Below are 57,671 nucleotides of genomic sequence, written 5' to 3'. Positions count from 1 at the left end.
CTATTGCTAGATATAATAATCAAGATAAAGGAAATTCTCCTTCTACTCGTTATATTGAGAAAAGTGATTTTTTAAAGTTACGTTCACTTTCATTAGGGTATAACCTTGACCTAAGCCAATACAATATTGATAATGTAAGAATTTCATTGTCAGGAGAAAATTTGTTTGTTATTACTGATTATTCAGGGGTAGATCCTGAAATTCCAGTCAGCTCTGGTGGAACTATTTTAGGATCAACCGGTCCTGGCGTATATCCAGCTACACGTAAATTTATGCTTGGACTTAATGTAAAATTTTAAATTGAAACAAAATGAAAAAAATAGTTATAGCCATATTGGCAACAGTAGTACTTTCAGCTTGTGATATTGATCGCTATCCGCACGGAAGCATGGACTCTGAGACTATTGTCAGTGACCCAGATGCTTCTCTACAACCATTGTTAAATGGGATGTATGCTCAATTAAAAAGTTGGTCTGACCCAATGCACCGTATGGGTGAATATGCAGGAGATAATATGATGATTAGAGGTTCGTCTACAGATGCATTCTACGAATTTATCTCTTATGCACGAACTCCAAATAATTACCGATTAACCCAGTTTTGGAACTCTGGATATAAGGCTATTGCACAAGCTTCTAACATTATAGATATGATAGATGAAGGGCAAAGTGCAGAGATTGACAATAACATTGGAGAATCTTATTATGTTCGAGGAATGATGTATTTTTATCTAACACGTGCATTTGGGCGTCCTTATTATCAAAATCCAGAAACAAATTTAGGTGTGCCTATTGTGAATGGTACTCCTGATGATGTTATTAATCTTGACTTGCCAGACCGTGCAACTGTAAAAGATTCTTATGAACAAGCAATTTCTGATTTAAAGAAAGCTGAACAATTACTTACAATTGATAAAAGTTCAATTTATGCTTCGAAAGAAGCAGCTCAAGCAATGTTGTCTCGAATTTATCTTTATATGAGTGGTACTTACGATTCTCCGAATACAGAATATGCTCAGTTAGCTGTAGAATATGCAGATAAAGTGATTAATTCTGGGAAATATTCTTTATTACCTAGAGATCAATTTATGATTTATAATACTTTTATTCCTGAAAATAATGCCGAAACAATATTTGCCATAAAACGTGTTGCATCAGAATTTTCTGGTTATGACCATTATTATGGTGTTGGAGGTATGTACGCTAATATTGGCGGTATGGGTTGGGGAGAAATGTATGCTAGTGCCAAGTATATTAGTTTGTTAGACGAAACTGGTCGAAATGACTGGCGTGAAGATAGTTATAATATGGTTGACGCTCGTGCTGCTTTTATTAGACCTACTTACGCAAAAGATGCCAGCACAGGAGAATATACAGAAGTATTTCGTTTTATTAAGGAAGATGGTGATGTATTAAATTATGTACAAGCAGCTACCACTAGAAGTGGAAGTACAATAACTTGCACAGAAGGTGACGATACTTATACGTTAACATCTGTTGATGCAAGTCAAGAAATCTATTCAATCAACTATAAAGATGGAAAAACTTATACAGGTGTAATAGATAATTACATTACATTAAATCGTGTTTATCCACAGTTTTATATTATAAAAGCATCACTTGAGGGGGAGGAATCTCATTTGCATTCACCAGTTATAAGTCGTTTAGGTGAGATTTATTTAAATAGAGCTGAAGCTTATGCTAAATTAGGTGATTATGGTTCTGCATTAATCGATTTAAATCTGGTCAGAGAGCGTTCTATAGTTGGGGGAGGATATAGTTCTCTTGATGCTTCTAATGCTAGCGAACGTATTGACAAAGAACGTCAATTGGAATTGGCTTATCAAGCTGAACGAAGTTATGATGTTTTTCGTAATGGAAAAGATCTTACTCGTCATTATCCAGGACCACATCAACAGTTTGAAACTATTTCAGCTGATGACTATCGGGTAACTTTTTATATACCACAAGATGCTATTAATTCGTATCCTGGTACATTAACACAGAATCCGACGGAATAACGATGCAGTAAAACAACAAGGTTTCTAAAGAGAAAGATTGAAAAGAAGCTTGATTACTTAATTAAGCTTCTTTTCTTTACAAATAGAAGTTGTTGTTTTAATAAAGTAAATTAAACGTAAGTACTAAAAAGTATGATTAAAAAAACTTTCTTTTATTTTTTTGTTTTATTGATTTTTATGCATCTGATGAGTTGTACCACTAATAAAACAGATGAGCATGAAACCTTAGATTTATCAATAGAAATTCCGGCTGGAGCTAATAGCTGGACAAATGACATGTCTGCCAATTCTAACATGTTTAATGATTTTGAAATTAAAAATTGGACAGATTTAGAAGTGGTTGTACGTACCTATTTTAAAACAGATACAGATGGTAAGCTACACGTAGGGTTAAATGCAAATGTACCAAATGGTGTATCAACTTTAAAAGTTACAGTAGGTAATACTTCCAAAAATATTGAGCTAAGTAATTCTGAAAATACAACAATTGAAGTTGGTGTTTTTGATGTAAAATCGGGATATAATTTTATTGAAATAGAAGGGCTAGAAAAGTCGGGTACTTCTATTGCAAATATCAATAAGATTCTTATTGGAGGACCAGCCACAGAAGGAAAAGTTTATTTTATAAAAGACGATTTTTATTTCGGACGACGTGGCCCATCGGTACATTTATCGTATCAATTACCAGCAGAAAAAGATATTGAATGGTTTTATAGCGAAATTAATGTTCCTGAAGGTGAAGATGTTATAGGTTCTTATTATATGGCAAATGGATTTAGGGATGGATATTTTGGTATTCAGGTAAATTCAGAAACGGAACGCAGAGTACTGTTTTCTGTGTGGAGCCCTTACGAAACTCAAGATCCAAATAATATTCCTGAAGATTATAAAATTATTTTATTAGGTAAAGGAGAGGGGGTTACTTCGGGCGAATTTGGAAATGAGGGCTCTGGAGGTCAGAGTTATAAAGTGTATAACTGGAAATCCAATACTTCATATAAGTTTTTGCTTAAAGGAGTACCATCGGTAAATAACTCAACTGATTATACGGCTTATTTTTATGCTCCTGATGAAAACAAATGGAGTCTAATAGCTAGTTTTAGAAGACCAAAAGGTAGTAGATATCTTCAAGGGTTTTATTCTTTTTTAGAAAACTTTAATACTACTACTGGTAATATACCTCGTAGAGCGAGTTATAATAATCAATGGGTTTATACAACAGAAAAAGAATGGATAGAATTAACAAAAGCAAAATTTACTATAGATGCTACAGGTAAAAAAGAATCTAGATTAGATTATGCTGGAGGCGTTGAAGAGAATTCATTCTTTTTGAAAAATTGTGGCTTTTTTAATGAAGCTACACCAGCTAATACTGAGTTTACAAGAAAATCAAATGGAACTAAACCAATGATAGATTTTTCTGAGTTAGAAGTTCCGAAAGAATAAAATAGTTATTTGAGTTAATTTTTTTAAGGAAGCTTAAAATTTAATTTTAGGCTTCCTTTTTTTTGTATTTAGTGATAATTCGCTTGTATTTTCTATACTTGACACTATTTTAGTTTGTAAATAATGAAAGTGAATTTCTTTATTAAAAGTCAAAATACCAATTAAATAAATCGGCTTTTAAGCCTATTGTAAACCATGTTGTAGTTTCATTGCCATTATCAGTTATTGCTTGAGCAGGATTAAATTTTCGATACGTGAATCCTGCAAATAATTTTGTGTTTGTTGCAGGGTTAACTAAATATCCTCCTTGTAAATCGGCAATAAATACTCTTGTATTATTACCTTGTAATAATTCTACTCCGGTATTACCAGTTCTATCATCATTACTTAAATAAATATTGCCACCATAATTTAATCCGTTAATGTCAAATCCTTTATTTCCAATATTTAGTTTTGCACTACCAAACCATCTGTCTTTTTTGTATCGAGCAATGCCTACAAATTCCCAAAAATTACTACCCCATAGATGGCCTAAAGGTTGGTTGTAATGGCCATAATTTAAGATTGGTGTTTCATGTGAATAGGTATATGGACGAGCCAAATTGAATTCTCCTTGAAGGTACAAGTTTTCAACATTAAAAGCATTGTAATATTTTGCACCCAGTTGTAATGAAAATTTATTTCCCCAATAGCCATCGCCATCAAAAAAGCGGCCTACAGTTAATTCGTCCAATACAAATTGGGTATACGTAGAAAAATTATCAGAAACTTTGTATTTAGTACCTAAACCAATAAGAGCATTGCCTCCACCAGAACCTCTAGAAAATTCTATAGCTCGGTAAAATATAATTGGATTAAAATAGTTGATGTCAAAACCATTATTTTCATCTTTTTTAGTAACGGTGGCTTCGAATAAACTTATATTAATTTTTTTGGTGACATTCCAACTGAGATGATGCATAGCGACAAATTTTCTTGCACTTAAACCATTTTCATTCAGAGTAGGTCTTACGTCTTCTAACCACATCCATACGTTGGTATATTTAATTTTCCAAAACTGTGTACTTATTTTTAAATGAGGGTAAGAAGTTGCTACATCAGATAGCATCATTGAGCGATATCCATCACCAATAAAATTTTTACCATGTCCAAATTGAAAATTAAAAAATTTACTAGGTGTATATGTCAGATATGCTTCAGCAACAGGGTAATCAAAACTATTTTCTTTAAAATCTTTGGCTTTTCCTCTTCCAGGCACTAATCCATAAGAGCTGGCTCCAGAGGGCCTATTGGCTCTAGCGAAATCGTTTATATAGTCTGCAAAACGGCCTTGACTTTCATAGATAGAAGCAGAGAAGTTAAAATTTTTACCTAATCCACCTTGAATTTGAACTGCTCTTGTATTGTTGTAGGTATAATCTACATCATCTGAATTATCTTTACCTAATTGCAAGTCAAAAATAGGATTAATTGTAAACCAATAATCGTCTTTCTGTACTTTAAAAAAGTGTTCATTCCATAATTTTTGACCCCACTTTGAGGATTTGTTTTTAAATAAAGCTGTTTTTTGAGTATCTAAATTCACATATTTTGCAGCTTCGCTGTATAAGTAAGGTTTAAAACCTGTATGAGAATTCTCCCCTTTGTCAAAATAATAATTTAATTCGTCATAAGTACTATGTGTAAAAGGAATATTTAATTCACTTTGATGCTCTGGAAAATAAGTACTTTTTACGGCATTTTGTATGTCCTTTTTAGGAGTTTTTATGGTAGATGGTTGTTTAGGAGGAGCAGGTGTTGGTGTGGGATTGTTTACAACTAAATTTTCTTCACCACGCTCTTTTGTTATCTTTTCAGGGGTTGGTTGCGAGCCTAATGGAATTTGAATAGGCAATCCAAAACGCATGTCAATTGGTCTACCATTGTAAGTAGCTGGTTTAGTTTTTGGTAATTGAGTAAATACTCTTTTAGCTTCAGTTTCTAATTCTTTATAGGCAGAACGTACATATAAAACTTCAAATTCCCCAGTTTTAGTTACTACAAAGATAACATGAACAGTACCTTTATAATTATCTCTTTTAACATTATCAGGAACTTTAAATTCTGCTAATACATCTTTAGTAAGATTTTGATTAAAACACGAAGCTAATGTAGTTTCATCTGAAGCATCACAGCCTTTATAAATGGGATAAATATCTTCTTGTGCTAGTAGATAGTTTGAAAAGATTAAAAGGGTAACTATAATAAGTTTTCTCATTCGATACTATTTTATAGAATTTTCAGCAAAGATATCATTATATTTTAGCTACTTTATTATTATTCAATTGATATTTCTGGTTACTTTCAGGGCAAATCGCAATTCCGTTTTCGTCAAAATTTAAGCGATGTCCGTATTCACTAACCCAACCAATTTGTTTTGAGGGATTGCCTACTACCAGAGCATAGGCAGGTACTTCTTTTGTTACCACACTTCCGGCCCCAATTAAAGAAAATTCACCAATAGTATTGCCACATACAATTGTAGCATTTGCACCAATACTTGCTCCTTTTTTTACTAATGTTTTTTTGTATTCATCACGTCTAATAATTGCACTTCTAGGATTTATAACGTTAGTAAATACCATTGAAGGACCTAAAAAAACGTCATCTTCGCAGATAACACCAGTATAAATAGATACATTATTTTGAACTTTTACATTTCTACCTAAAACAACATCCGGAGAAACTACAACATTTTGTCCGAAACTACATTCTTCTCCAATTTCACAGTTAGACATAATATGACTAAAGTGCCAAATTTTTGTGCCTTTACCAATAGTACAATTGTCATCAATAACTGCAGTTTCATGTGCAAAATAATCTAATTTTTTCATACAAATAATCTTTTATTTATGGGGCATAAATTTTTATAGTTTCCAGAACTTTAGTTAAAAGTAAAAGCTCTAAATATTAATTATCAGTTTAATAGTTGGTAGTAGTTTGGTTACCATTAGCAATTGCTTTAGCTGATGAAGTACCAATTCTGTCAACACCTAAATTAATCATTTTAACAGCATCCTTATAACTCTTTACACCACCGGCAGCTTTAACTTGTAATGGTTTTGCATTTTTAACTATTAACTCCATGGCTTCAAACGTTGCTCCAGAAGGTTTATTGTCGGTAGTTTTATAAAACCCTGTAGAGGATTTTACAAAAACACGATTTGCATTTTCTTCACCAAAATTACTTAAAATTACATCTTTTATCAATTGTGTAATAGCTATGATTTCTTGGTCTGTTAATGCTGCAATTTCAATAATCCATTTTACTACTTTGTTGTGATCTAATCCTAATTTTGAACCTTTAAATACCTCACTTTTTATAAGGTTAATATTACCATTTAAAAATGCATGATAATTTATTACAAAATCGAGCTCATCAGCACCATCAGCAATGGCTTTTTTTGCTTCTTTTAATTTTTCTTCAACAGAAGCAGTGCCTTCATGGAAACCAATTACTGTACCTATTAATATGCTACTTTTTGCATTGGTAATATATTCTTTTGCTAAAGAAACGAATTTTGGCCTTATCATTACCAATTTAAAGTTTTCAGAAATGGCTTCTTTAATAAGTTCTATTACATTTTTTTGAGTTTCGTCTTCTGAAATACCTGCTTGTGCAGCCGTTTTTAGGTAAGTAGAATCTAAGTATTGATTAATGTTCAAAGCTATTAATTTTAAAATGTAAAAGTAATGATTTTATCAGAACTTAACTTTCTTTACTGTTTATAAAAATTACTAAGTGTAGTAATAAATTAATCTTAATTTTAGAGTTGTACCGGTATAGTTTAATTAACACCGCTATTTAAAATTTCTTTTTAGAATACATAATATTTCAGTTTGGGCTTACTGTATTTCAAAAACTATTGGAAGTGTATATTTTACTGGTACTGGTTTTTTACGTTGCTTTCCAGGAATCATTTCAGGTAAATTTTTAATAACTCGCAAAGCTTCTTTTTCTAAGGTTTTATGAGGAGCTCTAATTTTTATATCAGTAACCAGTCCATGTTTATCAATTGTAAATTGAGCATAAATACGCTGTTTTCCAATTAAATTTAAACGTTCAGCAAGGGATGAATTAAACTTTTTATTGACAAACTTTTTCATTTTTTCAGTGAAGCAAGCTTTTGATTCTTTTTCTTCTAAACCTTCGCAACCTGGAAAAATAGGAGCTTTTTCTAAAACAATAAAGTCTATTGGTTCTGTTACTTCTGGTGGATCAATAACTTCAATAATATTTTCAATTTTTTCGTCAGTAGTGGTGGTTTCTTTCTGATTTAAGTCTGGTAAAATTTCAGTAGAAGTATTATTTGGAACTATTTCAGGTTCTACCAAAATTACTTTTTTTGGTTGTTTGAGGTCTTGTGGTTTGCTTTTGCGTTCTATGGTTATATTTGGAGGAATTTGGAATACATAAGTTGGGTCAACGTCGGGTTCCGAGTCATTTAATACTATAATTGTTTTGGTAGATGCGTATTGCAATGTAATATAAACTATTAACAATGCTAATACTAACCCTAACTGCATAAAAATGGCAGGACTTCTGTAGAATTTTTCGGTTTGTAGTAGATTGTTTTTTGGGTTTTTGGAAAAATTCATAATGGTATGTTTAAAGTGTTAAAATAATGTTAACATCAATAAACATACCAAAATTATTATGAATTTTTTGTTCTTCTATTTTTCAATCTAACAGTATTTAATTACTCGTTTATATTGAGCTTTAAATTCTAACTTCTAAAGTAATAGGCAATGTATACTTAACACCAACTGGTACACCACGTTGTTTTGCGGGTATCATTTTAGGTAGTGATTTTACAACTCTAATTGCTTCTTTTTCTAACCGTGCATGAGGTCCTCTTGCTTGAACTTTAGCAATGTTTCCATTACGATCGATGCTGAAAAGAACGATAACACGTTTTTTACCTGCATCTAATCCTAGTTCATTAGAAAGATTAGGATCAAAAGTTTTACTAACATGCTCCATTATTTTGTCTTGCAAACATTGTTTTAACTGTGCCTTGTTTCCTTTACAGCCTGGAAAAATAGGAGCATCTTCAATAACGGCAAAAGGAACATCGTCTACAATAACTTCTTCTTCAACAACTTCTTCTACTTGGTCAAGTTCAACAACTTCAACAGCATCATCTTGATCAACTTCTGTTGATTCAAGCATTGTTTCTTCAACTTGCTCTTCATCTTGAACTACTTCAATTACTTCAGGAGCAGGTGGAGGTGGTGGAGGTGGTTTTATTTGTTCTATTCGTTCTGTAATAGGTATGTCTTCTATAATTTCTTCTTCTAATACCAGACCTCCCAGGTCTGATACTGTCCTTTCATATACTTTGTGCTGTACGCCAAGGTATACAATAATTAAAGATAACGCTAGTCCTAATTGTAAAAACAACCCGCTATAATTCTCTAATTTTGCTTTGGGATTCTTTTTAGCTTCCATAATTTTAAATTTTAATTAAGTACTTAGATGAAATACTGAACTGAATTCTATACCTCTCTAAGAATAGTACTAAGTTCTTAATTTTAGAATAGAAAAAAAATGATAAATATCATGTAAAGTATTGAACTTCAGAAGAGATTAAATTTTATTAAAATTTAAATAATGGTATAAATAAATCAACGTTTGACTTAATTTTGTGTAATTAAGTCTATAAATGGATAGTTTTGTTATTAATTTTATTTTGATTCTTTGTAGGATTTTGGGACAATTTTATGTTCCAAAATTGTAAAATATGTCAACTATAGATTTATTAGGTTTAAAAATTGTGTTAAAGAAGCAATAAATATGGTAAAAAAAAAGACCATCTTTTAAGATGGTCTTTTTTACTAATAAAATTAAAATTTATTCTACCAATAAGGTAATTGGAAGAGTGTATTTTACACCAACTGGTCTACCACGTTGTTTACCAGGAATCATTTTAGGTAATGAATTAACAACGCTAATTCCTTCTTTTTCTAATCTTGCATGAGGACCTCTTGCTCTAACATCAACTATTTCTCCAGTTTTGTCAATTTTAAACACAACAATAACACGTTTTTTACCAGGGTCTAACCCTAAATCACCAGCCAAACCTGTATTAAATTTTCTATTTACATGTTTTTGAATGGACTCTTGTAAGCATTTTTTTAATTGTGCTTTATTTCCTTTACATCCGGGGAAAATAGGAGCATCTTCAATAATTGCAAAAGGTACATCTTCAGCAACTACTTCTTCTTCAACTACCTCAACAATTTCTTCTACTTCAACTACTTCGTTTTCGTCTGTTTCAGTAGATTCTAACATTGTTTCTTCCACTTCCTCTTCATCTTCAACAACTTCTATAACTTCAGGAGCTGGAGGTGGTGGAGGTGGTGGTTTTATTTGTTCAATACGTTCCGTAATTGGAATGTCTTCTTCAACAACTTCTTCTAGATTAAGCATACCTAAATCGCCAATTTCTCTGTCAAAGGTCTTGTATTCGATACCTAAATAAACAATGAGCAATGCTAGTATCAGACCTAACTGTACAAACAGCTTATTGTAATTTTCCAAATTTGCTTTTGGACTTTTTTTAGTTTCCATGGGTAAAAAATGTTAATTCGTTTGCTAATTTAATAAATAAATTTACTTACACAAGAAATTTTTTTATTTCTCTTGTTTTTTAAACATCCTATAGCACAAGGCATAGGAGATAAATAGGCCTAGTGTGTTGGCAATTTGATCTTGCCAATCAGCTGTTCTATAAGAAGTTAACGTTCCTTGTAATCCCTCAAGAACCATGCCGAAAATAAAAACAAGTAAAGCTATAAATTTCCATTTCTTTTTTTGGTATCTATAAACGTAAAACCAACTTGTTGCTAACGTAAAATAAGCTATTATATGTCCAATTTTATCAGAGTTGCTTACACTAATATTTATTTTGGAAATACCTTTTAGAGAGACTAAGCTTAAAAAAGCAACAAATAGCGTTAATAAAATTGCAAAAATTAGAGCATTACGCTCCAATAACTGATTTATACGCTTCAGCATCTAATAAACTATCAATTTGTGATGAATCACTAATTTTAATTTTAATCATCCAACCCTCACCATAAGGATCTGAATTTACAGTTTCAGGACTGTCTTCTAGATCTTCATTAAATTCAATAACTTCTCCAGATAATGGCATAAATAAATCTGAAACAGTTTTTACAGCTTCTACTGAACCAAAAATTTCTTCTCTTTCTACTGTTTCATCAAGGGTATCAACATCAACATAAACAATGTCGCCTAATTCGCTTTGAGCAAAATCTGTGATTCCTACTGTGGCTATATCTCCGTCAATTTTAACCCATTCGTGGTCTTTAGTGTACTTTAATTCTGATGGAATATTCATTTTTTTTTAAAATTAAAATTAGAAATACAAAGTTAGTAAATATAAAAGGATATATAAATCATTTTTTTATTATGGACTATAGTTTGATCTGTTTAGTTTCCAATAGTATATCTAATGCTTATACCAGCACTAATAGATTTTCTTGGATATGTAGTTGAAATTAGGAAACGAGAGCTGTTTTGATCGTAATAAAATGAAGCCAATAAATTTTTATTTAATTGGTAATCTGCCTTAAATTTAAAAGCTAATAAACGTTGTCCGCCAGTTACTTGATTGTTTAAAACATCAATTGAACGAATGGTAGTAGAATTATTTCTAATACTTATGTCTCCTGTTAAATTAACGTCACCTTTAAAGCTTGTAATTGAATTGCCAGTTCTAAGTTTTAATCTAACATCTTTAAAGCGATAACCTAAACCTAAAACATATTCTTTACCTCTAACTTCTGTAATTGTATTGTTACTTACATTTAAATTTAAGGTTTTATCTTGGTTAAGTTCAGCACGTACAGATAATGAATTTTTCATTCGCATATCTACCTTAATTAATGGATTAAAATCTTCTACTAAATTAACCCCTGAAAATATTTTACTAGGTCTGTAACTTTCATTGTCATCTAAATCTGTAAACTTAGTATTGTCGTTGTATAAAAGATTGTTATTAAACCCAATTACAGAATACGTTGAGTTATATTGATGTTCTATAATAAAACTTCTAAAGTGTTTTTTAAACCAATCAAATTTCATAAAACCTTTGTAGGTTAATCTCCAATTAGGTATTGGAATATCTCTAAAAGCACTTAATTTTACTTTTTTAGCATCTCTACCAGAATATGTTGCTAAAAAAGCAGGAATTAGTACTTGTTGGCTGTTTTCACCAAAACCGTTAAGTATTGCACCTTCATTGCTATATTTATCAGCTAAACGTTGTCTTATAATATCTCTATTTGCTTTAAATTCTTCAAAGGTAGCATCTCCATTACCATCAAATGCTTTACCTAACATAAAATGACTGATGCTAAAATTACCAGTTTCGTTAAAAGGTTGATCTGTCAGGGCTCCATTGATGACATCAAGTTGTTGTGATTTGTTTTTTGTAAATATTTTATTTGCAGATAATTCAATATTTAAATCTTTAAATGGTCTAAGGTCTGCGTTAATGTCTAACTTACTTAAATGAGTAGTGGCAAAGGTTTTACTATAATAAGCATCAGCGGTATTTCCACCGATTGTAGATGTATCTCTAGAAACAAGCCAGGCATTGGCTGCTGCTAAACTTCTAATGTCTTTTTGGCTACCAAAAACAAAGCCCAATGTAGGAGCAAGGCTACCACTATAGTTGTCTCTACCTAAGAAACCCACCTCTGGTTTGTAACCTGGTAAAACAGTACCATTTTGTTCTGTATAAGCAATTTTGATTTTTTTAACCGAAGAAACCACATCAACAACACCTTGTAGTATTTTTTGTCCCCCTGTTTTGTTTTTACTTTCAATTATTCTTCTAGTTCTTGGGGCAGCTATGGTTTTTGACGTTGAATCTCGTTTTTTAGTGTTTTTAGATTTTTTGATTTTTTTCTTTGCTAAATCTAAAAGACCAGTTCGTTTGTAAAGTTTGGTCATATCTAAATCTGCAGAAAATGTATGTGTATTGGCATTTTGTATGGTGTTTCCAATCTCTTCAACATATTCTTGTGCAGAAGCTTGCCAGTCAAAATCAGCTGTATAGCTATAAGTTCCATTTATAAAATCAAACCAAGAAATTTTATTAATCGGAAGTTTGTAAGTTCCATCTAAAGTTTGATGGTATTGATTAGGTCTACCTACACTAAAGAAATTATCAAATAGTTGATCTGCAATAACTTCGTTGTTGTCATCTTTTTCGTCGTTAATATAACTATTAGCTGCACTAAAAGTTAGTTGTAATGATTTGGTAAGTTCGTAACCTATATTATAATTCCAATCAAACAAATAGCGTCTTTGTGTAAATTTTACCGGATCAAATCCAGAAACCAAAGCTCGAGAAGCTTGTTCATTATAACTTCTTATAATGTTAGAATTTACTGAAATTGATGTAGGAAGTGGATTTAAATTAAAATCTTTTACAAATCTAAAGAGGCTATTTTTTTCTAAAAATTGTGAGTTTTTAAGAGGTTGAAACTCTATAGGTTTAAATCCGTAATTATAGGTTGCAGAAGCTCTAACATTTTGGTCTAGATATTTTTCTACCACATAATCTTTATGATAGGTATCGCTATAAGCATATGAAACAGATAGATTTTCAATATCGTAGAAACGTTGTTTTTTCTCTTGGTTGGTACGTTCTTTTCTTACATTAATAAGATTTAAACTTCTACGTTTTGTATAATCTCTAGAACTTTCTGCTTCAGCATCATTTTTACTAAAACGAACATCTTGATATTTCTGGTTCCATTTAGGGTCAGCAAATTCTTCTCCAAAACTTACGTTTAATGGAATTTTAATTCCAGCAGATTTAGGTAATAGTTGACCTACATTTACATTACTAATAACATCATATTGTTTTACGTCTTCTTGGCTTCTTTCATTTACAGTTTGTTCTAAAGAACCAAAACCTTGCGAGTTGGCTCTACCTGAAATTGAAATATCTGCAAAATCTGCAAAATTGGCATCGGCATTTACAACAGCCGCCCAGCCTCCTTCATTATCATAATCTGTTACACGTAATTCATTAAACCATAATTCAGCACTTTTAGACATATTAGATCTATTTTTTAAGCCAATCATTATGGTTTTTATATTTCCTAAATTAGGATTTCCTTTCATGCGTAAATTCGCATCAGGTTCTGCAGTTTCGCTAGGATATAATTCGGTAGTAGATACAGAAGAAGACACGCGTTCTATTTTTAGATCACCAAAAGCTTTTAGGTTGGCAGCTATATTATTTTCTTCAGGCCAAATTTCATCATCAAAACTAGCTCCAAAAGGAGTAACTTTTAAAGGTACTTCATATTGATAAAAATTATCATCAGTGTCACTTCCCATTCTAATAATGGCAACAATATCATCATCATTTAAACTTCCTTGACCAGCTATAGCTTCGGCATGAACAAACATTTTTAAAGTGTTAAACATACGCATGTCAAACTGAGTGTTTTTGTAGACAGCTCTTGTTTCTCCGGGAGGCAAGTCGTTTACCCTTATCAATAACGATTGTTCGTTTTGTTCTTGTAAAGTAGTTGTGCCTTGTAACCGCTCACGTTCTAAACCTGGAGGTAATACATAAGGGATTGGGTTTTTTCTTTCATTATCTTGTATATTGACAACCCCTACCTCAAAATTTCTATTTTCTGCTTCTGTTAATTCTTGAGGCGGGTCTATAGCATCATCTAATGTTTTTGTATATCTTCTCCAGTCTCCACGAACCAATTCTAATTCTCCAAAACGTAATACCACGGGTATTTTAAATTTTGTTAAGAACATTCTCATAAAACGAATAGAATTAAAATCTGAAATTTGACCTATAGTTTCGTCAGGAGAGTTGATAGGAATTCTAAATTGATACCATTTGGTTTGTTGTTGCGTGCCATTTGGTAAATTAACAGTTACAATTTTTTCATCTACAATATTATTTTGACCTACTACAAATTTGTTAGGATCTATATCTACTTTATATTGAAAATAAGCTTCTACTGTGCTCATTGTCTGGTCTTTATTGATGTCTTCAGTATCTGGAAATGAAGTAGCTGCCGTTGGATAAGATTCGGTAGAGTTATTAATAGTAGGCGAGTTGCCTTGAGTTTTATTATAATTTTTATAACGTGTTAAAATAGATGCGTCAGCCTCATCTAAGTGACTGCCTCTAAAAAAGCTATAATTGTCATTAGCGGGGTCAGGGCCAAATTGTGTGCCAAACCTTTCAGCTTCTTCTTCATCTTTTAGCCCGTCTAAACCTAAATCTTGATTAGGTCTTTCATCATCTTCTTCTGTAAAGGCATACACTAATGCTTGTTTGGTAGGAATGTCAGACCATGCTGTTTGATCTATATTAGCACCAATGTCAGGTTTTGGAATTTTAACACCATCTGCTGGTAAACCATTTTCGTACATGCGGCGACCGTCATTTAAGATATCTTCAGAAATATTTCCTAAATTAAAATACAATTCACCACCAAAATCATTTGGGTTTATTACTTCAGGAGCACCTTCTTCAGGAGTAATAGAATAATTTTCATAAGGATCCATTAACCAAAACTGTATATATTCAACATTAGCTTGTTGAAAGTCTGTAGTATTTAGAGAACGCATAATACCAGCCCAACGTTTTTCTGGATCAGTAAATTTATTATTGACTACATTTTCAGTGTCAAAATTATAAGATCCTCGTTCTTGAGGAGCGTAAGCTAAATCAAAGGTATTTACAATATTAGATTGTGTAATATCTAAATCTAACTCAGGAAATAACTCATTATAGTTTACTTGTCGAACTTCAGCTCTTGACAGTTCAGCATCATCAATGTTATCAGGTTTTAAAGAGTTTCCGTAGAACAATCTGTCAATGGTATACCAGGCCAATTGAGATCTTTTTTTACCATATTTTAGTAAATCGGGATCAGAATCGTTAAAAAATTGTAAATCAGGATTGTTTTGATTTTGTGGTACACTAGCCAAAAACCATTGTCTGTATGAACTAATATCTAATGGAATTTGTGATCCTTCAAAATCATCTATATATGAAGCATTTTCGCCACTAATACCACCGTTGGTATTTTTAGCTGTTCCAGGCATTAAATAAGCGGCATCTGCACGAATAGAAAAATTAGAAGCAACGTCGGTATCAATATTAGGTAATTTATTTACCCATTTAGTAAATTTTGGAACTTCTGTTTGGTAACTTAAGTTAAACCCTGCTAGAGTATTGTTTACAGATTCTGAACCAAATTGCATTTTGCCATAAGGTTTTTCTCTCATATTTATAATAGAACCACCAATGGTAAAGTTATCTGAAAATACGTGTTGTATATCAACACCTAAATAAGTACGTTGTTGTTGATTAAAACCATTATTGTTTTCGATAGATACATCAATTGGAGCATTAGAAGCTGTTAAATTTGGATTAATAATTTGTACAGTACCAATAGAGTAATCGACAACATAGTCAACACCTTCTACCAGTTCTCTACCTCCTGAAGTTACTTTTACAGAACCTTTTGTAACATTAAAAGCTCCTAATGGAATTCCTGTATCACTTTCTGTTTTAAAATATCCTTTTATAACATATTTATCTTTGTATTGAAAATCGTTTTGAGCTTGTGATTTTGTTCTGTCGTATAACTCAGTAAATACATACTTGTCATCAGCAGCATCTGTAAGTATTTCTCCAAGTTCTCCAAGTTCGGTTGGGTTTGATGTATTACTATTTCCAAAAGGTTCAACTGTAGGAAATATTACATACCCTTCTGTAGAATTAATGGTAATATTTTCAACATAATCAAATAAACCATCACCATCGGTTACAGGGTCGTTTGACTGATCTAAGCGGTCAAGACGTATTAAATTTAACAAGGTTTTATCACTAACACCAGAAGTTGTTGCATGTTGCAACATATTTAATGGAACTCCTTCTTCATCATCTTGATACATTAACTCTAATCTAAAACCATCTGGTTGTAATTGATATGCCCCTGGTAAAGCATAAACATTTTTCATCATCAAATCCCACATTGGTATTGTGGTATTTACAATTTCACTACGTAGTAATTTTACCACTAAATTGGAGGGAGCCGTAACCCCGTCTGTAGAAAGTTCTCCTACACGAAAAACGTTGTTACCAGGTACGCTACTATCGGTATATTCAAAAGCAACTGCTAAAATTTCACTATCGGCTAATCTTCTATTTAAGGTAATGTATCCTAATTGAGCGTCTAATGTAAAATCAATTCCTAGTACTAATTTTCTAGCATTTTCTAAAATAGTATAATCAGTTCCTTGTTGATATCCTGCTAAGGTTGAACTTACTGTAGAAATATCTCTAATACCACCTGATGCAGTTAAAAAATTATATAAACTATTTGCAGCATTAGAAGGATCTTTTTGGCCTGCAATAGGATTTACCAAAGTAGAGTAAATGTTTGTTGGATCATTTTCTCCTAAATCGGCTAATGCTACTATATTTCTAACATCTTCAGTTTCGCTATTTGTATTGGTAACCCAAACTTCAATTTGTGTAACTTGTTTTGAGCTACTGATTAAAGGAAACTTAGCCATGGCACTATTAAAATCATCTCTAAAACGTTGAGATAAAAAGAAGTGCCTATTATCATCATAATCACTTGCACTGATTTCAAACTCTGTAATAGTGGCTCCACCTTCGGCAGCAACAGACGTTGTTTGTGATTTTTGTTGTGAGAAAACCCCTGTTACGGTGGTTTTACCAAATTGTAATTGTGTTTTAAATCCGAAAAGGTTTTGGGCACCACTTATTAAAGAATTTTGAACAGGCATACTAACATTACCAACTTCAATTTTTTGGATGATATCATCTTCGGTAGGTGTATAGTCTAATTTTATCTGATTTTGGAATGTGAAATTTGCTTGAGTATCAAAATTTGCATTTACTCGAAGTCTATTACCAACTTTAGCATTTAAACTAGCACCAATTTCTTGATCAAAATCAAAAGTAGTACTTTGACGATTACGCTCTGATAATTGTGGATTTTCAACTTTTTGATATAAAACTCCCATTTTAATACCAACATATCCACTAGGATTTACTTCAATAGTGTTTCCACCAAAAATATTTTCAAAAAGACCTGATTTTACGTAATATTTTGGTAGTAAATTTCTTTGAGCTTCACTATCTTTATTTCTTCCACTTACGGCATTTACTTTTTCTTTAAAGTAATCGAGCATATCTTTATTTAAGCGGTACTCTTTATACTCTTCTTCTGTCATGTAAGATGGATGTTTTACATAATAGTCTCCAACTTTTTTTGCAAAAATGTATTGTTTTGAGGCTGCATCATATACAATTTCATATTCTGACAGGCTATCAAGGAAAAGGCTTCCTTTTTGATCTTGTTTGAAGCGATAAGGTAAATCGGGTAAAGTATCCTTTTTTAATGTGTCAGTAACTTTAATAGTTGATTTAGTGTTAGTTACCTTTGTTGTGTCTTTTGAGTTTGGAGCAGAGGGGGGTGTTTGAGCAAAAATGTAGGTTGATGCAAAAAACAGTACTAATAAAAATAGACTATATGTCTTTTTTAAGCTCTTATTCAATGTTTTACAAGTTTTTTAATGCTTGCTTGATGATGTTTTCAAGAGTAGTATCAGGGGCTTCTTGAATTATTTTTTGTACTAATTTCTCCACTTGTTTACGCGAAAACCCAAGTACTTCTAAAGCAGATAACGCTTCATCTTTAATTGTATTGTTGTTAGATGAAAAATCTTCTGAAATTTCGTAAGTTTTAACAATTTTATCACGTAAATCTATAATGACTCGTTGAGCCGTTTTAGCTCCAATTCCTTTTACAGATTGTATGGTAGCAACGTCTTCTGAAGCAATGGCATGTTGTATTTGTTCTGGGGTCATTGAAGATAACATGGTACGTCCAATGCTAGGTCCCACACCAGAAACTGAGATTAACAATTTGAAAATCTCTCGTTCTACTTTATCGGCAAAACCAAAAAGAGTATGAGAATCTTCTTTTATATTGAGGTAGGTGTATAATTTTAAGGCTTCGGAATCTCCAATTTTAGAATAAGTATTTAAGGAAATGTGAAGAAAATAACCAATGCCATTACATTCAATAATAACATATGTGGGATTTTTTTCTACTAATTTTCCATTGATATGCGTAATCATTTAGGTTGACGAATTAGAGTTATCAATTAATCTGTAAATGTAGTTATTAAAATCTGATTAGCTAAAATTTAAAATTATAAATTTCTTATTGTTGCTGTGAATATTATGTACTATATATGATAATTCAAGAGATAAGTATGTTGAATTTGGTAAATAATCTTTTTTTGTTTAATCTATTTTTTGTCTTAGGTAGTACCTACCTATTTTGAAAATTATTTATAGCACATAATTCATCAAAAATATTAACTTAATATAGCTTTCTATATTAATTTTTTCTTCTTTTTTTTCCGTTTTTCATTTTCCTGAGCATCAATAACCGCAATGGCTGCCATATTTACCATTTCATCTACACTGGCACCCAATTGAATAATGTGAGCAGGTTTTTTTAGTCCTAACATAATGGGCCCAATAGATTCTGCATCATATAATTCTTTCATTAATTTATAGGTAATGTTAGCAGAATCTAAATTTGGAAAAATAAGTACATTCACCTTTTTGTCTACCAATTTAGAAAAAGGAAATTCTTTTTTTAGCATTTCCGGATTTAAAGCAAAATCAGCTTGAATTTCACCATCAATAACTACATCAGGATATTCTTTATGAATATATTTTATTGCTTCTGCAATTTTAGTTGCATTTTTACGATTAGATGAACCAAAATTGGAATAAGAAAGCATGGCAATATTTGGCTTGATATGAAAAATTTTGGCTAATGATGCAGTGAGTTGAGATATTTTTGCAAGCTGTTCAGCATTTGGATCCATGTTTAATGTAGTATCAGCTAAAAATATAGGTCCTCTTTTTGTCAACATCAAGTTAGCTGCAGCTACTCGAGTTACACCTTTAGCCATTCCAATTAATTCTAATATTGGTTTTACTACATTAGCATAGTTTCTACTATAACCAGTAATTACAGCATCTGCTTCCCCTTCATTCACCATCATAGCTGAAAAATAGTTGCGTTCACGCATTAATTTTTGTGCATCTATGTATTTTATTCCTTGTCTGTTTCTAGCTTTCCAATAGCTTTTGGCAAATCTATTTTTTCTTGCTTCTTCTTCATCAGTTTTAGGATCTATAATTTCTACCTCGCCAGTAAAACCAATTTCTTTTTTTAGTCCTAAGATAGTTTCTTTTCTTCCTAACAAAATTGGAATACCGATACCTTCATCGTAAACTATTTGAGCAGCCTTTAGTACATCTAAATGATCGGCTTCTGCAAAAACCACTTTTTTAGGATTGCATTTTGCACGATTATGAAGCAATCGAACAACCTTACTGCCGGTACTTAATCTTTCCATCAGTTCATCACGGTATTTATCCCAATCTTTAATTGGAGCCTTTGCAACACCGCTATCCATAGCCGCTTTAGCAACTGCTGGAGGGATTTCATAAATTAAACGTGGGTCAAAAGGTTTAGGAATAATATAGTCTTTACCAAATGATAAGTTGATTTCATCATAGACAATATTTACTTGTTCTGGTACAGGTGTTTTTGCTAAATCAGCTAACGCATGTACGGCGGCCATTTTCATTTCTTCATTAATTTTTGTGGCTCTCACATCTAAAGCACCTCTAAAAATAAAAGGAAAACCTAATACGTTATTAACTTGATTAGGATGGTCAGACCTACCTGTAGCCATTATAATATCCTTACGTGTTTTAATTGCCAAATTGTAATCAATTTCAGGATTAGGGTTGGCCATTGCAAAAACAATTGGATTTTTTGCCATTGATTTTATCATGTTGGCTGTTAGTATGTTGGGTTGAGATAAGCCCATAAAAACATCAGCTCCGTTCATGGCTTCTTCTAGAGTGTAAATGTCTTTGTCAGTAGCAAACTCGGCTTTTTCTTTTGTTAGATTTTCAATATCTTTTCTAATAACGCCTTTACTGTCTAACATCACTATATTTTTAGGATTTGCTCCTAATTTAATATATAGTCTAGTACATGAAATTGCTGCGGCACCAGCACCACTTACTACAATTTGTACTTTAGAAATATCTTTTTCTGCAATTTCGATAGCATTTTTTAATGCTGCAGCTGATATAATAGCTGTTCCATGTTGATCATCGTGCATTACAGGAATATCTAACTCTTCTTTAAGCCTTCTTTCAATTTCAAAAGCTTCTGGAGCTTTTATATCTTCTAAATTAATTCCTCCAAACGTTGGGGCAATTGCTTTAACAGTTTCTACAAATTTGTCCACATCTGTAGTATCTACTTCAATATCAAATACATCAATATCTGCAAAAATTTTAAAGAGTAAACCTTTCCCTTCCATTACAGGCTTTGAAGCTAAAGGACCAATGTTTCCTAGTCCTAAAACAGCTGTTCCGTTAGAAATTACGGCAACTAAATTCCCTTTTGATGTATATTTATAAGCGTCATTCGGATTTTTTTCTATTGCTAAACAGGGTTCGGCAACGCCTGGAGAATATGCTAGGGATAAATCACGTTGTGTGGCGTATTTTTTTGTTGGAATAACTTCAATTTTTCCTGGTTTTGGTGAAGCGTGATATTTTAAGGCTTCATTTTTTTTCTTGCGACTATCCATGAAAGATTTGTTTAATTTGAAGAGCTATATAAGTGAGCTCGATATGAAGTACAAATTTAACTCTTTTCATTTAAAAAACTAATGTTGCGTTGTAAACCTGAAAATTTAGTTCGCTTAACAGCAGACTTTTTAAAAACTTTACTAAATACATCTTGTGTAAGTTCTGTCCACTCTTTTTTTGTCATAGATAATAAGTCAGGATGAGGATTGAATAAGGGCTCTTGGTGTGGTCTTGAAAATCGATTCCATGGACAAACATCTTGACAAACATCGCAGCCGAAAATCCAATCGTCAAATTTACCTTCAACAGATGGGGGTATTTCATTTTTTAGTTCAATAGTAAAATAGGAAATGCATTTACTACCATCAACAACATAAGGTTCCACAATAGCTTGGGTTGGGCAGGCGTCAATACATGCTGTGCAGGTGCCACAGTGGTCAGTTGTTGGATTGTCATATTTTAATTCCAGATCAATAATTAATTCTGCTATAAAGTAAAAAGAACCTACTTGTTGAGTTAATAGGTTGCTGTTTTTGCCAATCCACCCCAATCCACTTTTTGCAGCCCAAGCTTTGTCTAATACAGGAGCAGAATCTACAAATACCCTGCCATTTACTTCGCCAATTTCTTCTTTAATAAAGTAGAGTAACTGTTTCAGTTTATCTTTAATTACAAAATGATAATCTTTACCATAAGCATACTTAGAAATTTTATAAGAATTTTTAACTTGTTTTTTTTCTGGATAATAATTGAGCAGTAGAGAAATCACAGATTTAGATCCTTCGACTAACTTTGTAGGATCTAATCGTTTGTCAAAATGGTTTTGCATGTATTGCATTTCTCCATGCATATTTTTGTTTAACCACTTTTCTAAGCGTGGAGCTTCCTCTTCTAAAAATTCAGCTTTGCTAATGCCACACGATAAAAAACCGAGTCGTTTCGATTCGGCTTTTATCAGGGTTGCCCACCGCTCAATATTTTTATTTTTTATATTCAATTCTTGTAATGTCAGTATTGCGAAAGTACAGATTCTTTTGTATTTATATATGGTATGTGTTTTTCCTTTTATGGTTTTATTTATGGTTTATAGTTGTCTTTTGAGTTAAAATGCCAATAGTGTTTGTAATTTAACTATAAATATAAAAGTGTATCTAGAAACTTTAAAATTTAGAAAATGGCCGGGCCATTAGTTTTAATTCTTTATATGTAAAAATAAATATTTAAAGACTTTAGATTTGCTGTAAATAGTGAAAAAAACTAAGTAAAAATTAGATTGATTGTCAGATTCTTATAAAGATAATGTTGAAAAACTGGTTATTTTCAGAAAGTTATAGGAGTAAGATTTTTTTCAAAAAAAATGGTTAGAAACTATTAAAAAATCAATAAAATAGTTAATTTTACTAGATACAAAATTTATTTTCAGTATTACATTTAATAAATTAAAAACACATAACAATTGGTAAGTAGACATAGTATTAAAACTTTTTTAGAAAAAGAATCAACTACAGGCATACTTTTAATTATTGCTACAATTACAGCATTAATTGTTGCTAATACGTCTTTATTAGAATATTACAATCACATATTACATTTAGAATTTACTATAGGTTTTCCTGAATTAAACATTTCTAAATCCATTTTTCATTGGGTTAATGATGGGTTAATGGTGTTGTTTTTTTTGCTGGTAGGTTTAGAGATAAAAAGTGAATTAAAATTTGGACAGCTTAATTCTGTAAAATCGGCTTTATTTCCGGTTGTAGCTGCAGTATGTGGTGCATTAGTGCCTGCTATTATTTATTATTCATTTAATTACGGTACTAATTATACTCATGGTTGGGCTGTTCCAATGGCAACAGATATTGCCTTTGTTATTGGTATTATTGCAATTTTAGGTTCACGCGTGCCTTCTTGGGTAAAAGTTTTTATCACTACCGTTGCTGTAGTAGATGATTTGATTGCTGTTTTAATTATTGCTTTTTTCTATACAGAGAGTATTTCTTGGACGGCGTTGGGTATTGCGGCCTTATGTGTAGTAGTTTTGTTATTTTTGAATTATAAAAAAGTGATGAAACTTGCACCATATTTAACTATTGGTTTTGTGTTGTGGTGGGCAGTATTGGCTTCAGGTATTCATGCTACTATTGCTGGTGTAATTTTGGCATTTACATTGCCACTTAATCAAAGATGGAATTTAAAACAGACAAAAGCATTTACTAAGAAAATATTTGACTTATTTAAAAAGTCTGCTGACAAAACATTAAAAAATACTGCTGATGAAGCACATTTCTTTATCGAAAAATCGCAACTAGAGATGGAATCTCCAGCTCGTCGATTGGAACGAAAACTTCGTAAACCTGTTTACTTAATTATTATGCCTTTGTTTGCTTTTGTTAATGCTGGTATTATGATTGATAGCCAAGTATTGGCAAGTGCTTTTCAAATCCCAATTACTTGGGGTGTAATTGCAGGACTTTTTGTAGGAAAACAATTGGGCGTGCTTTTAGGTATATGGATTATAGTAAAGTTTTTTTATAAAGAAATGCATATTAATAAAGCTATTTGGAAAGTGTTTCACGGTGTTGCATTACTCTGTGGTATCGGTTTTACGATGTCTTTGTTTATTACCAACTTGTCATTTTCTGAAGAGTCTTTGCTAGAATATTCTAAGATAGGAATCCTTGTAGGGTCATGTATTAGTGGAATATTTGGTTATTATGTACTATTCAAAGCTACAGACGATCAAGATGCCATTGCTATGGATCCTCCAGAGCAAGATGAAGAAAATCAACCTGAATTAGAACACTAGTATCTATTGCTATAATCATTAAGGTAAGTAGCTAAAAAGGTAACTATTTATTAGAATTAATAGATATATAATGCCTGGTCGAAATCTGAAAAAAGTTTAAAGGTTAACATTAAATTTAGTATTTTTTACTGCTGATTTTAATAGAAAGCTTAATCTATGAACTGGACATTACTATTACAGGTTGCTTATGTTTTGATAATGCTTTTGGTTATTTTAAGAGTGTTATACGATACTAGAAGTAGTGTAAAAGCTTTAGCATATATTCTCTTTATAGTTTTTGTTCCTTTTGTTGGTATTTTCTTTTATTTTTCTTTTGGGATTAACTATCGTAAGCGAAAAATGTACAGTAGAAAAATTGTAAAAGACGAAACCCTTAGTAATCTCATTAAACAGAGCATAGATTCGTATTCCGAAAAAATACTTAATTCGGGGTTAACTAATAATAATTACCGCAATCTCATTAAATTTATTCATCACTCTAAGTTTAGTCCACCTACGGCTAATAACAAGGTGAAAATACTAATTAATGGAGAAGAAAAATTTCCAGAATTGTTATCTGCATTAAGCAAAGCTAAAACTCATATTCATGTAGAATATTACATATATGAAAATGATTTTACGGGTAAAGCTATTGCAGAAATACTTATTAAAAAAGCTAAGGAAGGAGTAGAAGTTCGTTTTTTATACGACGATTTTGGGAGTCATGGTTTAAGTAAAAATTTTATTAAAAGATTAGAAGATTCAGGGGTTCAAACGGCACCTTTTTATAAAATAAAATGGTATGCTTTTGCAAATCGATTAAATTATAGAAATCACCGAAAAATAATTGTTATAGATGGAGCTGTTGGTTTCGTAGGTGGTATAAATATTAGTGATAAATATAGAAATGACTTAGAAGTAAAAGATAATTTATATTGGCGAGACACCCATTTAGAGATTAAAGGTCAAGCCACTTCATATTTACAATATCTTTTTGTTTGTGATTGGAATTTTTGTAGTGTAAATCAATTAGAATATAATGATATCTATTTTCCTTTAGTCAAAGAAAGTGATAGTTTAGAAAAAGAAATAGTTCAAATTGTAGCTTCTGGTCCTGATTCAGATCAACCTGTAATTCTTTATTCATTATTGGAGGCTATAAGTTCTGCCAAAAAAAGAATTTATATTACTAGCCCTTATTTTATTCCGGGGGAAAGTTTGATGGATGCTCTTATTATTGCTGCACAAAGTGGCTTAGACGTTAAAATTCTTGTTCCAGGTGTGTCAGACTCAAATTTGGTTAATACTGCTGCAAGTTCATATTATTCTGAGTTAATTAAGTGTGGAGCTCAAATTTATAAATATGATAAGGGGTTTGTACATGCTAAAACAATGGTTGTTGATGATGATTTAGCCATAGTGGGTTCTGCAAATATGGATTATCGTAGTTTTGATCTTAACTTTGAAGTTAATGCAATACTTTATAGCAGAAAAATAGCAAAACAATTGATTGAAGCATTTGAAAATGATTTAAAAGTATCGACAAAAATTGATGCTAAATCTTGGTTAGAAAGACCTAAATATTTGCATCTATGGGAAAAAATGGTACGCTTATTGTCACCATTTTTGTAGAATTACTAAATAAAGCTAACATCATTATATTTATTAGTAATGTGGTAATAGAATATGTGCTTATTCTTTCAGGTTGGTCACACATATATTTAAATAGTTGCAATCAAAGTCAAAGGTTGCTTTAATTTTTTTAATACATTATTAAATTGATAACCTATAATTAATAGTAGTTTTAAACTAATAAATAACCATAGGTTGGTGCCATTTTATTAGTTGAGCAATTGTAGATAGTAATGCTATAACATTAAAAACAATTAAAATAAGAAGTATAAGGTAAATTTTTATAGTTTTTCTGTGAAAATACTACGATAAGCATCTGATATCAAGGTGTTTTGTCTCTAATTTTGATAGCGGTTTTTACCCTTTTATTAGTACAACTAACAAAAAAGGCGTGCTTAAATTTTATTCAGAACTTTTATGAAACAAGTGAATATGTTGTTTCTATTTAAAAAAGTCCGCCTTGAGTATTTCCTTTTATTTTTCCTAAATGTTTGTATGCTAAAGCAGTAACTTCTCTACCTCGTGGTGTACGCATAATAAAACCTTGTTGAATCAAAAAGGGTTCGTATACTTCTTCAATGGTTTCTGCACTTTCACTAACAGCTGTAGCAAGTGTTGTTATTCCAACTGGTCCACCTTTAAATTTATCAATAATGGTTGTTAAAATTTTATTATCCATTTCATCCAAACCATGAGCATCAACATTTAAAGCTTTAAGTGCAAACTTGGCAATATTAATATCAATTCTCCCATTACTTTTTATTTGAGCAAAATCACGAACCCTACGCAATAAAGCATTTGCTATTCTTGGAGTTCCTCTACTTCTTCCTGCAATTTCTATAGCCGCTTCCATAGTTATTGGAACTTTTAAAATAGTAGCACTACGTTGTACAATAGTGGTTAATAAATCGGTTTGATAATATTCTAATCGACTATTTATGCCAAAACGAGCACGCATAGGTGCGGTTAATAATCCTGATCTAGTTGTAGCACCGATTAAAGTAAAAGGTTCTAAATTAATTTGTACAGTTCTAGCATTAGGGCCAGACTCTATCATTATATCAATCTTGTAATCTTCCATAGCAGAGTAGAGGTATTCTTCTACTATTGGACTCAGTCGATGAATTTCATCTATAAATAATACATCACGCTCATTCAAATTAGTTAAAAGACCTGCTAAATCTCCAGGTTTATCAAGTACAGGGCCAGAAGTTACTTTAATGTTGGCATTTAGTTCATTAGATAGTATATGTGCCAAGGTTGTTTTTCCTAGTCCTGGAGGTCCATGAAATAGAGTGTGGTCTAGTGCTTCGTTACGCATGTTAGCCGCTTCAACAAATATTTTTAGATTTTCAAGAACTTGTTCTTGTCCAGTAAAATCGTTAAAATCTAAGGGACGTAATTTTCTTTCAACATCTAACTCTTCATTTGAAAGATTTTCATCAGATGGATTTAGGTTTTTATTCATTTAACAATATAAGTTATTTGTTGAAGTGTTTATTAAAAATAGAGTACCTAATACAATATTAGTGTGTTGCTAAGTTACAATGTATCCAGTAGTTAAAGCATTTTTTGTATGCGACACTAAAAATAGTAAACTTTTTTGATACAATAGTTTTTATTCCTCTCTAATAACATCAATTAACTCTTCCAGTACAATCGCTCCGGTAAACGATTCTTGAATTTCCATCAAAGCTCTATCTGCTTCTAATCGGGTTTTGTAATTGCCAACTCTAACTTTCCAATCAGGAGGAAAGTTTTCTATTTTTAAAAAAGTATCAGGAAAAAGTGTTTTAAATTCTTCACGAGCTTTATAAGCACCTTGCTCACTACCAAAAAATATTTGAATTCTATAACCAGCAACTTTGGCTGTGTTTTTGTTGTGGGCTTTCTTTTTTGCTATAATATTTTTTATGCTTTCGCTACTTTCAATGGTTAAATTACCTTCTTCTTGACCCAGCATAAAAGATGTGTAAAACATGAATGTTGTGAGGATTGCAATACTATATCTGTTTAAAAATGATTTCATTATACTTTTTTGTTTTTGCAAATTTAAAACTTTGTTATGAGCTTTGACATTAACTTTGTTATTTAGAATCATTATAAATTATGTTTAACATTATTTTTAGATTTTGCTTCTATTCAAATAATGTTATTTTTGTCCAATCTTTCAAAGAATGTGTTTTCATTTTTAAAGAATAGAAAAAGTCGTGCCAAAACGATACAAGATAATATATTTTATAATATGAAAAGTGTGAATCAACACCGTAAAACTTTAAGATTAATTTTATCTAGTCTTTCTTTCGTTTTACTTTTTACGTCGCAGCTGTTTGCTCAAGAGGCTAATCTAGACAATGGTAAAAAACTATTTAATGCTAATTGTGCGGCTTGTCATAAATTAGAAGGGAAGCTAATAGGGCCTCCGCTAAAAGGTGTTACAGAAAGGAGAGATCAAGATTGGTTAATTGCTTGGATTAGAGATAACGAAGCTTTAAGAGCATCTGGAGATAAAGATGCCATCGCTATATACGAGGAGTATAATAAAATGCCAATGGTGGCTTATCCTCAGTTTTCTGATCAAGACATTATAGATATTCTAGCGTATACCGATGATAAACCTGTAGAGAAAACAGAAGCAGAAAGTGCTGGTGTTGTAACAGCAGCTTCTTTAGGGATAGATTCTTTAAAGGTAGTTACTGGTAAAAAAATATTTAATGCTAATTGTGCTGCTTGTCATAAGTTAGATTCTAAACTTATAGGTCCTGCTTTAGCTAATGTTCAAGATAGACGATCTGATGAGTGGTTGCATGCTTGGATTAAGGATAATGCAGCTTTAAGAGCTAGTGGAGATGCGGATGCTATTGCTGTTTTTAATGAGTATAATGGTTCTCCAATGACGGCTTTTCCACAACTGTCTGATGATGATATTGATGCAATTTTATTATACACTAAGCATTCTTCAATTTTAGAAGCTAAGAAAGTTGGTGGAGAAGAGGCTAGTAATATTGCTAAAACAACTCCAATCCCTTGGGCAACTTATTTTGTTGTTTTTGTATTAGTTTTAGGAGCTCTTTGGGTTTACTTTATGAGTAAAAATGAATTCCTTAAATTGGTAACTACAATTGCTATACTTTTAGCTGTTGGTTATTTTGCTTATTGGGGGATGATGAGTATTGGTAATGATCAAGGCTATAAACCAATTCAGCCAATTGCTTTTTCACATAAAATACATGCTGGTGATAATAAAATTGATTGTCAGTATTGTCACTCTTCTGCAAAACATAGTAAAACTTCAGGTATTCCTTCAGTAAATGTCTGTATGAATTGTCATAAAGGTATTTCAGAATATAATGGTCCTGTAACAGATGAAAAAGATAAAGCCTTTTATGATGGTGAAATTCAAAAAATTTATGATGCTATCGGATGGGATAAAGAGGCTAATGAGTATATTGCTGGATACGAACAAAGACCTATTGAATGGGTAAGAATTCATAATTTACCAGATTTCGCTTATTTTAATCACTCACAACACGTGACTGTTGGAGGTGTTGAATGTCAAACTTGTCATGGTCCTGTAGAAGAAATGGAAGAGTTAGAACAACATTCTCCATTAACAATGGGCTGGTGTATAAACTGTCATAGAGAGACTGAGGTGAAAGTAGAAGATAATGAGTATTATGCAAAAATACATGAAGAGTTGTCTAAGAAGTATGGTGTAGAGAAAGTAACTGTGGCTCAAATGGGAGGTATGGAATGTGGTAAATGTCACTATTAATTTGTATAAGAATTGTTTTAAAGTAGTGCAAAGCTTAGAAAGTATAAGAATTAAATTAAAATTTAGAATTGATTTGGAAAGTAATTTCAAAATCAATAACTAAATAACCAATAACTTAAAAAAATAATGGCGTCAAACAAGAAATACTGGAGAGGTGTTGAAGAGCTTAACGAAAACAGCTCTATTGTTGAAAAGCTAAAAACATCAGAATTTGTTGAAGATTTACCTACAGATGAGTTTCTTGGTGATAAAAAAGCATTAGAATCTTCATCAACTTCTAGACGAGACTTTTTAAAGTATGTAGGGTTTACAACAGCAGCGGCCTCATTAGCGGCTTGTGAAGGTCCGGTTGTAAAATCTATTCCTTACGTAGTAAAACCAGAGGAAGTTACACCTGGTATTGCTGATTATTATGCTACTTCAATTGGTAATGGACAAGACTTCGCAAATGTATTAGTAAAAGTTCGTGAAGGCCGCCCTATTAAAATTGAACCTAACAAGTTAGCAGGAGATCTTGGAGGTACAAATGCTAGAGTACAAGCTTCTGTATTGTCGTTGTATGATAATAATCGTTTGCAAAATCCTAGAGTTAAAGGTGAGCCTGTAAACTGGAGTACTTTTGATAAGGAAACTTCAGCTAAATTAAATGAATTAAAAGCGAATAATGAAAAAATAGTTTTTCTTACAGGTACAACGGCTAGTCCAAGTACAAATAAATTAATTGCTGATTTTAAAGCTTCTTATGGTAATGTTCAGCACGTTACTTATGATGCAGTTTCTGATTCTGCTGCGTTAGATGCATTTGAGACATTGTATGGAGAAAGAGCGTTGCCAGATTATGACTTTTCAAAAGCGGAAGTTATTGTAAGTATAGGAGCAGATTTCTTGGCAGATTGGCAAGGTGGAGGTTTTGAAGCGAGCTATGCTAAAAGTAGAGTTCCAAAAAATGGAAAAATGTCAAGACATATTCAATTTGAATCTAATATGTCTTTAACTGGTGGTAATGCGGATAAGCGTTATATGTTGAAACCATCAGAACAAAAACAAGTATTATTAAATATATATAATGCATTAGTTGGTGGTGGCTCTTCAAAAGCTACTTCTGTTGACGAGGGATTAAAACGAACCATTAAGCAATTAGAAGCAGCAGGTAGAAAGGCAGTTGTTGTTACAGGAATTCAAGATAAAAATGCTCAGTTATTAGCATTAGCTATAAACAAAGCAATTGGTAGTGAAATTGTAAATACAGTTGCTCCAAAATATATTAGAAGTGGTAGCGATGCTAAGGTGTCTCAACTAATTTCAGATATGAAAGCAGGTAGTGTAGGAGGGGTAATTACTTATCTTACAAATCCAGTATATACTTTAGCTAACAGTGATGAATATACTGAAGCACTTAAAAAAGTAAAATTGTCAATAGCATTTACTATGGCAGATGACGAAACAGCCTCTGTTTCTCAGTATGTTGGTGCAATACCTCACTATTTAGAATCTTGGGGAGATGTCAGAATTAAGAAAGGGCATTTTGGATTAACACAACCAACCATTAGACCATTATTTAATACACGTCAATTTCAAGATACGTTGTTGAAATGGATGGGTAGTAGTCAATCTTATTATGACTATTTAAAATCTTACTGGAAGTCTAATGTTTTAAAAGGACTTTCTTGGAATAGTGCATTGCATGATGGTGTACGTACTATTGGCGTTGTTGCAGATGCTGTTGAAACAGTCACATTTGATGAAGAAATTCCAAGTCAAGTACAACCAGAAACAATTTCTATTAAAAATGCATTATCGGCATTATCTGCGTCTATAAAACCTGCAGATTTAGAATTGGAATTATATACTAAAGTTAGTTTAGGTACTGGAGAAATGGCTAACAATCCTTGGTTACAAGAATTGCCAGATCCTATCACCAGAACTTCTTGGGATAATTATGTTACTATCTCTAGGGTAGATGCAGAAGCAAAAGGAATTACAAATAGAACAGTATCTAACGGAGCATTAAATGGCGATTTAGCTAATGTTACTGTTAATGGTATTACAATAAAAAATGTACCTGTTTATATTCAACCAGGTCAAGCTCCTGGAAGTATTGGTTTGGCCTTAGGTTATGGTAGAAAATCTAATGCAGTTCAAAAAGAATTGCAAGTAGGTGTTAATGCATATCCATTATATCAAAATTTTTCAAACCATCAAGAGGTTACCTTAGAAAAAGTTAGTGGAGAACATAAGTTTGCTTGTATTCAGTTACAACATACTTTAATGGGTAGAGATGAAATTGTTAGAGAAACTACGTTAGAAGATTTTATCAATAAACCTAAAAGTGAATGGAATCCTGAGCCACATGTCCAGTTAGATCATCAAAATGTATCTTTAGAAAAGGTTGATTTATGGGAACGATTTGATGATACCATAGGTACAAAATTTAATCTTTCTATTGATTTGGCAACGTGTATAGGTTGTGCGGCTTGTGTTGTTGCTTGTCACGCAGAAAACAATGTGCCAGTAGTAGGTAAAGATGAAATTAGAAAGAGTAGAGATATGCATTGGTTGCGTATTGATAGATATTACTCTTCAGATATGACAGAAGAAAGAGGAAAAGAAGAAGGTATTTTCGGAACAGGAAAATATTTTAATGCACAAACACATCCTTCTGACAATCCTGATGTTACTTTTCAACCAGTAATGTGTCAACACTGTAATCACGCACCTTGTGAAACTGTTTGTCCAGTTGCGGCAACTTCTCATGGTCGTCAAGGTCAAAACCAAATGGCATATAACCGTTGTATAGGAACACGTTATTGTGCAAATAACTGTCCTTATAGAGTACGAAGATTTAACTGGTTTAAATATTTTGATAATAACGAGTTTGATTACAATATGAATAATGACCTAGGTAGAATGGTACTTAATCCTGATGTGGTTGTACGATCTAGAGGGGTTATGGAAAAATGTTCTATGTGTATTCAAATGACACAGGCTACAATATTAAAAGCAAAAAGAGAAGGACGTCCTGTAAAAGATGGAGAATTCTCTACGGCATGTGTTAATGCTTGTAGTACTGGTGCTATGGTGTTTGGAGATATAAATGATAAGGAGAGTAAAGTTGCACATATAAAAGAAGATGATAGAACGTTCCATTTATTGGATTTTGTAGGTACACAACCTAATGTGTTTTATCAATTAGATGTTAGAAATACAAACGAATCATAATAATAATTAAGAATAGTATATAATTATGGGTCATTACGAAGCACCTATTAGAGAGCCAATTATCACTGGGGACAAGAGTTACCATGATGTTACATTAGATGTAGTCGCTCCAATTGAAGGTAAAGCCAATAAGAGTTGGTACATTGCTTTTACAATTGCATTAGTCGCCTTTCTTTGGGGAGTTGGTGCTATCATTTATACCATAGGTACAGGTATCGGTGTTTGGGGGTTAAATAATAGAATTAACTGGGCTTGGGATATTACCAACTTTGTATGGTGGGTAGGTATCGGTCACGCAGGTACATTAATATCAGCGGTATTATTGCTTTTCCGTCAAAAATGGAGAATGGGTATTAACCGTTCTGCAGAAGCCATGACAATCTTTGCGGTTTTTCAGGCAGGTTTATTCCCGTTAATTCACATGGGTAGAATATGGAATGGTTTCTATACACTTCCAGTACCTAATCCTTTAGGATCGTTATGGGTTAACTTTAACTCTCCATTGTTATGGGATGTATTTGCAATTTCTACTTATTTATCAGTTTCATTGGTATTCTGGTGGACTGGTTTATTACCTGATTTTGCAATGATTAGAGATAGAGCAACCAAGCCATTTCAAAAGAAAATATATAGTTTAGTAAGTTTTGGATGGAGTGGTAGAGCTAAAGACTGGCAACGTTTTGAAGAAGTATCTTTAGTATTGGCTGGTTTAGCAACACCTTTAGTACTTTCTGTACATACTATTGTATCTTTTGACTTTGCTACCTCAGTAATTCCAGGATGGCATAGTACAGTTTATCCTCCTTACTTTGTTGCTGGGGCGGTATTCTCAGGTTTTGCAATGGTACAAACCTTACTTCTAATTATGCGTAAAGTGAGTAATTTAGAAGACTATATTACAAGAGTCCATGTTGAGAACATGAATAAAGTAATATTAGTAACAGGAGGTATAGTAACAGTTGCTTATTTATCTGAATTATTTGTAGGATGGTATACAGGTAGTAGTTATGAAGATTTTGTATACTTATCAGTTGGTGCTGCAACAGGACCTTATTGGTGGGCCTTCTGGTCATTAATTATGTGTGTTGCGGTAATTCCACAATTCTTTTGGATTAAAAAAATTAGAACAAACTACATTTGGACATTTATCATTTCTATATTTATTAATATAGGTATGTGGTTTGAGCGTTTTGATATTATTGTAATAAACTTAAGTAGAGGTCATTTACCATCATCTTGGACAATGTTCTCACCAACGTTTGTTGATATAGGTATATTTGTAGGAACTTTAGGATTTTTCTTTGTACTTTTCCTTCTTTATGCTAGAACTTTCCCTGTTATTGCTCAAGCAGAGGTTAAATCTATTTTAAAATCTTCAGGTAATAATTACAAGAGAGAAAGAGATAATCCTACAGCTAAGAAAGAAGAAGTTAAAAAAGAAACTGTTATTATAAAAGAAGAGGTTAAAGAGGAGGTTGCTATTGAGAAAATTGATATTGCATCTGATGAAGAAAAGCAAGCTAAAACAAATAGTTTATTAGATAGTTTAGGAAAGTTTGATGCAACTACTCAAAAACCTGATGATCTTAAAAAAATTAGTGGTATTGGTCCAGTAATGGAAACAACACTTAATCAAATAGGTATTTATACCTTTGATCAAGTAAGTAAAATGACAAATAAAGAATATGATTTGTTAGATTCAATCACGGGTTCTTTCCCTGGAAGAGCACAAAGAGATGATTGGGCAGGACAAGCAAAAAAACTTAAATCGTAATTATGAGTTCTAAAGTAATACATGCATTATACGATGATGATGATGTGCTTTTAAATGCTGTAAAAGAAGTACGGGCAGCAAACCATCATATTGAAGAGGTTTATACTCCATTTCCAGTTCATGGATTGGATAAAGCGATGGGTGTAGCTCCAACACGTTTGGCTATTATGGCTTTTTTATACGGTATCACTGGTTTAGGCTTTGCAATTTGGTTTTTAAATTACATTATGATTGTAGATTGGCCACAAAATATTGGAGGTAAGCCTAGTGGTAGTTTTTTAGAGAATGTTCCAGCTTTTATTCCTGTAATGTTTGAAATGACCGTATTTTTTGCAGCTCACTTAATGGTAATTACATTTTACATGCGTAGTAAAATTTGGCCTTTTAGAAAAGCTGAAAATCCTGACCCTAGAACAACTGACGATAAGTTTTTGATGGAGATTGAGGTTGATGGAAATGAAGACGAAATGACTTCTTTATTAGAAAGTACAGGTGCTATAGAAATTAAAGTAAAAGAAAAACATTAATATATAAGATATAATGTTTGTGACTTCGATTAAAAGCAATCGAAAGGATAATTCAAACATTCTATCAGACCATTATAAATATTAAATAATAACTGATGAAAAGTTTTATCAAATATACTTCAATAGTAACTTTGGCAGTACTGATGCTTTCTTGTGCCGGTGATAGTCAGAGAAGTAGAGAAGTGCAATATATGGGTGATACTGATATGTACAATGCCGTACCGTATGAAACCTATTCTACTAATCCTTATTTTGAGGATGGTATTTCTGCTCAATTACCTGTTGAAGGTACTATTGCTAGAGGTAAGACAGTTTACGATGTTCCTTTTAGTGAAGAAGGATATCAATATGCTAAAGATTCTGTAAAATCTCCATTATGGGAAAAATCGGCTACTGACTCGGTAGCTAAAATTTCTGATAAAAATATGAAGCAAGGTAAATATTTGTATGGTATCTATTGTGCATCATGTCATGGAACAACAGGAGATGGCCAGGGAGATTTGGTGAAAAATGAAAAATTCTTAGGGGTACCTAATTATAAAGATAGAGACATTACTGAAGGTAGTATTTACCATGTAATAATGTATGGACGAAACTTAATGGGTTCTCATGCCTCTCAACTAAACGATTTAGAGCGATGGCAAGTAACACACTATGTAGAACAATTAAGAAATGATTTGTTAAAATAATATTGGATTTAGCAAGAATTAAAAGATATGTACACAGTTTCAAGTAGATTAAGAACCTTTTCAATAGCACTTATTATTATAGGTTTATTTGGTATAGGTTATGGCTTTATTACAGCACCAAAAACAGTTGATGACGTTAAAGAAATGATGCACAGTGCTGAAGATTCACATGGTGCTACTACTCATAATGAGGAAAAAGCTACAGACGCTCATGCAATGCAATCTGCAGAAGACCATGGGAGTTCTGAAGTAAGTGAAGGCCACGGAGATGAGGCATCACATTACGAACATGTTTTATCGCAAGCTCAAAATAGACCATGGACGGCTATTTATATACCTATGATATTTTTCTTATTAATAAGTGTATGTGCATTGGTATTTTATGCAATTCAAAGAGCAGCTAGTGCAGGTTGGTCTCCTGTATTATTTAGAGTTATGGAAGGTGTTACGGGATATATTGTAATTGGTTCTGTAATTATCCTAGTATTTTTAGCCGCTTCTGCAATGCATGCAAATCATATGTTTGCTTGGATGTTTAAAAGTTCAGATCCTACAGCTGCTAATTTTGATTTTGCTATGGAAACTAAAGAATGGTGGTTAAATGTACCTTGGTTTTTAATCCGTTCTGTTATATACGTTCTAATTTGGATAGGCTTTAGACATTTGATATTAAAAAATGCCAGATTGCAAGAAGAAACTGGAGATATGAAGTACTTTAAAAAGAGCTTTAAATTTTCTGTTATCTTTTTAGTTATGTTTTTAGCATCAGAATTATTTATGGCTTTTGATTGGTTAATGTCTATAGATTATCACTGGTTTAGTCAATTGTATTCTTTTTATGTTTTTGCTAGTATGTTTGTTTCTGCAATTACCGTAATTGCATTAGTTACAATATATTTAAGAGCTAAAGGACTTTTACCACAAGTTAATGATAGCCATATACATGATTTGGCAAAATATATGTTCGCATTTAGTATTTTTTGGACATACTTATGGTATGCACAATTTATGTTACAATGGTATGCGAATATCCCTGAAGAGGCAGCTTATTTTCATCCTAGATTAATAGGTGATTATCAACCATTATTTATGGGAATGGTAATTCTAAATTTTGTTTTCCCTATTTTAATATTGATGAATAGCGATTATAAAAGAATACCTTGGTTTGTTGTATTTGCTGGGATAATTATTTTAGTAGGGCATTATTTAGATGTATTCGTAATGGTGTCTCCAGGTACAGTTGGAAATCATTGGAGTTTTGGGATTCCTGAAATAGGTGCATTGTTATTCTTTGCAGGACTATTTATTTTAGTTGTATTTAGTTCACTTGCAAAAAAACCATTAGAAATTAAAAAGGATCCATTTATTAAAGAAAGTGAAATTTTTCATTATTAAAAAATATCAAGCATAGAAGATGAAAGCATTATTTTATATTATCATTTTTGTAGTTTTAATTGTTGCTTGTTGGCAATTTGTTAAATTATTAGGCTTAACAAAAGTTGATAATCAAACAGCTACAGAAAAAGAAAATAACATAAATGGGTGGTTGCTACTTGGACTAATGGGGTTTATTTATGGATTAATGATTTATACCCTATTCAAAGGTAGCGTAGTATTATTACCACAATTATCTGCCTCACAAGAAGGAGAGCATGTAGATATTTTATTTAAAATAACTATGGGGCTAATTTTGGTGGTTCAATTTGTTATGCAATTTATCCTATTTACATTTAGCTTTAAATTTAGAGGTGTAAATAATAGAAAGGCATTCTTTTTTGCAGATAGTCATAAGTTAGAAACAATTTGGACTGTTATTCCTACATTAGTTCTTTCAGGTTTAATTATTTATGGTATTTGGACGTGGAACCATGTAATGGATTCTTCTGGTGCTGAAGACCCTTTATTTATTGAATTGTATGGAAAACAATTTCAGTGGGATGCACGTTATGCCGGAGCCGACAATCAATTAGGTAGTGCTAATGTTCGTTTTATTGAAGGTAGTAATACTATGGGGGTAGATATGACCGACAAAAATGCATTGGATGATATTCCTTTAGTTGTTAATGAAGGTAAGTTTGTTAAAGAATTACACATTCCTAAAGGTAGAAAAGTTATTTTTAAAATACGTTCTCAAGATGTATTACACTCTGTTTATATGCCACATTTTAGATCTCAAATGAATGCGGTTCCAGGTATGGTAACAGAAATTTCGTTTACTCCATCGGTTACTACTGCTGAAATGCGTGAAAATAAAGATACAAAAGCGAAGTTTGATGCAATTAACAAGTTAAGAGAAGAGAAAGGTGAAGAACCTGTAGAATTTGATTATCTTATTTTGTGTAATAAAATTTGTGGATCTTCTCATTACAATATGCAATTGAAAATCGTAGTTGATGAAGAAGCTGATTTCAACAAATGGTTAGCCTCTCAAAAAACATTTGCACAATTAATTACTAAATAATAAAATAAAAAATAAATCTTTATAATATGTCAGATCATCATCATAAAGAAACTTTTGTAACAAAGTATATCTTTAGTCAAGATCATAAAATGATTGCTAAGCAATACCTTATTACTGGTATTATTATGGGTTGTATAGGCGTTTTTATGTCTATGTTATTTCGTTTGCAATTGGCCTATCCAGAACAATCTTTTAGCATTATAGAAGCTTTTTTAGGTAGAGCTGGAGAAGGTGGTGTAATGACACCAGATATGTATCTTTCTTTAGTTACTATACATGGTACCATCATGGTATTTTTTGTCTTAACTGCTGCTCTTAGTGGTACTTTTAGTAACTTGTTAATTCCTTTTCAGATTGGAGCAAGAGATATGGCATCGCCATTTTTGAATATGTTATCATACTGGCTATTTTTTCTAGCAAGTGTTATCATGATTGCTTCTTTATTTATTGAAACAGGACCAGCAAATGCAGGTTGGACAATTTATCCTCCATTAAGTGCTTTACCTCAAGCAATTTCAGGTTCTGGGTTAGGGATGACTTTATGGCTAATATCAATGGCTATTTTTATTGCATCTTCCTTAATGGGATCTCTAAATTATATAGTAACAGTTCTTAATATGAGAACTATTGGAATGAAAATGACAAGGTTACCTTTAACTATATGGTCGTTTTTTGTAACTGCTATTATTGGAGTAGTATCTTTCCCTGTTTTATTTGCAGCTGCGTTATTATTAATAATGGATAGAAGTTTTGGTACTTCTTTCTTCTTGTCAGATATCTATATTGCTGGCGAGGTGTTACATTACAAAGGAGGTTCTCCTGTATTGTTTGAGCATTTATTCTGGTTCTTAGGTCACCCGGAGGTATATATTGTTATTTTACCTGCCATGGGTATTGTTTCAGAAGTAATGGCTACGAATTCACGTAAACCAATCTTTGGATATAGAGCGATGATTATTTCAATTATTGCCATCGCATTTTTATCTACTATTGTATGGGGTCACCATATGTTTGTAACCGGTATGAACCCATTTTTAGGTTCTGTATTTACATTCACAACCTTATTAATTGCAATACCTTCTGCCGTAAAAGCTTTTAACTGGACAACCACAATATGGAAAGGAAATTTACAAATGAATCCTGCCATGTTATATTCAATTGGTTTTGTATCTACATTTATTACCGGAGGATTAACAGGATTAATTCTTGGTGATAGTGCTATTGATATTAATGTGCATGATACTTACTTTGTGGTAGCCCACTTTCACTTAGTAATGGGTGTTTCTGCAATTTTTGGAATGTTTGCTGGTATTTATCATTGGTTTCCTAAAATGTATGGTAAGATGATGAATAAAGATTTAGGATATTTGCATTTCTGGATTACTGCTATTGCTGCTTATGGAGTATTTTTCCCAATGCACTTTGTAGGTCTAGCAGGTTTACCTAGACGTTATTATAACAATACGGCATTTCCAATTTTTGATGACTTATTACATATCAATAAAGTAATGACTGTTTTTGCCATTATTGGTGGTTTGGCTCAATTAATATTCTTAGCAAACTTTTTCTTTAGTATTTATAAAGGAAAAAAAGCTCCAAAAAATCCTTGGCATTCAAATACATTAGAATGGACTACAGAAGTAGAACATATTCATGGAAATTGGGCAGGTGAGTTACCTACAGTTTATCGTTGGGCTTATGATTATAGTAAATTAGATAGTAATGGAGAACTTTGGGGTGGACAAGATTATACTGTTCAAACTGTTCCTATAAGGGAAGGTGAAGAAGAATTTTAGATACTAATTACAACATAACATTTATACTTAAAAAGAAAAACCTCTCCATTCGGAGAGGTTTTTCTTTTTAAGTTTGTTTTCTATCATGTTATAAAACTAAGACTTAATCTTAGAAATTGTACCATCAGAGTTCCATAGAACTGATAACCAATTTATTCTTACTAAAATCATTATATTTGAATAAACAATCCCTTTATTTTATGCGAATCGTTAAAAAATTACTCAAATATGTAATCATCTTCATTATTTTAGTTGTTATATGTGCTTATTTCTTTATTCAACACCTAAAACCAACGTATGAAGGTGAATTAAACCTTGCCTCTTTATCTGATAAAGTTGAAGTTTATTATGATGATTATGGTGTACCTCATATTTATGCTCAAAATGAATTAGATGCTAGAAGAGCTTTGGGGTATGTGCATGCCCAAGATAGACTTTGGCAAATGGAAGTTATTAGACGTCTAGCAGCTGGCAGATTATCTGAATTATTTGGTGAAAAACTAGTTAGAACTGATAAGTTCTTTTCAGGACTGGGTATTGAAGAAGCTTCTGCAAAAACCATTGCTAACTTAGATAAAAACACCGAAGCTTATAAACAAACAATAGCTTATTTAGATGGTATTAATCAATTTATAAAAAAAGGCCCAAAACCAATAGAATTTTATTTATTAGGATTAGATAAAGAAGAATATACTTTAACCGATGTTTATAATGTTTTTGGGTATATGGCCTTCAGTTTTGCAATTGCTCATAAAACAGACCCCTTATTAACTGAAATACAAGAAAAATTGGGAGCAGATTATTTAGAAGAATTGAATATTCCTATTTATAAAAATTCAACCTTGCTAAAAAATGAAGTAAATCCTATTTTAGAAAAAGATTTAGCCCAAGCCGTTACTGATATTTATAATAATGTACCCGTGCAACCATTTATTGGGAGTAATAGTTGGGTCATTGGAGCTAAGAAAACTAAAAAAGGAAAGGTAATTTTAGCTAATGATCCACACATTAAATTTGGGCAACCTTCAGTTTGGTATCAGTCTCATATTAAAACCCCGAATTATGAAATGTATGGATATAATTTGGCTTTAACTCCGTTTCCATTATTAGCTCATAACAGAGATTATGCTTATGGAATTACAATGTTTGAAAACGATGATGTCGATTTTTATTTTGAAATAAATAATCCTGAAAATGAGAATGAGTACAAAACGCCAAATGGTTATGAAACCTATAAGGTTATTGATAAAGAAATAAAAGTAAAAAATTCAGAATCTGTTTCTTATCAAATTAAGGTCAGTAAACATGGTCCAATAATGAATGATATTATTGACCATATTTCAGATGAACAACCTATTGCCATGAGTTGGATATATACACAATTACCTAATAAGTTGTTAGAGGCTTGTTATGGTTTATCACACGCAAAATCGTTATATGGTTTTAAAGAGGCAACAGCTTTAATTCATGCTCCCGGATTAAATTTAATGTATGGTGATGTAGATGATAATATAGCCTGGTTTGCTGCTGCTAAATTGTACAAATTAAATGATAGTGTGAATACAAAAGTTATTTTAGATGGGGCAAGTGGTAGCGATGAAATTATTGAGTATTTAGATTTTACACAAAATCCGCAGGCTATAAACCCTAAAAGTAATTATGTATATTCCGCGAATAACCAACCTGATACTATTGCTGGAGTATTATATCCTGGGTACTATTTACCAGAAGATCGAGCAAAACGGATAGTACAATTTCTTGAAGCTAAAAATGATTTCACTAAGCAAGACGTAATGGAAATGATAAATGACGTAACAAGTGCTGTAACACCTACTATTGTTGAAAATGCATTAAGCAGTATAAAAGCAGAAGATTTTAATGATGATGAAAAAAAAGCCATACAAATTTTACAAAATTGGGATGGCAGTTATCACCTAAATAGTGTTGCTCCGACTATTTATAATCGGTTTTTATATGAGTTTCTAGGAAATACCTTTGAAGATGAAATGGTAGAAAGCTTTGAACTTTTTTTGAATAGTAGGGTTCAGAGAAAAATTAATGCAGTACAAATGGCAAAGGATAGTTCTATTTGGTGGGATGATGTTACTACTGAAAATAGAGTTGAAACAAAGCGAGATATTGTTACCAAATCTATAAAAGATGCTATTTCTTTTTTAGAAAAACAATTAGGTAACTCACCAAAACAATGGACATGGAATAGAGTGCATACGTTAGAACATAATCATCCTATGGGAGAAATTGCCGCTTTACGAAAATATTTTAATGTTGGTCCTTTTGAAATTAATGGAGGGTCAGAAGTTATCAATAATCTAACATTTAATTTAGATAGTACAGGATATTATAAAGTCACCGCAGGGCCATCAACACGTAGAGTTATAGATTTTTCTGATATAGAAAATAGTACAACTATTTTGCCTACAGGACAATCGGGTAATGTATTAAGTCCTCATTATAAAGACCAAGCAAAAATGTATACTAATGGAGATTTTGTCCCTATGTTATTAAATGAAGATAAAATTAAAGGTTTTAAAACAAAATTGGTTTTTAAGGTTGACAATTAATTAGGATTTTAAAAATTATTTAATCACATTTGTTCAAGAAATGAAAGTAGATAACAGTTTAAATATTGGTATTCTTAATATTGTGATTATTCAATCGCAGTAGTTAGGATTGTCATATTATTTTATAAAATAATAACCTTCCTAATTTTTGGAAGGTTTTTTTTATGAATTGAATATAATATAATTGTTTAGTTAATATACTTATAATCAGTTAGTAACACTGTAATAAAAGCGTTGAATTTAATGTGATTTATAATATAAGACATTAGAATAATTTGCGTAAAAACTACATTCGTATGTTCAAAATGAAGTTTGATTAGTATTCAATATCAATATAAAGTTTTATGATTAATAAATATAGTAGAGTTGTAACCCAAGATGATACTCAACCAGCAGCACAAGCTATGTTGCATGCAGTTGGATTAAGTGAAGAAGATTTTAACAAACCTTTGGTCGGAATTGCTAGTACAGGGTACGAAGGTAATCCTTGTAATATGCATTTGAATGATTTAGCTAAATTAGTTAAAAAGGGAACAAAAGAAGCGGATGTAGTTGGACTTATTTTTAATACCATTGGTGTAAGTGATGGAATCTCTATGGGTACACCCGGAATGCGTTTTTCGTTACCATCTCGAGACGTAATTGCCGATTCAATGGAAACTGTAGTTCAAGCTATGGCATATGATGGAATGGTAACTGTTGTAGGTTGTGATAAAAATATGCCAGGAGCATTAATGGCAATGTTACGATTAAACCGACCTTCCATATTGGTATACGGAGGCACAATTGCTTCAGGATGTCATAACAATAGAAAACTAGATATTGTTTCAGCCTTTGAAGCATGGGGTGAAAAGGTAGCAGGTACCATGGATGAATCTGAATACAAAGCGATAATCCAGAAAGCAATTCCAGGAGCTGGAGCTTGTGGCGGTATGTATACTGCTAATACTATGGCATCAGCAATTGAAGCGTTGGGTATGGCATTGCCTTATAATTCTTCAAATCCTGCAATTAGCAAAGAGAAAGAAGCAGAAAGTATTGCAGCAGGAAAAGCGATGCGTATTTTACTTGAAAAAGACATTAAACCTTCAGATATCGTTACTCGTAAATCATTAGAAAATGCCATACGTTTAGTTACTATTTTGGGAGGTTCAACCAATGCAGTATTACACTTTTTGGCCATAGCAAGAGCAGCTAATATTGAATTTACATTAGCAGACTTTCAAAGAATTAGTGACGAAACTCCATTTTTAGCAGACTTAAAACCAAGTGGTAAATATTTAATGGAAGATGTACATCGTGTAGGAGGAATTCCTGCAGTGTTAAAATATCTTTTAAAGAAAGGATTATTACATGGAGATTGTTTAACGGTAACAGGTAAAACTTTAGCAGAAAACTTATTAGATGTTCCAGATTTAGAGAAAGATCAGGATGTGATAAAACCATTAGAAAGCCCAATAAAAGCTACCGGACATTTGCGAATTATGTTTGGTAACCTAGCAGAAGAAGGATGTGTTGCAAAAATAACAGGTAAAGAAGGGTTACGCTTTAAAGGTACAGCTAGGGTATTTGATAGTGAATATGATGCAAATGATGGTATTAGAGATGGTATAGTTCAAAAAGGAGATGTAGTAGTTATACGTTACGAAGGTCCGAAAGGAGGACCAGGGATGCCAGAAATGTTAAAACCAACAGCAGCCATTATGGGAGCAGGGTTAGGTAAAGATGTAGCTTTAATTACTGATGGTAGATTCTCAGGCGGTACACATGGTTTTGTGGTTGGACATATAACACCTGAAGCACAAGAAGGAGGTACAATTGCCTTGGTAGAAAACGGAGATGTAATCATTATTGATGCTGAAACCAATAGCATTACTTTAGAAGTTTCAGATGAAGAGCTTCAACAAAGAAAAGCAAAATGGAAACAACCCGATTTAAAATTTAGTAAAGGAGTATTATACAAATATGCAAAAACGGTGTCGTCAGCGTCTAAAGGATGCGTAACTGACGAATTTTAATATATAAATTATGAATACAGAAACTCAAACTGTTAAAAAAACAGAAACTTCTAAAAAAGTTAATATTTCCGGTGCAGAAGCCGTTATAAGATGTTTATTAGAAGAAGGAGTCGATTTAATTTATGGCTATCCAGGTGGAGCAATTATGCCAGTTTACGACGAACTTTATAAATATCAAGACAAACTGCATCATGTATTAACGCGTCACGAACAGGGAGCTACACATTCTGCCCAAGGTTACGCTAGAGTAACTGGTAAAGTAGGTGTAGCTATAGCAACATCAGGTCCAGGAGCTACCAATTTGGTTACAGGTATTGCTGATGCACAAATAGACTCAACACCGTTGGTTTGCATTACAGGTCAAGTGACAAAACAATTGTTAGGTTCAGATGCTTTTCAAGAAACCGATATTATTGGTATTTCTATGCCAGTAACCAAGTGGAATTATCAAATAACTAAGGCTTCTGAAATTCCAGAAATTATGGCAAAAGCATTTTATATCGCTCGTTCTGGTAGACCAGGTCCTGTGTTAATAGATATTACAAAAAATGCCCAATTTGATACATTAGATTTTGATTATAAAAAATGTACTAAGGTACGTAGTTATAAAGCAGTACCAGAAGTGAAAGAACAAGATTTAGATGCTGCTGCAGAAATTATAAACAATGCTAAAAAACCATTAGTTGTATTTGGTCAAGGTGTAATTTTAGGGAAAGCAGAAAAGGAATTTAAGGCTTTTATAGAAAAAGGAGGATTTCCTTCAGCATGGACAATTTTAGGATTGTCAGCCTTACCATCAGATCATAATCTTAATGTTGGTATGGTTGGTATGCATGGTAACTATGCACCAAATAAATTAACTAATGAGTGTGATGTGCTTATCGCTGTAGGTATGCGTTTTGACGACCGTGTTACGGGAGATTTAAATACGTATGCAAAACAAGCAAAGGTTATTCATTTTGAAATTGATCCGGCAGAAGTTGATAAGAATGTAAAAACAGATGTTGCTGTATTAGGTGATGTCAAAGAAACGTTAGCAAAAATTTTACCAAAAATCAATAAAAATTCTTTTTCAGATTGGATGCAAAAATTTAAAGAATATGATGCAATAGAATTTGAAAAAGTAATTAAAAAAGATTTATATCCTGAAAAGGAAGCATTAACTATGGGTGAAGTTATTAATCAAATTAATGAGACTTCAAAAGGAGATGCAATTATTGTTTCTGATGTAGGTCAGCATCAAATGATTACCTGTAGATATGCTAAATTTAATTCATCTAAAAGTAATGTAACTTCAGGTGGTTTAGGTACAATGGGTTTTGCGTTGCCAGCAGCTATTGGTGCTAAAATGGGGCAACCAGATAGAGAAGTGGTAGCAATTATTGGTGATGGAAGTGTACAAATGACCATTCAAGAATTGGGTACAATCTTTCAAACCAAAGTGCCTGTTAAAATAGTTGTTTTAAACAATGACTTTTTAGGAATGGTACGTCAGTGGCAACAATTATTTTTCGATAAAAGATATGCGTCAACTGAAATGACAAATCCTGATTTTATAAAAATAGCAAAGGGATATCATATGCAGGCTGAAAGAGTATCTAAAAGAGAAGATTTGGCAAATGCTATTCAGAGAATGATGGATTCTAAAGAAGCTTATTTTTTAGAAGTTAATGTTGAAAAAGAAGACAATGTGTTCCCTATGATTCCTTCTGGAGCTAGTGTTTCAGATGTTAGATTAAGTTAAGTCCTAATATATAAAACAAGTACATGGAAGATATACAAAAATTTACATTTTCGGTTTATACTGAAAATAATATAGGCATATTAAATCGCCTTTCGGCGATATTTTTGAAACGTCATATTAATATTGAAAGTATGACAGTTTCTAAGTCTGAAATTGACGATGTGCATCGATTTACCTTTGTGGTAAACATTACCAAATCTCAAGCAGATAAATTAATTGGTCAATTAGAAAAGCAAATTGAGGTAATAAGAGCGTATTCTCATACCGAAGACGAAATTATTTATCAAGAAACAGCTTTATTTAAAATATCGTCAAAACATCTTTATGATGAAGATCTTCAAAAACGATTAAAATTTAGAAGAGCTAGTATTGTTACAGTTACACCAGATTATTTTGTAATAGAAGCATCAGGTCTTAAAGAGGAAATTGACAATATGTATGATAAATTAAAACCATATGGGTTAATGCAATTTGTGCGTTCTGGTCGTATTGCAGTTTCTAGGTCACAGATGGCAATTTCAGAATTATTACAAGAAATTAATTAAATTGTTAGGCAGCATTTACTACCATAAAAATTGGATTAAATAGATGCCTTTATGAAATTAATTTTACAGAAGATACTGAGAAAACACAAAAAGAATAAATCAAACACTAAATAAAGTATTTAAAAATGACAAATTATTTTAACACACTTCCATTAAGATTACAATTAGAACAGTTAGGGAAATGCGATTTTATGGATCAATCTGAATTTGCTGAAGGTGTAAAAGCACTAAAAGGTAAAAAAATTGTAATTGTAGGTTGTGGTGCACAAGGCTTGAATCAAGGTTTAAATATGCGTGATTCAGGGTTAGATATTTCATATGCTTTAAGAGAAGGAGCAATTAAAGAACAAAGAGCATCTTTTAAAAATGCAAGTGAAAATGGTTTTAAAGTTGGTACTTATGATGAGTTAATACCAACAGCTGATTTAGTTGTAAACTTAACACCAGACAAGCAACATACAGCTGTAGTAAAAGCAATTATGCCTTTAATGAAAAAAGGTGCTACATTGTCTTATTCTCATGGATTTAATATTGTAGAAGAAGGCATGGAGATTCGTAAAGATATTACTGTAATTATGGTTGCTCCTAAATGTCCTGGTACAGAAGTTCGTGAAGAATATAAAAGAGGATTTGGAGTGCCAACTCTAATTGCTGTACATCCAGAGAATGATCCAGAAGGGAAAGGTTTTGAACAAGCAAAAGCTTATGCAGCTGCAACTGGTGGTCACAAAGCCGGAGTGTTAAACTCTTCTTTTGTTGCTGAAGTAAAATCTGACTTAATGGGAGAGCAAACCATTTTATGTGGATTGTTACAAACAGGTTCTATTTTATCTTTCGATAAAATGGTTGAAAAAGGAATTGATCCTGGATATGCTTCTAAACTAATTCAATATGGTTGGGAAACTATTACTGAAGCTTTAAAACATGGTGGAATTACAAATATGATGGATAGATTGTCAAATCCTGCCAAAATAAAAGCTTATAGTTTATCTGAAGAATTAAAAGAAATAATGCGTCCACTTTTCCAAAAACATATGGACGATATTATGAGTGGTCATTTTTCTAAAACCATGATGGAAGATTGGGCAAATGACGATAAAAATTTATTAACCTGGAGAAAAGCTACTGGTGAAACTGCTTTTGAAAAAACTGAAAATACAAGTGAAAAAATAGCAGAACAAGAATATTTTGACAATGCTGTGTTACTTGTTGCTTTTGTAAAATCAGGTGTAGAATTGGCATTTGAAACCATGACAGAAGCTGGTATCAAACCTGAATCTGCTTATTACGAATCTTTACACGAAACACCATTAATTGCAAATACAATTGCCAGAAAAAAACTTTTTGAAATGAATAGAATTATTTCTGATACAGCAGAGTATGGTTGTTATTTATTTGATCATGCTTGTAAACCTTTATTAGCTGATTTTATGAAACAAATTGATATCGATGTAATAGGTACTCCTTATGGAAAAGGTAAAGATAATAGTGTTGAAAATCAAGAGTTAATTGCAGTAAATAAATCTATTAGACAACACCCTGTTGAAGAAATAGGTGCAAGTTTAAGAGCATCTATGACTGCAATGAAAAAGATTGTATAATAGAAGAAATTAAGCGGAGACCGAAAAAGAAAATAAATATGTAAAACGTTTTATTTTTAACAGAGGCTCTCATTGCTTTTTATTAACAAGAGCGTATAATACAGACCTGCAAGGTTTAAATCTTGTAGGTCTTTTTCAATTTAAAACAAATACCTTTCCTTATTTTAATTTTAGTATGGCTGAAAGTATTACAAATAAAATAACTTTAAAATCTATAAAACAAGCTGCTGAGATTTTAAAAGATGTTGCAACAAAAACACCATTACAAAAAAACTTAAATTTATCGTCTAAATTTGATGCTACTATTTTATTAAAACGAGAAGATTTACAACAAGTACGGAGTTATAAAATTAGAGGAGCCTATCATAATATAAGCTCATTATCTGCTAAAGAAACCGAAAACGGAATTGTATGTGCAAGTGCAGGAAATCATGCACAAGGTGTTGCCTTTGCTTGTAACAAATTAAAAATAAAAGGTACTATTGTAATGCCTACGCCTACACCAAAACAAAAAATAGAACAAGTAAAAATGTTTGGTGGTGATTTTGTTGAAGTAGTATTAACAGGAGATACTTTTGATGATGCTTCAGCAATGGCAAAAACACTATGTACAAATCAAAATAAAACGTTTGTTCATCCTTTTGATGATATAAAAATTATTGAAGGTCAGGCTACTGTAGGTCTAGAAATTGTTGAGCAAGCACAAAAACCAATAGATTATATCTTTTTACCAGTTGGAGGAGGAGGGTTGGCTTCTGGCGTTTCTAGTGTTTTTAAATGGTTGTCACCAACTACAAAAATTATTGGAATAGAGCCAGAAGGAGCTCCTTCGATGAAATCTGCATTAGAAAAAGATAAGGTTGTAATTTTAGATAAAATAGACCGCTTTGTTGATGGTGCCGCTGTAAAACAAGTAGGTAATTTAACCTTTACTATTTGTAAACAGAATTTGAATAAAATGATAACAATTCCTGAGGGTAAAATATGTCAGACTATTTTAGACCTTTACAATAAAGATGCTATTGTGGTTGAGCCTGCCGGAGCTTTATCTATTGCCGCATTGGATTTGTTTGCAGAAGAAATTAAAGGTAAAAATGTGGTGTGTATTGTTAGTGGTAGTAATAATGATATTACCAGAATGTCTGAAATAAAAGAAAGAGCCTTGCTTTATGCTAATTTAAAACATTACTTTATAATTAGGTTTCCGCAAAGAGCGGGAGCTTTAAAAGAATTTGTGGCCGATATTTTAGGTCCTAATGATGATATAACTCATTTTGAATACACTAAAAAAAATAGTAAAGAAAACGGACCTGCGGTTGTGGGTATAGAATTAAAAAATCAACACGATTTAGAGCCGTTAATTGCACGTATGAAAGCTCATAATTTCTTTGGTGAGTATATTAATGACAAGCCTAATCTGTTCGACTTTTTAGTATAAAATTGTTTTAATTTTAAAGGTGAATTAGAATAAAATACAAGCATTTAATCGAAAACCTTATTGTCTTTTTTTATAGAATCTTTTAAGTTATGTTCTTTAAAAGATTATTTTTACTGTTCAAATTAAAATATGATGAATACTATAGTAACAAAATATAAAATTAATGAACCCTTACACCAAAGAACTTATTTGGTAGATGGAGAGTTAAAAACATGGTCAGGTAAAACAACAGATGTTTTTTCTACTATATCTACAACAGAAACATACCAACCTACGTTATTGGGTTCTATTCCATATATGGAAAAAGAAACAGCTCTTGAGGCTTTAAAAGCTGCTTGTGATGCCTATGATAGAGGGCAAGGAAATTGGCCAACAATGAGAGTAGAAAAACGCATTGCGTGTCTAGAAAAATTTGTAGACCTAATGAAAACAAAACGCGATGAGGTTGTTAAGTTATTAATGTGGGAAATTGGAAAATCACTTGAAGATTCTCAAAAAGAGTTTGATCGTACAATAGATTATATTTACGATACCATTGAAGAGTACAAGGAGTTAGACCGAGATAGTGCAAAATTTACAAATCAAGATGGTATTTATGCACATATTAAACGAGGGCCATTAGGTGTTGTTTTGTGTTTGGGACCCTATAATTATCCTTTAAACGAGACATTTGCATTGCTTATTCCGGCATTAATTATGGGAAATACAGTTATTTTTAAACCCGCAAAATTTGGTGTTTTATGTATTTCTCCGTTGTTAGAAGCATTTCAAAAAAGTTTTCCTAAAGGTGTAGTAAATATTATTTATGGAAGAGGTAGGCAAGTAGCTACGCCTATTATGCAAACCGGCAGAATAGACGTATTGGCCTTAATAGGAAATAGCAAATCTGCAATAGCATTACAAGACCAACATCCTAATAAAAATAGATTGCGTTTGGTATTAGGATTAGAAGCTAAAAATCCGGCAATAATTTTACCAGATGCAGATTTAGATTTAACAATTGATGAGTGTATTGCAGGGTCATTATCTTTTAACGGACAACGTTGTACAGCATTAAAGTTAATTTATGTACATGAAAACATTAGAGAAGAGTTTAACAAACGATATGCCGAAAGAGTAGACGCTTTAAAATTTGGTAACCCTTGGGAAGAAGGCGTAAAACTTACACCATTGCCAGAACCAGACAAGCCTGCTTATATTCAAGAATTAATTGATGATGCCTTGTCTAAAGGAGCAAAAATAATTAATAAAAAAGGTGGCGAAACCACTGATAATTTTATTTTTCCGGCGGTATTATATCCAGTAACTAAAAATATGCGTGTTTATAAAGAAGAACAGTTTGGTCCTGTTGTACCTATTGTGTCTTTTACAGACATACAAGAACCATTACATGATATGGCTGATTCTAATTACGGGCAACAAGTAAGTTTATTTGGTAAAAATGTACATTCGTTAGCACCATTAATTGATACTTTAGTTAATTTGGTATGTAGGGTAAATTTAAACAGCTCTTGCCAACGAGGACCAGATGTATTTCCATTCACAGGACGTAAAGATTCTGCGGTTTCTACATTAAGTGTACACGATGCATTGCGTTCTTTTTCTATTAGAACATTTGTAGCTTCAAAAGACAATGAGTATAACAATAAAATTTTATTAGATTTATTAAAATCTAGAAAATCTAATTTTATTAGTACAGATTATATTTTATAAAATTTTTTACAGAAATAGAAAAACCCAAAGTAAGCTTAGCTTATTTTGGGTTTTCTTTTTGTATTTTATTTATCCGTTACTTAACGGTTAAGTAACGGATAAATTTATTTGTACCTAGGTAAAACATCAATGTTTATAAGGTGTTTTTTTATTTTTTAAAAAAATAATTATATTTAAGGCCATAACGGATATAAACGCAATACGTTTATACAATTGTTGGGCAACATGCAAAAAGCCGACCGCACATTCAGGCACATTTGGTTTTGCCGACACACAAAGCCAACGCAAAAAACCAAAAGAGCCTGAATTTTTGCCAACGCTCGACAGGAAATTGATAAATTGAAAAATGAATAATGGAGTGAAATGAAAAAGGACAAATACTTACAAATATTTAATTACCTCAAAGAGTTCTCGAAACTTAGAAGTAACCCTGTCCGCGACATTGACGCTCAAGAAACACAATATCCAGAGAAATTTTGGCTGAACGATATTCCCGAAAATGAGCATTTTGAAAACATTATCAGAAGCGACTTCAACGAAGACAACGACTATTGGTTGAAAGTAAGGAAGCCTAAAGAGCCAACGAAACCAGAATTTTCCAAGCTTACGGAAAACTTGGAAAAATGGATTGACAAGCCAACATTATTAAATGAAGAAAATGAACCTAAGTTAAAGGAATCACTTGAAATCAATGGAGAAACTCTTTCAATCGAAGATTTCCCAGAACTTGAAAAAGAATTACAGCAATACATTGACAAAAAATGGATTGATGACTTGATAGAATATAACGAGAAACTCAAAGCATACAGAATTGAACATGAGAAGTATGAGAAATTAAACTCTGTCTACAAACAACTTTTCCGAATATTCAACAAGACCCAGCAATTTGGAGAAGAGTACGAATTAGTGGTTGGTGTCGGACTATTGAACTTCAAGGAAAATGATGAAAGACCGAAGATTTTCAGACATATTTTAACCCAAAGAGTTGACATTAACTTCGAGTACTCTCAAAAGGACTCACAAATTTTCGTTTCACCAAACTTAGAATCTGCACCCCAGATTGAAACTGATTCCATCCTTGACTTATTTGACCAGTTTGATTCGCAAAACATCATAGATGCCGAAAAGGCGGTAGAAAACTACATTAAAGAGAAAAATATTGAAACAATTTTTAGCAACACAGAGGATGCCCTACAAATGTTTGCAGAAAGGGTTTCTCCTGATGGCAGCTATAACCACTTAATTGAAAAGCCAAATAGAACACCTTCAAAACCAAATATCACTTTTTCCCCAGCTCTCTTACTTAGAAAAAGAAATACACGAAGTTTTACCGCTCTATATGAGAAGATATTGGAGAATATTGAAAATGGTGAAGATAGTCTAGAAATTCCGACAATTAATGACCTTATAGGCATCCACCCCAATATTGAAGATGATAATTCTCTATCAGATAACTCAGTTAATAGTTCACAGATTGAGCCAATATTTTTCCCGAAGGAATACAATGACGAACAATTAGAGATTGTTGATAAATCCAAAAGAAACAATAAAGTTCTCGTACAAGGTCCTCCAGGCACAGGAAAGTCGCACACTATTGCCAATTTAATTTGTCACTTGCTCGCAAACGGTAAAAAGGTTCTAATTACCGCCTATACAAAAAGAGCATTGGAAGTTTTAAAAGATAAACTCCCTCCCGAATTTCAAGATTTGGCAGTAAACCTTTTGAGTGGGGATTCATCTTCCATCCAAGACTTACAATCAAGTGTCAATGCCATAAATGATGAATTATCTAGAGCCAATCTTACTCAATATCAATCACAAATTCATGAGTTTGAAAATGAATTAAAGAAGACGAGAGAATCAATCGCTGAAACCTCTAACAGTCTTGTCAAGATTAAGGAAAAAGCAACACGAAAACAGGAGATTAACGAAAAATACAAAGGAACTTTAACTGAAATTGCTGAGAGCCTTGAAAGAGATACTCCATTATTCGAATGGTACGAAGACGATTTCAGTAATATTGAAAATAATGAGTTGCTTTCACGCTTAACGGAATTCATTCAACTGCATGAAAATTACAAGCAAATAGAGACTGATGAATTTGTTTTTGAAATACCTGATCCCAATAAATTACTTACTGCTGTCCAGTTAAAGGAATATTCAGGTCTTACTGCTAAGCTTGCTAATGGCTCTTTTCCAAAAGATGCTAACCTTAAAATTTCATGTTCAGATTTTGACCAACTATTTCAACAGCTAAATAACCTTCAAAACTTTTACAACGAAGTAGATAAATTCCAGATTGACTTCACTTCTTCTGTTATAGAATCCTTTTTGAAAGGCAGAAATCAGGAATGGTTGCAAATATTGAATCAGTCAAAGTCAGTGCTCGAAAAGTTCGAAAAGCATGATTTACGACAGATTGATAAGGATATTGAAGTCTCTTATCCTCAGGACAAAAGTTTAAAGCAACTTAAAAATGATGCTCAAATACTTCTTGCCTACTTAAATGAAGGCAATCCATTAACAGGGTTTACTTTTTCAATTAAAAAGCCCTTCCTACCAAGAGAAATAAAAGAACGACTTTATTTTATTGAATCGGTTCGTGTCAATGGAAGTCCTTGCGATACTATTGCAGAGTATGAAACAGTATTGAAGGATATCTCTTTTCAACAAGACTTTATAGAGCTATCGGAAATTTGGAAAAAGGAAGTGCCCAAAGGAAACTTGTTATTCAAGAAGTTTTCATTTTTCCAGCAAATTCAAAATGAGGTTCTGCGACTATCAAAGTTAATTGATGAAGCAAACGCATTAAAATCGGCTATTGAATCCATCAGTAGTTTGCAAATAAAACTCTTTGATAAAGAAGACCTAAAGACAGCTGCTTTAAAAGTTGAGTTTAGCAAGATAACTGAAAGTATATCAGAGCATAAAGATTTGGTTAATCAATCCAAAGCATATCTCAATCATGGCAACTTTCATCCTATTAAAGAGGATATCCTTGAAGCGTATGATAAAATTGACTATCACTTTTATGATGAGTTACTGAGTAAAGTCAATAAATTGATTTATGCTCAAGAGAATTTTATGAATTTTAATAAACTACGGTCAGAAGTTAATTCAGAAGTCCCGTATACGGTAAAATCTGTGGAGGTGAATTCTTTTTCAGTCCAAGATGTACAAAATTTAAAACAAGCAATCTATTTCAGAAATGCACAACATCAACTTGAAAAGTTGATGGATGTGAATTATGAAAATCAACTCATTCAAAACCTTAGTGAATTAGAACGAAAGGAAAGGAAACTGACTGCAAAGCTCGCTTCAAAGAAAGCATGGTATAAAGTTGTTGAAGGTCTTCAACAAAACCGCTCTTTAAGACAGCATTTAGATGCTTGGGTAATGGCAGTAAAGAAAATTGGTAAGACAGGAAAAGGCAAAAGGGCAATGAAGTTTCGAAAGATTGCTCAACAAGAAATGGAACATTGCAAAGATTCTGTCCCTTGTTGGATTATGCCGTTATACAAGGTTGCCGAAACGATACAGCCTGAACAAGAAATGTACGACTATGTAATTATTGATGAGGCCAGTCAACTTGGTCCTGATGCGATATTCCTACTCTACATAACAAAGAATATTATAATCGTTGGAGATGACAAGCAGACTTCACCTGAATATGTTGGTGTTGATGCAAATACAATGACACCTCACATTAAGCGTCATCTAAATGGAATCCCGTTTTCAGATTATTACGGAACGGAGTTCAGCTTTTTCGACCATGCTAAATTTTTCTGTGATGGAGTTACCGTTCTTAGAGAACATTTCAGATGCATGCCTGAAATAATTGAATTTTCAAATCGTCATTTTTATGCACCTGATGGAAAAGGGCTTTATCCACTTAAACAATATTCAGAAAATCGTCTTGAACCATTGATGGCAGAGTTTTGTCCCAATGGCTACACAGAGGGCAGAGGAGCAAGAATTATAAATGAGCCAGAGGCAAATCACATTGCTGAAACAATTGGGAAGTTAGTCGAAGACGAAAACTATAATGGGAAGACAATCGGAGTGATAACCCTTCAGGGAAATCAGCAAGCAAGTGTGATTGAAAACCTACTCTTGAAAAGAGTTGGAGAAAAGGAATTTCATAAGCGTAAAATTGTTTGCGGGAACTCTTCATCCTTTCAGGGTGATGAAAGGGATATTATCTTTTTAAGCTTGGTTACTGCTCACAATCATAATAGGTCAGCACTTGTGAAACCAGAAGACGAAAGACGGTTCAATGTTGCAGTAAGTCGAGCCAAAGAGCAGATTTTTTTATTCCATTCGGTGCAGTTAGACGATTTGAGTAATACAAATGATTTGCGCTACAAACTATTAGACCATTTCAAAAATTACAACTCGTATCAACCGATTTTCAACACGCCAATAGAAAGGCGAATGGGAACACAACCTGAGCCTTTCGACAGTTGGTTTGAAGTTGACGTTTACAACGATATTGTAAGGAAGCAACTTAGCATAATTCCTCAATACGAAGTGGCGAAAGGTCGATACAAGATTGATATGGTTGCTCTACTACCTGATGGAACTAAAATAGCAATTGAGTGTGATGGGGATAAATGGCATGGTCCCGAACAGCATCAAAATGACATTATGCGCCAAAAAGTCCTTGAAAGATGCGGTTGGCAGTTCTTTAGAGTTCGTGGCTATGAGTATTACACCAACAGAGAGAAAGCATTAGAACCCCTTTGGAACATGATTCCTGTATTTGAAGAAAAAGAGATAGAATCCATTTCAGATTATGGCTATCAGGAATCTAATATTCAACAGGAAAAAGAAGTAAGAACGGATGATTCATTAGATGTGCAAAGTTCAGATTTGGTCATTGACACATATGATGAAGAAACTCCCGAAGAACAATTTGAACCGATTGATTCAAGACCAAGAACTGATAAAATACTTCGATACTTCAACCTATTTAAATCAGGGACATATATTCTGACAGATAAAGAGCCATTGGAAGCTGATTATGTAATTCCAATACAAGAAATTTACCAGACAGGTTTTCTTCTACAATGCTATAAATCAGGTCATGTCAATAAAGTCCATATTCCAATACTTCTTTCAAGGAGAATTGGGAAAGAATATATGAATGGATTGAATAAAGATGGGGAATTGGTGCATATCGAAGCTGTTGAAACTGAAAAAATCATTGGCATTTACTTCAATGAGAATGGTCGTAGAAAATTCAAAGCGCATTTGACCGAAAACATTTCGACACGGGAGCAACTTCACTTGCAAGGCTACAAAGTAATTTACAATGATTTTGACCGGATAGATTACAATGTCTTGCCCTTGGATATCTACAATGACATCAGTCGATTAGTATTCCAAAGTTTTACTGCCAATGGAAAACCAGTTGATAATAATTATTACGAATCTGAATGGTCTATAATTAAACGGCATTCGAAAAAAGACCAAGAACCAGTAGTAGAACGAGTAGAATTCATTCCAAACTCTCTCTTTGACAATAGAGTCGAACTTAACAGCACAGTTAAAATCAAATTCCTAAGTAATGAAAAGGAATTGAAGGTGAAATTGGTGGACTATCCTACTAATGGTGCTGAAATTATTGATGGAGTGCAAATTGTAAATATTATGAAGCCTTTAGCTACTTCAATAAAAGGTAGAACAATTGGAGACAGGGTAACAATAGGCGACACAAACAGTGAAGTTGAAATAATTGAAATAAGATAACCAATGACTCCAACGCTCAACATCCACACACATTGCCAAGCCGCTCAAAACCAACGCACCAGCCAAAGCTTGTCAAAGAGTGTGTCTGAGCCAACGCACGGACAGAAAAGAAAAAGCACGATTGCCCAACATTGTATAAGAGCAATAGCGGGTGAAGTGGTAAAATCAAAGTCTGTGCATTTAATAAACTTTCGTGGTGGCGGACAGGTAATTGCTTTGAAATCCGCTACTGCTCTTATACGTATTCCAAGGTCAAATCCAAATTATTTAAAGATTATTTTTAAGCTACAAACTTTTGTAGTTCTACGTACGGTGTTCCTCTCTTTACTACTGCAAATGCTCTTGATAAAA

The 57,671-nt window shown here is 32.4% G+C and carries 36 protein-coding genes and 1 pseudogene (1 of these 37 running past the window's edge); 23 read left to right on the top strand and 14 right to left on the bottom strand.

Annotated elements, in window-relative coordinates; translation table 11 throughout:
• From EGM88_RS04160 to EGM88_RS04150, 3 genes are all read left to right on the top strand, one after another.
• On the top strand, nt 1–299 hold the 3' portion of the coding sequence (locus EGM88_RS04160) for a SusC/RagA family TonB-linked outer membrane protein (protein WP_123896719.1). 2,710 nt of this gene lie to the left of the window's left edge; the window shows 299 of its 3,009 coding nt (coding positions 2,711–3,009); its start codon lies off the left edge, out of view; the stop codon is at nt 297–299.
• A gap of 11 nt (nt 300–310) precedes the next feature.
• Nucleotides 311–2,020, top strand: coding sequence for a RagB/SusD family nutrient uptake outer membrane protein (locus tag EGM88_RS04155; protein WP_123896718.1), 1,710 nt, complete (start codon nt 311–313; stop codon nt 2,018–2,020).
• Nucleotides 2,021–2,152: 132 nt separating this feature from the next.
• On the top strand, nt 2,153–3,466 hold the full coding sequence (locus EGM88_RS04150; protein ID WP_123896717.1) for a DUF3472 domain-containing protein: 1,314 nt from the start codon (nt 2,153–2,155) through the stop codon (nt 3,464–3,466).
• A gap of 142 nt (nt 3,467–3,608) precedes the next feature.
• Here EGM88_RS04150 and EGM88_RS04145 read toward each other — a convergent pair whose 3' ends face one another.
• From EGM88_RS04145 to queG, 12 genes are all read right to left on the bottom strand, one after another.
• The gene (locus EGM88_RS04145; protein ID WP_123896716.1) at nt 3,609–5,723 is read right to left on the bottom strand and encodes an energy transducer TonB; all 2,115 of its coding nucleotides are present in this window, start codon (nt 5,721–5,723) and stop codon (nt 3,609–3,611) included.
• A 37-nt stretch (nt 5,724–5,760) separates the two neighbouring features.
• Nucleotides 5,761–6,339, bottom strand: coding sequence for an acyltransferase (locus EGM88_RS04140; protein ID WP_123896715.1), 579 nt, complete (start codon nt 6,337–6,339; stop codon nt 5,761–5,763).
• A gap of 88 nt (nt 6,340–6,427) precedes the next feature.
• On the bottom strand, nt 6,428–7,171 hold the full coding sequence (gene deoC / locus EGM88_RS04135; protein ID WP_123896714.1) for a deoxyribose-phosphate aldolase: 744 nt from the start codon (nt 7,169–7,171) through the stop codon (nt 6,428–6,430).
• A gap of 180 nt (nt 7,172–7,351) precedes the next feature.
• Nucleotides 7,352–8,104, bottom strand: coding sequence for an energy transducer TonB (locus EGM88_RS04130; protein ID WP_123896713.1), 753 nt, complete (start codon nt 8,102–8,104; stop codon nt 7,352–7,354).
• A 121-nt stretch (nt 8,105–8,225) separates the two neighbouring features.
• Nucleotides 8,226–8,957, bottom strand: a complete 732-nt coding sequence (locus EGM88_RS04125; RefSeq protein WP_123896712.1) for an energy transducer TonB — start codon at nt 8,955–8,957, stop codon at nt 8,226–8,228.
• A 402-nt stretch (nt 8,958–9,359) separates the two neighbouring features.
• The gene (locus tag EGM88_RS04120) at nt 9,360–10,079 is read right to left on the bottom strand and encodes an energy transducer TonB (RefSeq protein WP_123896711.1); all 720 of its coding nucleotides are present in this window, start codon (nt 10,077–10,079) and stop codon (nt 9,360–9,362) included.
• Nucleotides 10,080–10,142: 63 nt separating this feature from the next.
• Nucleotides 10,143–10,526, bottom strand: coding sequence for a VanZ family protein (locus EGM88_RS04115; protein ID WP_123896710.1), 384 nt, complete (start codon nt 10,524–10,526; stop codon nt 10,143–10,145).
• Nucleotides 10,492–10,872 carry a glycine cleavage system protein GcvH gene (gene gcvH / locus EGM88_RS04110; protein ID WP_123896709.1) on the bottom strand — a complete coding sequence of 127 codons (381 nt, stop codon included), beginning with the start codon at nt 10,870–10,872 and terminating at the stop codon, nt 10,492–10,494. The genes EGM88_RS04115 and gcvH overlap by 35 nt, the downstream gene beginning before the upstream one ends.
• 92 nt (nt 10,873–10,964) lie before the next feature.
• Nucleotides 10,965–18,125, bottom strand: coding sequence for a T9SS outer membrane translocon Sov/SprA (gene sov, locus EGM88_RS04105; RefSeq protein ID WP_238988371.1), 7,161 nt, complete (start codon nt 18,123–18,125; stop codon nt 10,965–10,967).
• Nucleotides 18,126–18,129: 4 nt separating this feature from the next.
• Nucleotides 18,130–18,711, bottom strand: a complete 582-nt coding sequence (gene ruvA, locus EGM88_RS04100; RefSeq protein ID WP_123896708.1) for a Holliday junction branch migration protein RuvA — start codon at nt 18,709–18,711, stop codon at nt 18,130–18,132.
• 260 nt (nt 18,712–18,971) lie between these two features.
• A complete protein-coding gene (locus EGM88_RS04095; protein ID WP_123896707.1) occupies nt 18,972–21,269 on the bottom strand; it encodes an NADP-dependent malic enzyme in 2,298 nt (765 codons plus the stop codon).
• A 56-nt stretch (nt 21,270–21,325) separates the two neighbouring features.
• Nucleotides 21,326–22,267 carry a tRNA epoxyqueuosine(34) reductase QueG gene (queG, locus tag EGM88_RS04090; protein WP_123896706.1) on the bottom strand — a complete coding sequence of 314 codons (942 nt, stop codon included), beginning with the start codon at nt 22,265–22,267 and terminating at the stop codon, nt 21,326–21,328.
• A gap of 459 nt (nt 22,268–22,726) precedes the next feature.
• Here queG and nhaA point away from each other — a divergent pair, with 459 nt between their 5' ends.
• Together nhaA and cls are read left to right on the top strand one after the other, a co-directional pair.
• The gene (gene nhaA, locus EGM88_RS04085; protein ID WP_123896705.1) at nt 22,727–24,076 is read left to right on the top strand and encodes a Na+/H+ antiporter NhaA; all 1,350 of its coding nucleotides are present in this window, start codon (nt 22,727–22,729) and stop codon (nt 24,074–24,076) included.
• 156 nt (nt 24,077–24,232) lie between these two features.
• Nucleotides 24,233–25,687, top strand: coding sequence for a cardiolipin synthase (cls, locus tag EGM88_RS04080; protein WP_123896704.1), 1,455 nt, complete (start codon nt 24,233–24,235; stop codon nt 25,685–25,687).
• A gap of 445 nt (nt 25,688–26,132) precedes the next feature.
• Here the strand turns inward: cls and ruvB are convergent, their stop codons facing one another.
• Complete coding sequence (ruvB, locus tag EGM88_RS04075; protein WP_123896703.1) at nt 26,133–27,155, bottom strand: Holliday junction branch migration DNA helicase RuvB; 1,023 nt, start codon at nt 27,153–27,155, stop codon at nt 26,133–26,135.
• 150 nt (nt 27,156–27,305) lie between these two features.
• Nucleotides 27,306–27,716 carry an SPOR domain-containing protein gene (locus EGM88_RS04070; protein WP_162497540.1) on the bottom strand — a complete coding sequence of 137 codons (411 nt, stop codon included), beginning with the start codon at nt 27,714–27,716 and terminating at the stop codon, nt 27,306–27,308.
• 120 nt (nt 27,717–27,836) lie between these two features.
• Between EGM88_RS04070 and EGM88_RS16150 the strand changes: the two are divergent.
• The 18 genes and pseudogenes from EGM88_RS16150 to EGM88_RS15910 all read left to right on the top strand — a co-directional run.
• Nucleotides 27,837–28,280: pseudogene (locus tag EGM88_RS16150) on the top strand (c-type cytochrome); the annotation flags it as partial.
• On the top strand, nt 28,272–29,462 hold the full coding sequence (locus EGM88_RS04065; RefSeq protein ID WP_449374875.1) for a c-type cytochrome: 1,191 nt from the start codon (nt 28,272–28,274) through the stop codon (nt 29,460–29,462). The pseudogene EGM88_RS16150 and the gene EGM88_RS04065, both read left to right, overlap by 9 nt.
• Nucleotides 29,463–29,588: 126 nt before the next feature.
• Complete coding sequence (locus tag EGM88_RS04060) at nt 29,589–32,681, top strand: TAT-variant-translocated molybdopterin oxidoreductase (protein ID WP_123896701.1); 3,093 nt, start codon at nt 29,589–29,591, stop codon at nt 32,679–32,681.
• Nucleotides 32,682–32,703: 22 nt separating this feature from the next.
• On the top strand, nt 32,704–34,455 hold the full coding sequence (gene nrfD / locus EGM88_RS04055; RefSeq protein WP_123896700.1) for an NrfD/PsrC family molybdoenzyme membrane anchor subunit: 1,752 nt from the start codon (nt 32,704–32,706) through the stop codon (nt 34,453–34,455).
• 2 nt (nt 34,456–34,457) lie between these two features.
• On the top strand, nt 34,458–34,982 hold the full coding sequence (locus EGM88_RS04050; protein ID WP_123896699.1) for a DUF3341 domain-containing protein: 525 nt from the start codon (nt 34,458–34,460) through the stop codon (nt 34,980–34,982).
• 95 nt (nt 34,983–35,077) lie between these two features.
• Nucleotides 35,078–35,671: a c-type cytochrome gene (locus EGM88_RS04045; RefSeq protein ID WP_123896698.1), complete on the top strand. Its 594-nt coding sequence runs from the start codon at nt 35,078–35,080 to the stop codon at nt 35,669–35,671.
• Between the two features lie 27 nt (nt 35,672–35,698).
• The gene (locus tag EGM88_RS04040) at nt 35,699–37,066 is read left to right on the top strand and encodes a quinol:cytochrome C oxidoreductase (protein ID WP_123896697.1); all 1,368 of its coding nucleotides are present in this window, start codon (nt 35,699–35,701) and stop codon (nt 37,064–37,066) included.
• A gap of 19 nt (nt 37,067–37,085) precedes the next feature.
• A complete protein-coding gene (locus tag EGM88_RS04035) occupies nt 37,086–38,132 on the top strand; it encodes a cytochrome c oxidase subunit II (protein ID WP_123896696.1) in 1,047 nt (348 codons plus the stop codon).
• A gap of 26 nt (nt 38,133–38,158) precedes the next feature.
• Nucleotides 38,159–39,928: a cytochrome c oxidase subunit I gene (locus tag EGM88_RS04030; RefSeq protein ID WP_123896695.1), complete on the top strand. Its 1,770-nt coding sequence runs from the start codon at nt 38,159–38,161 to the stop codon at nt 39,926–39,928.
• Nucleotides 39,929–40,128: 200 nt separating this feature from the next.
• The gene (locus tag EGM88_RS04025; RefSeq protein WP_123896694.1) at nt 40,129–42,510 is read left to right on the top strand and encodes a penicillin acylase family protein; all 2,382 of its coding nucleotides are present in this window, start codon (nt 40,129–40,131) and stop codon (nt 42,508–42,510) included.
• A gap of 344 nt (nt 42,511–42,854) precedes the next feature.
• The gene (gene ilvD, locus EGM88_RS04020) at nt 42,855–44,528 is read left to right on the top strand and encodes a dihydroxy-acid dehydratase (RefSeq protein ID WP_123896693.1); all 1,674 of its coding nucleotides are present in this window, start codon (nt 42,855–42,857) and stop codon (nt 44,526–44,528) included.
• Between the two features lie 10 nt (nt 44,529–44,538).
• On the top strand, nt 44,539–46,272 hold the full coding sequence (gene ilvB, locus EGM88_RS04015) for a biosynthetic-type acetolactate synthase large subunit (protein ID WP_123896692.1): 1,734 nt from the start codon (nt 44,539–44,541) through the stop codon (nt 46,270–46,272).
• 23 nt (nt 46,273–46,295) lie between these two features.
• Nucleotides 46,296–46,817, top strand: coding sequence for an acetolactate synthase small subunit (gene ilvN, locus EGM88_RS04010; RefSeq protein ID WP_123896691.1), 522 nt, complete (start codon nt 46,296–46,298; stop codon nt 46,815–46,817).
• 125 nt (nt 46,818–46,942) lie between these two features.
• Nucleotides 46,943–48,418, top strand: a complete 1,476-nt coding sequence (ilvC, locus tag EGM88_RS04005) for a ketol-acid reductoisomerase (RefSeq protein WP_123896690.1) — start codon at nt 46,943–46,945, stop codon at nt 48,416–48,418.
• A gap of 175 nt (nt 48,419–48,593) precedes the next feature.
• Nucleotides 48,594–49,856 (top strand): threonine ammonia-lyase IlvA, encoded by a 1,263-nt coding sequence (ilvA, locus tag EGM88_RS04000; RefSeq protein ID WP_123896689.1) that lies wholly within the window; start codon nt 48,594–48,596, stop codon nt 49,854–49,856.
• Between the two features lie 132 nt (nt 49,857–49,988).
• Nucleotides 49,989–51,569: an NADP-dependent glyceraldehyde-3-phosphate dehydrogenase gene (locus EGM88_RS03995; RefSeq protein ID WP_123896688.1), complete on the top strand. Its 1,581-nt coding sequence runs from the start codon at nt 49,989–49,991 to the stop codon at nt 51,567–51,569.
• 363 nt (nt 51,570–51,932) lie between these two features.
• Nucleotides 51,933–57,320, top strand: coding sequence for an AAA domain-containing protein (locus tag EGM88_RS03990; protein ID WP_123896687.1), 5,388 nt, complete (start codon nt 51,933–51,935; stop codon nt 57,318–57,320).
• 3 nt (nt 57,321–57,323) lie between these two features.
• On the top strand, nt 57,324–57,671 hold a 348-nt coding region (locus EGM88_RS15910; RefSeq protein WP_203229423.1), incomplete at its 3' end, for a hypothetical protein.

Origin of the sequence: Aureibaculum marinum, assembly GCF_003813905.1 — a bacterium.
GTDB classification, from domain to species: domain Bacteria; phylum Bacteroidota; class Bacteroidia; order Flavobacteriales; family Flavobacteriaceae; genus Aureibaculum; species Aureibaculum marinum.
This window is presented reverse-complemented; position numbering and strand designations above follow the sequence as displayed.

Bases quoted from the DNA above. Each gene is read 5' to 3' on its own strand.
- EGM88_RS04155 (WP_123896718.1), top strand. From the start codon at position 311: ATGAAAAAAATAGTTATAGCCATATTGGCAACAGTAGTACTTTCAGCT.
- EGM88_RS04150 (WP_123896717.1), top strand. From the start codon at position 2,153: ATGATTAAAAAAACTTTCTTTTATTTTTTTGTTTTATTGATTTTTATG.
- EGM88_RS04145 (WP_123896716.1), bottom strand. From the start codon at position 5,723: ATGAGAAAACTTATTATAGTTACCCTTTTAATCTTTTCAAACTATCTA.
- EGM88_RS04140 (WP_123896715.1), bottom strand. From the start codon at position 6,339: ATGAAAAAATTAGATTATTTTGCACATGAAACTGCAGTTATTGATGAC.
- EGM88_RS04130 (WP_123896713.1), bottom strand. From the start codon at position 8,104: ATGAATTTTTCCAAAAACCCAAAAAACAATCTACTACAAACCGAAAAA.
- EGM88_RS04125 (WP_123896712.1), bottom strand. From the start codon at position 8,957: ATGGAAGCTAAAAAGAATCCCAAAGCAAAATTAGAGAATTATAGCGGG.
- EGM88_RS04120 (WP_123896711.1), bottom strand. From the start codon at position 10,079: ATGGAAACTAAAAAAAGTCCAAAAGCAAATTTGGAAAATTACAATAAG.
- EGM88_RS04115 (WP_123896710.1), bottom strand. From the start codon at position 10,526: ATGCTGAAGCGTATAAATCAGTTATTGGAGCGTAATGCTCTAATTTTT.
- gcvH (WP_123896709.1), bottom strand. From the start codon at position 10,872: ATGAATATTCCATCAGAATTAAAGTACACTAAAGACCACGAATGGGTT.
- ruvA (WP_123896708.1), bottom strand. From the start codon at position 18,711: ATGATTACGCATATCAATGGAAAATTAGTAGAAAAAAATCCCACATAT.
- EGM88_RS04095 (WP_123896707.1), bottom strand. From the start codon at position 21,269: ATGGATAGTCGCAAGAAAAAAAATGAAGCCTTAAAATATCACGCTTCA.
- cls (WP_123896704.1), top strand. From the start codon at position 24,233: ATGAACTGGACATTACTATTACAGGTTGCTTATGTTTTGATAATGCTT.
- ruvB (WP_123896703.1), bottom strand. From the start codon at position 27,155: ATGAATAAAAACCTAAATCCATCTGATGAAAATCTTTCAAATGAAGAG.
- EGM88_RS04070 (WP_162497540.1), bottom strand. From the start codon at position 27,716: ATGAAATCATTTTTAAACAGATATAGTATTGCAATCCTCACAACATTC.
- EGM88_RS04060 (WP_123896701.1), top strand. From the start codon at position 29,589: ATGGCGTCAAACAAGAAATACTGGAGAGGTGTTGAAGAGCTTAACGAA.
- EGM88_RS04050 (WP_123896699.1), top strand. From the start codon at position 34,458: ATGAGTTCTAAAGTAATACATGCATTATACGATGATGATGATGTGCTT.
- EGM88_RS04045 (WP_123896698.1), top strand. From the start codon at position 35,078: ATGAAAAGTTTTATCAAATATACTTCAATAGTAACTTTGGCAGTACTG.
- EGM88_RS04040 (WP_123896697.1), top strand. From the start codon at position 35,699: ATGTACACAGTTTCAAGTAGATTAAGAACCTTTTCAATAGCACTTATT.
- EGM88_RS04035 (WP_123896696.1), top strand. From the start codon at position 37,086: ATGAAAGCATTATTTTATATTATCATTTTTGTAGTTTTAATTGTTGCT.
- EGM88_RS04030 (WP_123896695.1), top strand. From the start codon at position 38,159: ATGTCAGATCATCATCATAAAGAAACTTTTGTAACAAAGTATATCTTT.
- EGM88_RS04025 (WP_123896694.1), top strand. From the start codon at position 40,129: ATGCGAATCGTTAAAAAATTACTCAAATATGTAATCATCTTCATTATT.
- ilvD (WP_123896693.1), top strand. From the start codon at position 42,855: ATGATTAATAAATATAGTAGAGTTGTAACCCAAGATGATACTCAACCA.
- ilvB (WP_123896692.1), top strand. From the start codon at position 44,539: ATGAATACAGAAACTCAAACTGTTAAAAAAACAGAAACTTCTAAAAAA.
- ilvN (WP_123896691.1), top strand. From the start codon at position 46,296: ATGGAAGATATACAAAAATTTACATTTTCGGTTTATACTGAAAATAAT.
- ilvC (WP_123896690.1), top strand. From the start codon at position 46,943: ATGACAAATTATTTTAACACACTTCCATTAAGATTACAATTAGAACAG.
- ilvA (WP_123896689.1), top strand. From the start codon at position 48,594: ATGGCTGAAAGTATTACAAATAAAATAACTTTAAAATCTATAAAACAA.
- EGM88_RS03995 (WP_123896688.1), top strand. From the start codon at position 49,989: ATGAATACTATAGTAACAAAATATAAAATTAATGAACCCTTACACCAA.
- EGM88_RS03990 (WP_123896687.1), top strand. From the start codon at position 51,933: ATGAAAAAGGACAAATACTTACAAATATTTAATTACCTCAAAGAGTTC.